General features: G+C 62.3%; 50 protein-coding genes, 1 tRNA gene and 2 rRNA genes (2 of these 53 cut by a window edge). 31 read left to right on the plus strand and 22 right to left on the minus strand.

Annotation, left to right across the window (positions count from 1 at the left end; translation table 11 throughout):
• From ACSSVQ_RS13195 to ACSSVQ_RS13210, 4 genes are all read left to right on the plus strand, one after another.
• A 23S ribosomal RNA gene (locus ACSSVQ_RS13195) occupies positions 1-1,341 on the plus strand (it extends 1,398 nt beyond the left edge of the window).
• Positions 1,342-1,428: 87 nt separating this feature from the next.
• Positions 1,429-1,543: ribosomal RNA gene (gene rrf, locus ACSSVQ_RS13200) — 5S ribosomal RNA — on the plus strand.
• Positions 1,544-1,682: 139 nt separating this feature from the next.
• A tRNA-Met gene (locus tag ACSSVQ_RS13205) sits at positions 1,683-1,759 on the plus strand.
• Between the two features lie 295 nt (positions 1,760-2,054).
• Positions 2,055-3,365 (plus strand): hypothetical protein, encoded by a 1,311-nt coding sequence (locus ACSSVQ_RS13210; RefSeq protein WP_454183739.1) that lies wholly within the window; start codon positions 2,055-2,057, stop codon positions 3,363-3,365.
• A 95-nt stretch (positions 3,366-3,460) separates the two neighbouring features.
• Here ACSSVQ_RS13210 and ACSSVQ_RS13215 read toward each other — a convergent pair whose 3' ends face one another.
• Entirely contained in the window at positions 3,461-4,135 is a 675-nt protein-coding gene (locus ACSSVQ_RS13215) for a cupin domain-containing protein (RefSeq protein WP_454183741.1), read from the minus strand.
• Positions 4,136-4,455: 320 nt separating this feature from the next.
• On the opposite strand from ACSSVQ_RS13215, the gene ACSSVQ_RS13220 reads away from it, so the two are divergent.
• From ACSSVQ_RS13220 to ACSSVQ_RS13250, 7 genes are all read left to right on the plus strand, one after another.
• On the plus strand, positions 4,456-5,991 hold the full coding sequence (locus tag ACSSVQ_RS13220; protein ID WP_454183743.1) for a flavin-containing monooxygenase: 1,536 nt from the start codon (positions 4,456-4,458) through the stop codon (positions 5,989-5,991).
• A gap of 217 nt (positions 5,992-6,208) precedes the next feature.
• The gene (locus ACSSVQ_RS13225) at positions 6,209-6,493 is read left to right on the plus strand and encodes a hypothetical protein (RefSeq protein ID WP_454183745.1); all 285 of its coding nucleotides are present in this window, start codon (positions 6,209-6,211) and stop codon (positions 6,491-6,493) included.
• A gap of 25 nt (positions 6,494-6,518) precedes the next feature.
• Positions 6,519-6,878, plus strand: a complete 360-nt coding sequence (locus ACSSVQ_RS13230; protein ID WP_454183747.1) for a phasin family protein — start codon at positions 6,519-6,521, stop codon at positions 6,876-6,878.
• Between the two features lie 152 nt (positions 6,879-7,030).
• Positions 7,031-8,158, plus strand: coding sequence for a PAS domain-containing sensor histidine kinase (locus tag ACSSVQ_RS13235; RefSeq protein ID WP_454183749.1), 1,128 nt, complete (start codon positions 7,031-7,033; stop codon positions 8,156-8,158).
• Between the two features lie 10 nt (positions 8,159-8,168).
• A complete protein-coding gene (gene fixJ / locus ACSSVQ_RS13240) occupies positions 8,169-8,789 on the plus strand; it encodes a response regulator FixJ (protein WP_454183751.1) in 621 nt (206 codons plus the stop codon).
• A 143-nt stretch (positions 8,790-8,932) separates the two neighbouring features.
• On the plus strand, positions 8,933-9,322 hold the full coding sequence (locus tag ACSSVQ_RS13245; protein WP_454183753.1) for a response regulator: 390 nt from the start codon (positions 8,933-8,935) through the stop codon (positions 9,320-9,322).
• 126 nt (positions 9,323-9,448) lie between these two features.
• On the plus strand, positions 9,449-10,201 hold the full coding sequence (locus ACSSVQ_RS13250; protein WP_454183755.1) for a helix-turn-helix domain-containing protein: 753 nt from the start codon (positions 9,449-9,451) through the stop codon (positions 10,199-10,201).
• On the opposite strand, the gene modC is transcribed toward ACSSVQ_RS13250, so the two are convergent.
• The 4 genes from modC to ACSSVQ_RS13270 all read right to left on the minus strand — a co-directional run bounded on the left by modC (position 10,187) and on the right by ACSSVQ_RS13270 (position 14,064).
• A complete protein-coding gene (gene modC / locus ACSSVQ_RS13255) occupies positions 10,187-11,305 on the minus strand; it encodes a molybdenum ABC transporter ATP-binding protein (protein WP_454183757.1) in 1,119 nt (372 codons plus the stop codon). The genes ACSSVQ_RS13250 and modC overlap by 15 nt on opposite strands.
• On the minus strand, positions 11,302-12,000 hold the full coding sequence (gene modB / locus ACSSVQ_RS13260; RefSeq protein WP_454183759.1) for a molybdate ABC transporter permease subunit: 699 nt from the start codon (positions 11,998-12,000) through the stop codon (positions 11,302-11,304). Before modB ends, modC begins: the two co-directional genes overlap by 4 nt.
• A 19-nt stretch (positions 12,001-12,019) precedes the next feature.
• On the minus strand, positions 12,020-12,835 hold the full coding sequence (gene modA, locus ACSSVQ_RS13265; RefSeq protein WP_454183760.1) for a molybdate ABC transporter substrate-binding protein: 816 nt from the start codon (positions 12,833-12,835) through the stop codon (positions 12,020-12,022).
• A 98-nt stretch (positions 12,836-12,933) separates the two neighbouring features.
• Complete coding sequence (locus ACSSVQ_RS13270; RefSeq protein ID WP_454183762.1) at positions 12,934-14,064, minus strand: hypothetical protein; 1,131 nt, start codon at positions 14,062-14,064, stop codon at positions 12,934-12,936.
• A 219-nt stretch (positions 14,065-14,283) separates the two neighbouring features.
• On the opposite strand from ACSSVQ_RS13270, the gene ACSSVQ_RS13275 reads away from it, so the two are divergent.
• Positions 14,284-17,001, plus strand: coding sequence for a cation-translocating P-type ATPase (locus tag ACSSVQ_RS13275; protein WP_454183764.1), 2,718 nt, complete (start codon positions 14,284-14,286; stop codon positions 16,999-17,001).
• Here ACSSVQ_RS13275 and ACSSVQ_RS13280 read toward each other — a convergent pair.
• Positions 16,979-18,517, minus strand: a complete 1,539-nt coding sequence (locus ACSSVQ_RS13280; RefSeq protein WP_454183766.1) for a flavin-containing monooxygenase — start codon at positions 18,515-18,517, stop codon at positions 16,979-16,981. The two genes, ACSSVQ_RS13275 and ACSSVQ_RS13280, sit on opposite strands and share 23 nt — an antisense overlap.
• A gap of 92 nt (positions 18,518-18,609) precedes the next feature.
• Here ACSSVQ_RS13280 and ACSSVQ_RS13285 point away from each other — a divergent pair, with 92 nt between their 5' ends.
• The 5 genes from ACSSVQ_RS13285 to mtnC all read left to right on the plus strand — a co-directional run bounded on the left by ACSSVQ_RS13285 (position 18,610) and on the right by mtnC (position 23,900).
• On the plus strand, positions 18,610-19,281 hold the full coding sequence (locus ACSSVQ_RS13285) for a TetR/AcrR family transcriptional regulator (RefSeq protein WP_454183768.1): 672 nt from the start codon (positions 18,610-18,612) through the stop codon (positions 19,279-19,281).
• 100 nt (positions 19,282-19,381) lie between these two features.
• Positions 19,382-21,910: a plasma-membrane proton-efflux P-type ATPase gene (locus tag ACSSVQ_RS13290; protein WP_454183770.1), complete on the plus strand. Its 2,529-nt coding sequence runs from the start codon at positions 19,382-19,384 to the stop codon at positions 21,908-21,910.
• 79 nt (positions 21,911-21,989) lie between these two features.
• Positions 21,990-22,628: a methylthioribulose 1-phosphate dehydratase gene (gene mtnB / locus ACSSVQ_RS13295; RefSeq protein WP_454183772.1), complete on the plus strand. Its 639-nt coding sequence runs from the start codon at positions 21,990-21,992 to the stop codon at positions 22,626-22,628.
• Positions 22,625-23,173 carry a 1,2-dihydroxy-3-keto-5-methylthiopentene dioxygenase gene (locus ACSSVQ_RS13300; RefSeq protein ID WP_454183774.1) on the plus strand — a complete coding sequence of 183 codons (549 nt, stop codon included), beginning with the start codon at positions 22,625-22,627 and terminating at the stop codon, positions 23,171-23,173. Before mtnB ends, ACSSVQ_RS13300 begins: the two co-directional genes overlap by 4 nt.
• 10 nt (positions 23,174-23,183) lie before the next feature.
• Positions 23,184-23,900, plus strand: a complete 717-nt coding sequence (mtnC, locus tag ACSSVQ_RS13305) for an acireductone synthase (protein ID WP_454183776.1) — start codon at positions 23,184-23,186, stop codon at positions 23,898-23,900.
• Here the strand turns inward: mtnC and ACSSVQ_RS13310 are convergent.
• Together ACSSVQ_RS13310 and ACSSVQ_RS13315 are read right to left on the minus strand one after the other, a co-directional pair.
• Entirely contained in the window at positions 23,897-24,664 is a 768-nt protein-coding gene (locus tag ACSSVQ_RS13310; protein WP_454183778.1) for a hypothetical protein, read from the minus strand. The two genes, mtnC and ACSSVQ_RS13310, sit on opposite strands and share 4 nt — an antisense overlap.
• A gap of 177 nt (positions 24,665-24,841) precedes the next feature.
• Positions 24,842-25,723 carry an MBL fold metallo-hydrolase gene (locus ACSSVQ_RS13315; protein WP_454183780.1) on the minus strand — a complete coding sequence of 294 codons (882 nt, stop codon included), beginning with the start codon at positions 25,721-25,723 and terminating at the stop codon, positions 24,842-24,844.
• A 220-nt stretch (positions 25,724-25,943) separates the two neighbouring features.
• On the opposite strand from ACSSVQ_RS13315, the gene ACSSVQ_RS13320 reads away from it, so the two are divergent.
• On the plus strand, positions 25,944-27,077 hold the full coding sequence (locus ACSSVQ_RS13320) for a carbohydrate porin (protein ID WP_454183781.1): 1,134 nt from the start codon (positions 25,944-25,946) through the stop codon (positions 27,075-27,077).
• A gap of 186 nt (positions 27,078-27,263) precedes the next feature.
• Positions 27,264-27,890, plus strand: coding sequence for a papain-like cysteine protease family protein (locus ACSSVQ_RS13325; protein ID WP_454183783.1), 627 nt, complete (start codon positions 27,264-27,266; stop codon positions 27,888-27,890).
• A 156-nt stretch (positions 27,891-28,046) separates the two neighbouring features.
• Here ACSSVQ_RS13325 and ACSSVQ_RS13330 read toward each other — a convergent pair whose 3' ends face one another.
• Both ACSSVQ_RS13330 and ACSSVQ_RS13335 read right to left on the minus strand, forming a co-directional pair.
• Positions 28,047-28,283 (minus strand): glycine zipper domain-containing protein, encoded by a 237-nt coding sequence (locus ACSSVQ_RS13330; protein WP_339614347.1) that lies wholly within the window; start codon positions 28,281-28,283, stop codon positions 28,047-28,049.
• 186 nt (positions 28,284-28,469) lie between these two features.
• On the minus strand, positions 28,470-28,706 hold the full coding sequence (locus ACSSVQ_RS13335) for a YMGG-like glycine zipper-containing protein (protein ID WP_293325679.1): 237 nt from the start codon (positions 28,704-28,706) through the stop codon (positions 28,470-28,472).
• A gap of 149 nt (positions 28,707-28,855) precedes the next feature.
• Between ACSSVQ_RS13335 and mtgA the strand changes: the two genes are divergently transcribed.
• Entirely contained in the window at positions 28,856-29,722 is an 867-nt protein-coding gene (mtgA, locus tag ACSSVQ_RS13340; RefSeq protein ID WP_454183785.1) for a monofunctional biosynthetic peptidoglycan transglycosylase, read from the plus strand.
• Here mtgA and ACSSVQ_RS13345 read toward each other — a convergent pair.
• A complete protein-coding gene (locus ACSSVQ_RS13345; RefSeq protein ID WP_454183787.1) occupies positions 29,679-30,134 on the minus strand; it encodes a hypothetical protein in 456 nt (151 codons plus the stop codon). The genes mtgA and ACSSVQ_RS13345 overlap by 44 nt on opposite strands.
• Positions 30,135-31,715: a GMC oxidoreductase gene (locus tag ACSSVQ_RS13350; protein ID WP_454183789.1), complete on the minus strand. Its 1,581-nt coding sequence runs from the start codon at positions 31,713-31,715 to the stop codon at positions 30,135-30,137.
• Positions 31,716-32,029: 314 nt separating this feature from the next.
• On the opposite strand from ACSSVQ_RS13350, the gene ACSSVQ_RS13355 reads away from it, so the two are divergent.
• On the plus strand, positions 32,030-33,457 hold the full coding sequence (locus tag ACSSVQ_RS13355; RefSeq protein ID WP_454183791.1) for an aldehyde dehydrogenase family protein: 1,428 nt from the start codon (positions 32,030-32,032) through the stop codon (positions 33,455-33,457).
• A gap of 640 nt (positions 33,458-34,097) precedes the next feature.
• Here ACSSVQ_RS13355 and ACSSVQ_RS13360 read toward each other — a convergent pair.
• On the minus strand, positions 34,098-34,856 hold the full coding sequence (locus tag ACSSVQ_RS13360; protein ID WP_454183793.1) for a DUF3800 domain-containing protein: 759 nt from the start codon (positions 34,854-34,856) through the stop codon (positions 34,098-34,100).
• Positions 34,857-35,296: 440 nt separating this feature from the next.
• Positions 35,297-36,151, minus strand: a complete 855-nt coding sequence (locus ACSSVQ_RS13365; RefSeq protein ID WP_454183794.1) for a helix-turn-helix transcriptional regulator — start codon at positions 36,149-36,151, stop codon at positions 35,297-35,299.
• A gap of 121 nt (positions 36,152-36,272) precedes the next feature.
• Here ACSSVQ_RS13365 and ACSSVQ_RS13370 point away from each other — a divergent pair, with 121 nt between their 5' ends.
• Entirely contained in the window at positions 36,273-36,587 is a 315-nt protein-coding gene (locus tag ACSSVQ_RS13370; protein ID WP_454183796.1) for a DUF2834 domain-containing protein, read from the plus strand.
• A gap of 4 nt (positions 36,588-36,591) precedes the next feature.
• Here the strand turns inward: ACSSVQ_RS13370 and ACSSVQ_RS13375 are convergent, their stop codons facing one another.
• The 5 genes from ACSSVQ_RS13375 to ppk2 form a co-directional block, all read right to left on the minus strand.
• Positions 36,592-37,914: an MFS transporter gene (locus ACSSVQ_RS13375; protein WP_454183798.1), complete on the minus strand. Its 1,323-nt coding sequence runs from the start codon at positions 37,912-37,914 to the stop codon at positions 36,592-36,594.
• A 183-nt stretch (positions 37,915-38,097) separates the two neighbouring features.
• Complete coding sequence (locus tag ACSSVQ_RS13380) at positions 38,098-38,931, minus strand: 23S rRNA (adenine(2030)-N(6))-methyltransferase RlmJ (RefSeq protein WP_454183800.1); 834 nt, start codon at positions 38,929-38,931, stop codon at positions 38,098-38,100.
• On the minus strand, positions 38,928-40,130 hold the full coding sequence (locus tag ACSSVQ_RS13385) for an MFS transporter (RefSeq protein WP_293328624.1): 1,203 nt from the start codon (positions 40,128-40,130) through the stop codon (positions 38,928-38,930). The genes ACSSVQ_RS13380 and ACSSVQ_RS13385 overlap by 4 nt, the downstream gene beginning before the upstream one ends.
• Positions 40,127-41,494, minus strand: coding sequence for an MgtC/SapB family protein (locus tag ACSSVQ_RS13390; protein WP_454183802.1), 1,368 nt, complete (start codon positions 41,492-41,494; stop codon positions 40,127-40,129). The genes ACSSVQ_RS13385 and ACSSVQ_RS13390 overlap by 4 nt, the downstream gene beginning before the upstream one ends.
• A complete protein-coding gene (gene ppk2, locus ACSSVQ_RS13395; protein WP_454183804.1) occupies positions 41,491-42,306 on the minus strand; it encodes a polyphosphate kinase 2 in 816 nt (271 codons plus the stop codon). The genes ACSSVQ_RS13390 and ppk2 overlap by 4 nt, the downstream gene beginning before the upstream one ends.
• Before the next feature lie 145 nt (positions 42,307-42,451).
• Between ppk2 and ACSSVQ_RS13400 the strand changes: the two genes are divergently transcribed.
• Positions 42,452-44,521, plus strand: coding sequence for a TonB-dependent receptor (locus ACSSVQ_RS13400; protein ID WP_454183806.1), 2,070 nt, complete (start codon positions 42,452-42,454; stop codon positions 44,519-44,521).
• A gap of 70 nt (positions 44,522-44,591) precedes the next feature.
• On the opposite strand, the gene ACSSVQ_RS13405 is transcribed toward ACSSVQ_RS13400, so the two are convergent.
• Both ACSSVQ_RS13405 and ACSSVQ_RS13410 read right to left on the minus strand, forming a co-directional pair.
• Positions 44,592-45,281: a ChrR family anti-sigma-E factor gene (locus ACSSVQ_RS13405; protein ID WP_293328621.1), complete on the minus strand. Its 690-nt coding sequence runs from the start codon at positions 45,279-45,281 to the stop codon at positions 44,592-44,594.
• Complete coding sequence (locus tag ACSSVQ_RS13410; protein ID WP_293328620.1) at positions 45,281-45,865, minus strand: sigma-70 family RNA polymerase sigma factor; 585 nt, start codon at positions 45,863-45,865, stop codon at positions 45,281-45,283. The genes ACSSVQ_RS13405 and ACSSVQ_RS13410 overlap by 1 nt, the downstream gene beginning before the upstream one ends.
• 310 nt (positions 45,866-46,175) lie before the next feature.
• Here ACSSVQ_RS13410 and ACSSVQ_RS13415 point away from each other — a divergent pair, with 310 nt between their 5' ends.
• The 8 genes from ACSSVQ_RS13415 (at position 46,176) to ACSSVQ_RS13450 (ending at position 55,931) form a co-directional block, all read left to right on the plus strand.
• Positions 46,176-47,546: an NAD(P)/FAD-dependent oxidoreductase gene (locus ACSSVQ_RS13415; RefSeq protein ID WP_454183808.1), complete on the plus strand. Its 1,371-nt coding sequence runs from the start codon at positions 46,176-46,178 to the stop codon at positions 47,544-47,546.
• A complete protein-coding gene (locus ACSSVQ_RS13420) occupies positions 47,543-48,343 on the plus strand; it encodes a DUF1365 domain-containing protein (protein WP_454183810.1) in 801 nt (266 codons plus the stop codon). The genes ACSSVQ_RS13415 and ACSSVQ_RS13420 overlap by 4 nt, the downstream gene beginning before the upstream one ends.
• Before the next feature lie 144 nt (positions 48,344-48,487).
• The gene (locus ACSSVQ_RS13425; RefSeq protein ID WP_454183812.1) at positions 48,488-50,740 is read left to right on the plus strand and encodes a putative bifunctional diguanylate cyclase/phosphodiesterase; all 2,253 of its coding nucleotides are present in this window, start codon (positions 48,488-48,490) and stop codon (positions 50,738-50,740) included.
• A gap of 169 nt (positions 50,741-50,909) precedes the next feature.
• Positions 50,910-52,103, plus strand: coding sequence for an acyl-CoA dehydrogenase family protein (locus ACSSVQ_RS13430; RefSeq protein WP_454183814.1), 1,194 nt, complete (start codon positions 50,910-50,912; stop codon positions 52,101-52,103).
• 15 nt (positions 52,104-52,118) lie between these two features.
• A complete protein-coding gene (locus ACSSVQ_RS13435; protein ID WP_454183816.1) occupies positions 52,119-53,210 on the plus strand; it encodes an acyl-CoA dehydrogenase family protein in 1,092 nt (363 codons plus the stop codon).
• 21 nt (positions 53,211-53,231) lie between these two features.
• A complete protein-coding gene (chrA, locus tag ACSSVQ_RS13440) occupies positions 53,232-54,422 on the plus strand; it encodes a chromate efflux transporter (RefSeq protein WP_454183818.1) in 1,191 nt (396 codons plus the stop codon).
• Positions 54,423-54,485: 63 nt separating this feature from the next.
• The gene (locus ACSSVQ_RS13445; RefSeq protein WP_454183820.1) at positions 54,486-54,758 is read left to right on the plus strand and encodes a SemiSWEET transporter; all 273 of its coding nucleotides are present in this window, start codon (positions 54,486-54,488) and stop codon (positions 54,756-54,758) included.
• Positions 54,759-54,836: 78 nt separating this feature from the next.
• The gene (locus tag ACSSVQ_RS13450; protein ID WP_454183822.1) at positions 54,837-55,931 is read left to right on the plus strand and encodes a zinc-binding dehydrogenase; all 1,095 of its coding nucleotides are present in this window, start codon (positions 54,837-54,839) and stop codon (positions 55,929-55,931) included.
• Between the two features lie 9 nt (positions 55,932-55,940).
• Here ACSSVQ_RS13450 and arfB read toward each other — a convergent pair whose 3' ends face one another.
• Positions 55,941-56,016, minus strand: the 3' portion of a protein-coding gene (gene arfB, locus ACSSVQ_RS13455; protein WP_454183824.1) for an alternative ribosome rescue aminoacyl-tRNA hydrolase ArfB. It continues 347 nt past the right edge of the window; only the last 76 of its 423 coding nucleotides appear in the window; its start codon lies beyond the right edge, outside the window; the stop codon is at positions 55,941-55,943.

Below are 56,016 nucleotides of genomic sequence, written 5' to 3' on the forward strand. Positions count from 1 at the left end.
ACGAATTCCGGAAGTTGTCAGGTCTTATTGGATTGATCTGGCCGCCTAGGAGTTCCAGGAAATAGCTCCCTCATTAGACCGTACCCCAAACCGACACAGGTGGACTGGTAGAGCATACCAAGGCGCTTGAGAGAACGATGCTGAAGGAACTCGGCAAATTGCCTCCGTAACTTCGGGAGAAGGAGGCCCTCGGCTTGGGCAACCAGGTCGGGGGGGCACAGACCAGGGGGTAGCGACTGTTTACTAAAAACACAGGGCTCTGCGAAGTTGCAAAACGACGTATAGGGTCTGACGCCTGCCCGGTGCCGGAAGGTTAAGAGGAGAGGTGCAAGCCTTGAATTGAAGCCCCGGTAAACGGCGGCCGTAACTATAACGGTCCTAAGGTAGCGAAATTCCTTGTCGGGTAAGTTCCGACCTGCACGAATGGCGTAACGACTTCCCCGCTGTCTCCAGCATCGACTCAGTGAAATTGAATTCCCCGTGAAGATGCGGGGTTCCTGCGGTCAGACGGAAAGACCCCGTGCACCTTTACTATAGCTTTGCAGTGGCATTAGTGACGACATGTGTAGGATAGGTGGTAGGCTTTGAAGTCCGGGCGCCAGCTCGGATGGAGCCACCCTTGAAATACCACCCTTGTTTTCATTGATGTCTAACCGCGGCCCGTTATCCGGGTCCGGGACACTGCATGGTGGGTAGTTTGACTGGGGCGGTCGCCTCCCAAAGAGTAACGGAGGCGCGCGATGGTAGGCTCAAGCTGGTCGGAAATCAGCTGATGAGTGCAATGGCATAAGCCTGCCTGACTGCGAGACGTACATGTCGAGCAGAGACGAAAGTCGGTCATAGTGATCCGGTGGTTCCACGTGGAAGGGCCATCGCTCAACGGATAAAAGGTACGCCGGGGATAACAGGCTGATGATTCCCAAGAGTCCATATCGACGGAATCGTTTGGCACCTCGATGTCGGCTCATCACATCCTGGGGCTGGAGCAGGTCCCAAGGGTTCGGCTGTTCGCCGATTAAAGTGGTACGTGAGCTGGGTTTAGAACGTCGTGAGACAGTTCGGTCCCTATCTGCCGTGGGTGTAGGAAAATTGAGAGGATCTGTCCCTAGTACGAGAGGACCGGGATGGACGTACCTCTGGTGGACCGGTTGTCGCGCCAGCGGCACAGCCGGGTAGCTATGTACGGAAGGGATAACCGCTGAAAGCATCTAAGCGGGAAACCCACCTCAAAACCAGTTTTCCCTTGAGAGCCGTGGGAGACGACCACGTTGATAGGCCAGGTGTGGAAGTGCAGCAATGCATGTAGCTTACTGGTACTAATCGCTCGATAGGCTTGATTACTCTCATTTATCACTGCCCATTCGCTCTACGGAGCGCATGGATGTGAAGGTCCAAACGACAATCATTCATTCCAATGTGTTTCGCCGGCCCGGTGGTTATAGCGAGGAGCCCGCACCCGATCCCATCTCGAACTCGGCCGTTAAACTCCTCAGCGCCGATGGTACTTTGTCTTAAGGCATGGAAGAGTAGGTCGCTGCCGGGCCTGCCAAGCACATTCAATTATTCCTTCTTCATGATGTTCTGTTTTTGCCTGTCTCGTATTCGCAAGCCATGACAGTCTCGCTTCGATGAACGGGACGCATCGCTTGCCGGTTCGAGGCAATCGGCATTCAAGGAATTGGCGCGGGGTGGAGCAGCCCGGTAGCTCGTCAGGCTCATAACCTGAAGGTCGCAGGTTCAAATCCTGCCCCCGCAACCAACATCAAAAAGCCCGTCAGGTTTTCGCCTGGCGGGCTTTTTTATAATTTTCGTTTGGGTAAATCGGGCTGAAAATTCTCCAAATGCCTCAGTAAAAAGTCCATACTTCTTCTGAGCATTAGGGGCTCAGCTCAGACGGAGGGGGTAATGCTTCCATTTGCTACAGAATTTCCTGTGGTTTCGGGTGCTGACCGCGCAGCCTTTCTTGCGCAAGTGGTGGCTTGGCTTCGAGGTACATCGTATAGCACTGTCCTTGGGTTGGCGCTGAGGCTGAACTTGCTGGAGAAAATGCGCTTTTGCGCACAAAGGAAGGGGAGGAACTTCGCGTAAGAGAGTTGGTTCGCGGAGGCACATTGGAAGCTATTGGGTTCCGATATGATTTCCCTGATGAAGAAGGGAGGCTTTGGCGCACGGAGGCAGTGCTCCGTAGTGGAGCCGGAGAAGCTGACCAACATCTCATACGATTGCGTACACAATGTATCGCGCGCGATGCTGGTGCCCGCCTTGAAAGTCCAAAGAAACCTTATCTGATTAAGTCTCTACTGACCGATGGTTGGGGAGGCCTCGACGGTGATTTGGGTGTCTCCGATAAGCCAATTTGGCTGGAGTGTGATGAAAGAGCATTGGCGATTGCCCGAGCAATCACCTGCGGCAGGGCGACAACAATCCTACCTGTGATTTATGTGTCTGCGACGGGGGAGCAGCGTTGGAATTTCACGAGACGCGAAATAGAAAAATTGGCTTATGATTTAGGTGGGGTTGCGCACGTTGTCGTAGAGCCAAACAGGCCATTTTCCTTTCAGCTTCGGGATGTAACCGGGGGTGAAAATGTATATGGGGGGACGGTTGGCCTCTCTGTACCGGGCCGAGGGGTCGTTCGACGCCTTTATCTAGGATGGCACCTGCAGGACAGTGCTGACTTGGGGAAGGCCTTGCGTGCGGCTGCGCTAAATCTTCGAAGTCAGATGCCATCTGAGGGTTGGGATTGGACCGAACTCCAAGAACAAGCCTTGCGTTTGCAGCGTGAACGCGATCGAAATCGACTAAGTGCTCAGGAAAATGAGCAGCTTTATCAAGAGGAAATTGAGAACCTACAGGATCGAGTTTCAGAATTAGAACAACAGCTAAAAAGCCGCGCTGAGACCGAGGTCGCAGTTGATGGTGGCGAAGATTCTGTCGGAGCTTTAGTTAGCCGCGTAGGACCTGAGATATATCCAGGAGAGTTCTTTGACCGACTGCGGTTTGCTGCGGAAATTGCTATATCAGTGTCCGAGCGGTTAAAAGTGGATCGTCGTTCACAGTCTTTCTTTAAAAACTTCCTCGAAAAAATTCCTTTCTCGCCGGCCCGCAAGGAGTTGCTTGAGGATTTGGAGAGAGCGACTAAGAATCCGAAAAGGGCAGCGGCTGAGATTAGTTCGCTCCTACTCCGTCATGGATATCAGGAAAAGGCCGACAAGAGACATATTCGGCTTGAAGGTAAATCTGAGTATGAGGGGCTCGATACTGTAACTGTTTCTAAGACGCCAAGCGATAAACGTGCTCTGATGAACACTCGTAAGCAGATTGAGCGTGCGCTTGGCATTAGTAAGCTTTCCGGGAAGAGTTAGTATCTATTCTCTATCTACGCCGGACTAAACCAACATTCAAAAAGCCCGTCAGGTTTTCGCCTGACGGGCTTTTTGTTTTTCCGGAGGTAGGGCTTTCAGGACGGTGCGCTGACAAAGCGCAGATGGCCTTCTTTCGTCCAGAGGCGGCAGCCTTTGTCGCCGGCGGTTAGCGAAAGCGCTGCGCCGATGGGCAGGCGCAGCCATGACCATCGTCCGAACTCCTCGCCGCCTTCGGTAAAGCTGCCTTCAAGACAAAGAATCTCCATGCCGCCTTCGGGGGCGAGGTCGAGATGCGCGTTTGGGGCCAGCTCGATCAGGCGCACCGTTTCGCGTTCGTCCTTGAAGAGCGTGGCGGTTTTCGAGCCGGGCTGGTTTGCAACGGATTCCAGCGCCTGCGCATTCGTGTCGAGCGTCACATAGGTCCGGTCGTCGGGCGCGAACTGCCAGAGCTTCACGAAGATGGTGCAGCCCTCCGCCGCGCCGGGCGTGTGGTGCGAGGTCGGCGGGTTCCTCACATAGGTGCCCGCGGGATAGTCGCCATGCTCATCCTGGAAGGTGCCGTCGAGCACGAGGAATTCCTCGCCGCCGCCATGGGCGTGTTCGCTGAAGGCGCTTTCGGGCGCATAGCGGACGATGGAGGTTGCGCGCGCCACTTCCTCGCCAATCCGGTCCAGCATCTTGCGCTCGACGCCGGGCATGGGCGAGGGAATCCAGTCCTGCGCCGCGGCATGCATGACCGCGCGCTTGTCGAATTCGGCATTGAGCTTCATAGCGCTTCCCTGTTGGCGCCCCGACGGCGCATGCCGCGCCCCTGTCGGCGCATGCCGGAAACATAGGATTTTCGCGCCGCCTGTCCAGATATCGGCTGAAACCCGCAAATTGCCGGTAGGTGATCCGACGCCGGGGAAGGGTGGCGTTTTTCGTCTCGCGATCCCTGCGTCAAATTGACATGACGCGTTTTCAGATTGCCATTGACTGGTTCTTCACGTGAGTCAAAATCAAGTACCCACAATCTCGAGATGGAAAACCCAGCCTCGCACGCAGCCCATGGACGGCGTGGACAAGAGGCAAAACAAAAGGGAAGAGAAAAATGACAGGGACGGAAACGCTGGAGAAGCCGGCCGCGGGCGCCGGACAGACTGAACATTTCGACGTGCTGGTCGTCGGGGCCGGCGTGTCCGGCATCGGTGCCGCCTATCATCTGCAGGACCAGACCCCCGACCGCTCCTATATCGTCCTGGAGACGCTGGAGAGCTTCGGCGGCACCTGGCTGACGCATAAATATCCGGGCATCCGCTCGGACAGCGACCTCTATACCTTCGGCTATCGGTTCAAGCCGTGGGTGGGCGCGCCGATCGCATCGGCGGAAGAGATCCTGAAATATATGGGCGAGGTGATCGAGGAGAACGACATCGGCCGCCATATCCGCTACCGGCACAAGATCAATTCGGCGAGCTGGTCGAGCGAGGACAATATCTGGACCATCGAAGGCACTCGTCTGGACACGAACGAACCGTTCCGCATCACGGCGAACTTCCTGTGGATGTGCCAGGGCTACTACAAGCATGACGAAGGCTATACGCCCGACTGGCCGGACATGGACAAGTACAAGGGCCAGATCGTCCATCCGCAGACCTGGCCGGAAGACATCGAGCTCAAGGGCAAGAAGGTCATCGTCATCGGGTCCGGCGCCACGGCGGCGACGCTTGTGCCCGCCATTGCCGGCGATTGCGAGCATGTGACGCTGCTGCAGCGCTCGCCGACCTATTTCATTCCGGGCCGGAACGAGAACGAGCTGGCAGATCGCCTGCGTGAGCTTGAGGTCAAGGAAGAGTGGATCCATGAGATCACTCGCCGCGAAATCCTGCACACTCAGGACGAGTTCACCCGCCGCTCCTTCGAAGAGCCGGAAGTGGTGCGCAAGGAGCTGCTGGACGCGGTGCGTCTCTTCCTGCCGGAAGAAACCGTGCAGAAGCATTTCACGCCGCGCTATCGCCCCTGGCGCCAGCGCATTGCCTTCGTGCCGGATGGCGACATCTTCCAGGGTATCGCGTCGGGCAAGGCCAACGTCGTGACCGACGAGATCGAGCGCTTCACGGAAAAGGGTATCCTCACCAAGTCCGGCGAGGAACTGGAAGCCGATATCATCATCTCGGCGACGGGCTTCCACCTGTCCGTGCTGGGCGACATCGATTTCGCGGTCGACGGCAAGAAGGTCGATTATGCCGATACCGTCACCTATCGCGGCATGATGTTCACCGGTGTGCCGAACCTCGTCTGGGTGTTCGGCTATTTCCGGGCGAGCTGGACGCTGCGCGTGGATCTGCTCGGCGATTTCGTCTGCCGTCTCCTCAACCACATGAAGGAGAAGGGCGTCAGCAAGGTCACCGTCGAGCTTCGGCCGGAAGACAAGGACATGAAGCTCGGTCCGTGGATCGATCCGGAAGACTTCAATCCGGGCTATCTGATGCGCTCCATGCATCTCCTGCCGAAATGCGGCGACAAGCCGGAATGGCGTCACACGCAGGACTATTGGAAGGAGAAGGACGAGCTGCCGCTGATCGATCTGGACAGCGCCGAGTTCGTCTATGCCAAGGCCAAGACGAAGGAAAAGGCCGTCGCCTGATCCCGACCGTCTCTGAAACGACCAACCCCGCGGCCCTCACCGGCTGCGGGGTTTTTTTTATTTGGTTTTTTGCGCCCCGCGTGAGGCGGGCGAGGGCAGCCGCGCGGGCGAACTGCGACATTTTGACGGGGATCAAGGAGGGTCCGGTCCGCGCGGCGCAATGTGCCGTCATCGGCGCCGTTGCGGCTGCCGGTGAAACCGGAGGAGGATCTGCGACATGACCGTTCATCGCCTCGGAGCGCTGCCCCGCAGCCGGGAAAACGCGATTATCGAGGAGGCCGGCGTCGCGCTGCCGCCGGAAGGCCTGTGGGCCGCCATCGGGCTCATCGCCGCCGTGGCCGCGCCGCTCGTCTTCGGCTGGGGCGCCACCACCCTGCCCGCCGTGCTTTTCCTCGTGCTCTGTCCCTTCGTCGTGGCGGTCATGCTGATCGCGGATGTTGCACCGGCGAAGAAAAGCGGCGACGCTGGGGAAGGGTCAGGTCACGCCCGCGATTATCGGTGATTTCTTCTTGTTCAGGAGAATATGCATGTCTCACGCAAAGCCCGCCCGAAGCTATTTTGCCCTCTCGCCCGAAGAAAAAGCGGCTCTGGTGCAGTTCCAGATCGCCGATCCGCTTTCGGCGACGTCGCGCTGCCTCGCCGCCTGCTCGAAGGGCGTGAAGGCATGGGAAGAGGAGGTCATCCGCTTTTCCAAGGAGCGGATGGACGAGAACGCCGAGACCTTCGATACGTTGAGTACGCTGAAATCGCCGCTCGATCTGGCGGCGATGCAGCGTGAGTGGTTTCACACCGCCAGCCGCGCCTATATCGACGAGGCGTCTCAGTTAATGAAAGTAACCACAGAAACCATACAAAGTTTATGGTCTCCTGTGGCGGCCGGAAAATAGTGAACAGGGCTTAAATTCGGCCGCCGGAAAGATATTTTCCGGTCGATCGAGAATGAATTTTTTATCGGTGGCATCTAATACTTGCTCCAATGGGGCTGTGCGCCTCATAATCCACAACTGAAAAACGAAAAAATATAGGTGTCGGGAGCGGTATGCGGAGCGGCTCGGCTTTCAAGGACACAGATAGCGCTACTCTCTTTCGTATGCTGCTGGCGACCGCCGTCGACGGGATTCTCGTCATCGACGAACGGGGCGATCTGCTCATCTACAATGATGCGTGCGAAAAACTGTTCGGCTACACCTCGCAAGAGGTGATCGGTCAGAACATCCGCATGCTCATGCCCGAGCCCTATCGGCACGAGCATGACGGCTATCTGAAGGCCTATCGGGATACGGGCGAAAAGAAGATCATCGGCATCGGGCGCGAGGTGAAGGCCCTGCGCAAGGACGGGTCCGAGTTTCCGGTCTATCTCTCGGTCGGCGAAGGCCACCTCGATGAAAGGCGCGTCTTTGTCGGCATCGTGCACGACATCACGGCGCGGCGCGAGGCCACGCGGCGCCTTCAGGAGACGCAGGCCGAACTCGTTCACATGTCGCGCTTCAACGAAATGGGGCAGATGACCTCATCTCTGGCGCATGAGCTGAACCAGCCGCTCGCCGCCATCATGAATTATCTCAGCGCCGCCGGACGAACGCTTGCGAAGCTGGATGCGCCCGAGGCGGCGCGGGCGCGTGATCTCATGCAAAAGGCGTCCGACCAGTCGGCCCGGGCCGGGCAGATCATCCGGCACCTTCGCGACTTCGTGGAGAAGCGCGATCACAATCGCAGGGAAGAAGATCTCAACCTCCTGGTCGAGGAGGCCGTCGAATTCGCCCTGTTGGGATCCGACGACCTGGATGTGCATGTCGATATCGAGCTTGAAGACGGCCTGCCTGCCGTTTTCGCGGACCGTATCCAGATCCAACAGGTGATCCTCAATCTGGCCAGGAACGCCGTCGAGGCCATGCAGGAATGCGCGCTGCGCAAGCTGAGCGTGACGACGTTGCGTCTCGATGACGGCTTTATCCGAACCAGCATCGCCGATACGGGGCCGGGCCTTGCATCGGAGGTCGCTGAAAACCTTTTCCAGCCCTTTATCACGACCAAGGAAAAGGGTATGGGGATCGGGCTTTCCATCTGCTGGTCGATCGTCGATGCGCATGGTGGAGAGCTGTGGGCGGAAAAGAACGAGTCCGGCGGGACCAGCTTCCATTTCCGCCTGCCGTCGATACCGGATTGAGGTTTTCTGAATGTCTGCCGAGAGCACGGTCTTCATCGTCGATGATGACGAAGCGGTCCGCGAGTCGCTGCAAGCCCTTGTGGAGACGGAAGGCTACGCCGTTCAGGCGTTCGATTCCGCGCGCGGATTTCTCGAAGGTTTTTCGCTACCCGACGTCGGATGCCTGATCGTCGATGTGCGGATGCCGGATATGGGCGGGCTTGAGCTTCAGGCCGAACTCGTCGCGCGGGAGGCGAGCCTTCCCGTGATCGTCGTGACCGGGCATGGCGACGTGCCGCTCGCCGTGCAGGCGATGAAGGCCGGGGCGATCGATTTCATCGAGAAACCCTATAACGACCAGCAATTGCTCGACACGATCGCCCGCGCGCTGGAAATGGCGCGGAACCGGCAGAACCAAAGTGCCTTCGCCCAGGAAGCCAAAGAGCGCGTCGCGGCTCTGACGCCCCGGGAGGCGCAGGTTCTGGAACATCTGGTCGCCGGCCGGGCGAACAAGGTGATTGCCTATGAGCTGGGCATTTCCCCCCGGACGATCGAAATTCATCGCGCCCATGTGATGGAAAAGATGCAGGCGCGCAGTCTGTCCGATCTCGTCCGCATGGCCCTTGAGGCCGGTATCCGCACCCCCGAATAACGCAGCGTTTTCTTTTTTGCCCCGGCTCCGCAAAGAGGTGCGGCTCAATGCCCTTATGTGATTAAGGGTAATTCCGTATTTTCCGGCACGGGGGGCTTCCCTATGTTTCAGTTCAATGAACCCCTGTGTCGCAGGAGACGTGGTTGGAAATTCTCGAAGGCGCAACGGCTTATGTCGTCGATGATGACGACGCGGTGCGCGATTCAATGCGGGCGTTGCTGGAATCCTACGGAATGTCCGTTGAGGATTTCTCGTCCGCCTGCGCGTTTCTGAAGACCGGTCTCCGCGGACTGACGCTTTCTTGCCTTCTGCTGGACCTGCACATGCCGGGCATGGGTGGCGTCGAGGTCCTGGAGCGGCTTCGCGCCCGGGGCGACAGCATCCCGGCCATCGTCATTACGGGAAAGGGCGACCTGGCGGCGCGGTCCCGCGTGGTCGGGGCGGGGGCGCTGGATATGCTCGAGAAGCCCGTGAACGAGGAAGCGCTGGCCCATGCCATTGCGGCGGCGCTCCGTTCTTCCGCCGCGGTCTGATCTCCGGCTACGTAGATATCCTTAAGTGGAATTCCTGAATTTTCCGGCGGGGCTTCGGCCTTCATAGTTTCAGCATGAAAGCAGACGGGCTTTCGGAAACAGAGACGGAAAGAGAGGGGTTTCCAAATGTCGCTCACCCATGAATTCCAGGAAGATTTCTCTTCTCGCGGCGCCATGGACAATGTCCTTTCCATCGGTGGTGCGAAGGCTGCCCGGCATACGGCGTCTGCCACGCTTCGCGACGCGCAGCCGGATGTGCTGGCGGCGGCAAATCTGGGCGTCACCCTCTCCCTGTCGCGCAACAAAACGCTCTTCGAAGAAGGCGAAAAGGCGGATTATTCCTACCGGGTCATCAGCGGGGCCGTGCGTCTGTGCAAATTGCTGCCGGACGGGCGCCGTCAGATTTCCGATTTCTGCCTGCCCGGCGACACGTTCGGCTTTATCGCGGAAGAAAACTACACGCTGACGGCGGAGGCCGTGGAAGACACGGTGCTGGTCCGCTATTCGCGCCAGACGGTGGGCGAGGCCTGCAAGTCCTTTCCCGCCACGAGCGAGCGTGTGCTGGCCGAAGTGCTGCGCGAACTCTCCTCGGCGAAGAACCATCTCGTCATGCTGGGCCGCCAGACCGCCCGTGAACGCATCGCGTCCTTCTTGCTGATGGTTCTCGATCGTCAGCCTGCCGACAAATATTGCGATACCCGCGTCTATCTGCCGATGGGCCGTCAGGACATTGCCGATTATCTCGGCCTCACCATCGAGACGGTGAGCCGGGCGATCAGCGAGCTTCGCCGGTCCGGTGTCGTCCGCGCGCTGTCCACGCGGGAAATTCTGATCCGCGATATGGACGCCCTTTCCGAGATTTCTTCAGGTTGCGCCTGAGGCGGTCTCTTCGGCCGGGCGCGTATGACGTTCGACGCTCACCGATTTGATGACGGTAAAGACCTTCATGCCGGGTCGCAGGCCAAGCCTTTCGCCTGACTTGCGGGTAATGCGCGAGATGAGATGCGCCCCGCCGCAGGCAAGCGCCACATCGAGATAGGGGCTGTCCCCCGTTTCCCCGACATGCCGGATGGTGGCGGGGATGACATTGTTGGCGCTGATCCCCCGCGGTTCTTCAAGGGCCAGCATGACATCTCCCGCCTTTACGCGTAGTCGCACCCGGCGGCCCGGGGCGGCTGTCAGGCGCGGCACCCAGAGCCGCCCGCCGTCGAAACCTATTTCCGTCATGCGGTGGCTGTCGTCCTGCGACAGGACCTCGCCGGCAATGACCGCGCCTGCTTCCAGGAAGGCGCCGCGCGGCGACAGGTCGGAGCGGGAGAGCACCTCTTCCGCCGAGCCGGAGGCCAGCACTTTTCCGTCGTCGATAAACACCACATTGTCGGCGAGCTGCGTGACTTCTTCTATCGCATGGCTGACCAGCAGGATCGGAATGCGGGCCTCGTCGCGCAGCCGTTCCAGCCAGGGCATGATCTCGGCCTTGCGCGTGGCGTCGAGCGCGGCCATGGGTTCGTCCAGCAGGAGAATGCGCGGATTGGCGAGCAGGGCCCGTCCCAGCGAGACGCGCTGGCGTTCGCCGCCGGACAGGGTGCGCGGTCGGCGCGCGGCGAGGTGGTCGATCCCGAGCATGTCGAGAATGCGTTGTCTTTCCGCAGGCGGCAGCGGCTCGGGCGAGCGTTTCGCGCCGAAATCGAGATTGGCGGCGACGCTCAGATGCGGAAACAGCCGGGCCTCCTGAAAGACATAGCCGATGCGCCGCGCGCGGGTCGGCAGGTCGATGCCGGTTGCCGTGTCGAACAGGGTTTCGCCGCCGATGGCGATGCGGCCGCTCTCGGGCGTGAAAAGTCCGGCGATGGCGTTGATCGTGCTCGTCTTGCCCGCGCCGGACGGGCCGAACAGGGCGGTGATGCCGGTTTCCTCCGCGGCGAAGGCGATATCGAGCGCGAAGTCGGGAAAGCGATGTCGGAAGCGGATATCGAGCGTCATGTGCCGAGCATCTTCCTGACGCGCCAGGCCGCATATTCGGCAAGGGCGAGACCGGCCAGCGCCAGCGCGATGGAGAGCGCAACGAGACGCGCCGCCGCCGCCTCGCCGCCCGGCGTCTGGATGGCCGAATAGATCGCGAGCGGCAGGGTGCGGGTTTCGCCGGGAATGTTGGAGACGAAAGTGATGATGGCGCCGAATTCGCCGAGGCTGGCGGCAAAGGCGGTGATGGCGCCTGCGATGATGCCCGGCGCTGCGAGCGGCAGCGTCAGATTCCAGAAACGGTCGAGGGGGCCTGCGCCCAGTGTCTGCGCGGCCTCGGCCAGATGCGGGTCGATGGCTTCCAGCGCCAGCCTTATGGCGCGTACCTGAAACGGGAAGGTCACGATCCCGGCGGCCAGCGCCGCGCCGGTCCAGCTGAAGACGAAGCGGATACCGAATGTGGCCTCCAGCCAATGGCCCATCGGCGCGCGCGTGCCCAGCGTGACGAGCAGCAGATAGCCCATCACGACAGGCGGCAGAATGAGCGGCAGATGTACCAGCGCGTCGAGAAGCGCGCGGCCGGGAAACCGACGTCGAGACAGCAGCAGCGCTGCGCCGATGGCAAGCGGCAACGCAAACGCCACGGCGACGAGCGAAACGCGCAGGCTCAGCACCAGCGCTTCGATTTCCGCATCGCTCAGCACGCCGTGCAGCATGGGGTCTTTCCTGTGTCCGTCAGTTTCGGCGAAAGCCGAAGCGTTCGAATATGGCAAGTCCTTCGTCGCTTGTCAGGAAGGCGAGGAATTTACCGGCCTGTTCGGCGTTCCCGTCTTTGAGAAGTGCGAAAGGATAGGTGATCGGAGTATGGGCGGTGTCGGGGAACGCTTCCACGACCCTGACCCGGGCGATCCGGGCGTCGGTCGCATAGACGATGCCGTAGGGTGCTTCGCCGCGTTCGACCAGCGCCAGCGCCGCGCGGACATTGTCGGCGGCGGCTAGACGCGGTTCGAGCGCCGTCCACAGGCCGAGGCTTTTCAGGGCCTCCTTGCCATAAATGCCCGCGGGCACATGGGCAGGATCGCCCATGGCGATGCGGCCCTGCCTGCCGAGCAGCGCGGGCAGGTTTTCGATCCGTTCGCCGCCTGGCGGTTTTTCGTTTTCCGGGGCGACCAATACCAGCCTGTTTGCGATGGGGCTCGTTCTGCTGCCGGCAAGGACGAGGCCGCGCGTCTCCAGCCAGTCCATCCATTTTTCGTTGGCGGAGGCATAGAGATCGGCGGGCGCGCCGGCTTCGATCTGGCGGGCGAGGGTGGAGGAGGAGGCAAAGGAAAACCGCACTTGCGCGCCGGTCTTGCGTTCATAGACCTTGCCAGCCTGCGTCATCGCGTCGGTGAGGCTCGCGGCGGCGAAGACCGTCAGCGGCTCGGCGGCGCCGGCGCGCGTTCCTGAGGGGAGTACGCCCGAAAGCAGGCCGAGGGCCAGCGCGGTGGCGATCCGGCGAAGGGTTTTCGAGATATGGCCGGGTGTCGGCACGGGGGCTTCTCCTGCCATGCGTTATATCCAGATGAATATTCCGCATGGCAGGCGGGGAATTGCAAGGCTGAAGCCGTTGGCGGCCGCGTGCCGGGAGAGCCGGTCCCTGGCGGCGATCAGGCGCGCGAGTGAAGCGGCGCGGCTGCGGCTTCGCCGGACCTTGCGGCCTGTGTCGTTGCGATATGCGTATTGTCGGCCTGGATCGGCTTGGGCATCCGGTTCGTCACGCTGGCCACATAGGCCATCATCTGGGCGAAGGCGTCGTCGGTCAGTTCCACGAAAACGCGCCGTCCGTCTTCGGGGTCGCGGATGCGGGTCGCCAGTTTTTCGGCGACGAGATCGCCGATCCGGCGCAGCGCCGTGGTGGCGGGCACATTGGCGGCGATGCACAGGCTCGAGACGGAGACCCGCTTGTTGGAAAGCCGCGCTTCGGCAAGGTCGAGCAGCATGTCCCAGGCGGGATCGGAAAACAGCTTGCCCGGCAGATAGTTGGATCGGGTGCCGGACAATTCGATCAGGGCGCGCACCCATCGGCGCATCTGGGCCTGATCGAGCGAGGGATCTCCTGCCGTGCCGCCCCGCCGGGCTGCACCGAAGGAGACGAGATTGCCGGACCCGGCGCCATTGACGCCGCCATCGCCCCCGTTGCCGTCGGATTTGCGGGACGCGTCGTCCAGCCGATCGAGAACGCCCAGCATGTTGGAGGTCCGGGCCATCATCAGCTCCGCCTCGCTGCGGATCGTGTCGGTGAAATAGGCAATGTGGCAAAGCTCGTTCAGCTTGCGGACGCCGTCCTGGAAGGTGGCGGCCAGATCTTCCTCGGCAAAGGGATGCGGCAGGCTCGACCATGAGGTGCTGCGGCCGAGCCGCGCAACGGTACGGGGGCAGAGCTGGGTCGCCATCAGCACGATATGAGTGCGGCTCCGCGCCTCGCTGCCGGCGCAGGCGTGGTGGATACGCTTTACCCATTCCTCGGCGGACAGGTCGCAAAGCGGGTCATTCGCGTCGTCGCCGGTGCCCGGCAGCAGCGAAATCAGCAGGAGGCGCGGATCGGCGCCGCGGCAGATAGCCTCCAGAAAGGCGGCGCGTGTGGGCGGGGCTTCCCATGAAAAATGCCCGACCTTCTCGGTCAGGCGAAGGGCGTTGGCCATCTGTCCGGCATCGGTCAGCGAGGCGGCGAAGGCCGGATCGACAATGACGGCGGATGATTGGGCCGCGGCAAGGCTTCCCTGAAACAGGCTATTCATATCAGACCCCCATTAACCATAGACTCAGTGTTGATAAAACCATGTTGCCACATCTTTAGTTCTATACAAGAGGGTATATCGTAAATTTTTGGTTATAGCCTCGAAATTGACAAGTTGGGGGTGGTCGCGGCGCGTCGCCTGTCGCATTTATCATGTATGCCCCACATGCATGCCCCAGGGGCATCGGGCGGACCGGGGCAGAGAGCGCAGGGTTTGTGAATGAGTAAGTTGTCGAGTGGGCCGCAGCCCTGGCACGCCATGGACGAGGCCGCCGTGCTGAACGCGCTGGCGACGCAAGCCAAGGGGCTTGGCGAGGAAGAGGCGGCGCGGCGGCTGGAAAGTCATGGGCCCAACAGCCTGCCCGAAACCCGGCAGCGCGGCGTATTTCAGCGATTTCTCGACCAATTCCGGAATGTCCTCATCTATGTGCTACTGGTGGCGGCGGTGGTCACGGGCGCCATCGGGCATGTCACGGATGCCCTGGTCATTCTGGGCGTCGTGCTCATCAATGCGGTGATCGGCTTCGTTCAGGAGGGGCGGGCGGAAGCCGCGCTCGATGCCATTCGCGAGATGCTGGCCCCGCTCGCCACGGTACGGCGCGACGGTATGCGCCGCGAAATCCCGGCCAGGGAGCTGGTGCCCGGCGATGTGGTGCTGCTCGATCCGGGCGATCGGGTGCCGGCGGATCTCAGGCTTACGGGGGCGCGCGGCCTTGAGATACAGGAGGCCGCGCTGACGGGGGAATCCCTGCCCGTCGTCAAGGAGACGGGCCCGCAGGCGGCGGAAACGCCGATGGCCGACCGGCACGACATGGCCTATTCGAGCACGCTGGTCACGCGCGGCGCGGGCGAAGGCGTGGTGGTGGCCACCGGCGCGGAAAGCGAAATGGGCCGCATCGGCAAGATGATCGCCGAGGCGGAGACCCTCGAGACGCCGCTGATGAGGCGGCTGCGGAAATTCGGCGGGCAGCTCACGATCATTATCGGCGCGCTCGCCGTGGCGGCCGTTCTGTTCGGGACGCTTGTTCGCGGATATGCGCTGCAGGACATGTTTCTCGCCGCGGTGGCGATTGCCGTGGCGGCGATCCCTGAAGGCCTGCCCGCCATCATGACGATTGCGCTTGCCATCGGCGTGCAGCGTATGGCGTCGCGAAACGCCATCATCCGCTATCTCCCCGCCGTGGAGGCGCTGGGCTCCGTCACCGTCATCTGCACCGACAAGACCGGCACGCTCACCTTCAACCAGATGATGGTGGAGCGCGTGGTGACGCCCAGCGGCCGCCACGATTTCAGCGGCGCCGGCTATGAACCGGAAGGCCGCCTTACGACGGACGGCCTTTTGAACGATGGCGAGGGCGACCTTGCCGAAGAGGAAGTCAGACGTTTGCTCGCCGCTGGCGCCCTTTGCTCGGATGCCGCGCTTGAAAAGCGGGACGGGGGATGGGCCGTGCAGGGCGATCCGCTGGAAGGGGCCATCCTCGCCGCCGCGCCCAAGGTCGGGCTCGATACAGGGGCGCTGGGTCTCGCCAGACCGCGGCGCGATGTGGTGCCGTTCGAGTCTCAGCGGCGTCTGATGGCGGTTCTGATCGCATCGGACGAGGCGCAGGGCGCGGAGCTGATCGTCAAGGGCGCGCCGGAAACCGTGCTTGCCGTGTGCGACCGTCAGGCCGGCGTCGACGGCGACCGGCCGCTGGACCGGTCCCGCTGGGAGGAGGCGATGCATCGCCTCATGAAGGAAGGCGACCGCGTCATCGCCGTCGCAAGGCGCGAGGTCGCGGACGGAAAGGCCGATATTCTCGATGACGATCTTAAAGGCGGCTTCGTGCTTCTGGGGTTGCTCGGCCTGTCGGACCCGCCCCGTCCGGAAGCTGTAGAGGCCGTGGCGGCCTGCCGACGCGCCGGGATCGACGTCAAGATGATAACCGGCGACCATCCGGCGACGGCCGAGGCCGTTGCGCGGCGCGTGGGGCTATCGGGCGACAGGGTTGTGACCGGGACGGAGATCGACGGTCTCGATGATGAGGACCTGCGGGCCTGCGTTCGCGAGGCGGATGTCTTTGCCCGCACGACGCCGGAACATAAATTGAGGCTGGTGAACGCCTTGCAGGCGCGTGGCGAGCTCGTCGCGATGACGGGGGACGGCGTCAATGACGCGCCGGCGCTGACGCGGGCCGATATCGGCATTGCGATGGGCGCGCGCGGAACGGAGGCGGCCAAGGATGCCTCCGCCATGGTGCTGGCCGACGACAATTTCGCCTCCATCGTCAGCGCGGTGGAAGAGGGCCGCACCGTCTATGAGAACCTGAAGAAGTCCATCGTTTTCATCCTGCCGACCAGCGGCGGTGAGGCGATGGTGCTGATCGGCGCCATTCTGGCGGGCACGATTTTGCCCGTCACCGCGGTTCAGATCCTGTGGGTGAATATGGTGACCACGGTCACGCTGGCGCTCGCACTCGCCTTCGAGCCGAGCGGCAAGGACATCATGACCCAGCGCCCGCGCCCCACCGGCGAGGCGCTGATCTCCGGCCAGCTCCTGTGGCGGACGGCTTTCGTGTCCCTGCTGATGATGGCGGGGATCTTCGCGGTGTTTTTCGGCCTCGGCGAGGCGTCGGCGTCGCTGGCGCATCGGCAGACCCTGGCGGTCAATATGCTGGTGGCGTTCGAAGCGTTCTATCTTCTGAACTGCCGGGAGCTGCGCCTGTCGCTTTTCCATGCGCATTGGGGGCGCGGGGCGCGTCCCGTTCTGCTGGCAATCGTTTCGGTTTTCGCGTTGCAGGCCGTCTTTACATACTGGCCGCCCGCGCAGGCGCTGTTCGGCACCGCGCCCCTTGCGCTTTCCGACTGGCTGTTGCTCGGCGCGGCGGGGCTCGCCCTGCTCGTCATCGTCGAAGCCGACAAGGCCGTCTGGCGCCTCTTCAGTCGGCGGCGGCCTGTATGACCGGCGCCGCCATCGGCGTCCCGATATAGTCGGCAGGGTCGAGGTCGCGCGTCTGCTGGCGGTAGCTCATGGTGAGGCCGGGCCAGATGGTCGTGTTCTTGCCGCTCTCGGAGATGTACCAGCTGTTGCAGCCCGTCGCCCAGACGGTGTGGCCGATTTCCTGCTGAAGATCGCTGTTGAACTTCGCCTGTACCTCCGGCTTCAGTTCGAGCGCGGCGAGGCGGTCCTTCTCCATCAGGCCGAGGGCCTGCATCGTGTAGTGCGCCTGCGCCTCGATCATCAGGATGATCGAGTTGGAGCCGAGGCCGGTATTGGGGCCCAGCAGCATGTAGAAATTCGGAAAGCCTGCCGTGGTGATGCCGTAATAGGCCTCCGCGCCGCCAAGCTCGGTCCACACCTCGTTGAGGTCGCGGCCGCCGCGCCCCCGGATCGAGATTTCCGCGAAGGGATCGGTCGCCTTGAAGCCCGTGCCGTAGATGATGGCATCGACCTCTATCTCTTCGCCCCCATTGGTGACGATGGAATGTTCGCGCACTTCGGCGACGCCGCTCGTTTCGACGCCGGCGTTGGGCGCGGCGAGCGCCTCGTAATAATTGTTCGACAGCAGCACGCGCTTGCAGCCGAGCTGATAGGTCGGCGTCAGCTTCTTGCGCAGCTCCGGGTCCTTCACCGCCTTACGCAGATATTTGCGTCCCAGCGCCTCGCCCTTCTTCACCTGGTCGGGACTGTTGACGAAGAACCAGGTGCCCAGTTCCATGCGCGCCCAGATGAAGCCGCGGAAGAGCCGCCGCGCGAAGGGCACGTATTTGTAGAGCCGTTTCTCCCAGTTGCGGATCGGGCGGTCGTCCTTCGGGAGCACCCAGGGCGCAGTCCGCTGGAAGAGGGTGAGGTGGGCCACCTTCGGCTGGATTTCCGGCACGAACTGAATGGCGCTCGCGCCCGTGCCGATCACGGCGACCTTCTTGCCCGTCAGGTCGACATCATGGTTCCACTCTGCGGAGTGGAAGGCCGCGCCCTTGAAATTCTCGATGCCCTTGAGGTCGGGATAGGCGGGCAGGCAGAGCGCGCCCACGCCGGAGACGAGGTTGCGGCAGGCAATCTCATTGCCCTTCAGCGTCTTCACCTTCCAGAGCAGGGTCTCCTCGTCGAAGGATGCGCTCTCAATCCCCTCATTGAAACGGCAATATTTCCGCAGGTCGTATTTGTCGGCCACGCGCTTCTGATAGGCCCAGATTTCCTGCTGGCCGGAATACATGCGCGACCATTCCGGATTGCCCTCGAAGGAGAAGGAATAGAGATGCGAGGGCACGTCGCAGGCGCAGCCCGGATAGGTGTTGTCCCGCCAGGTGCCGCCGATATCGCCGGCCTTTTCGAGGATGGTGAAGTCGGTCTTGCCGGCTTCCTGCAGCTTGATCGCCATGCACATGCCGGAAAAACCGGCGCCGATGATGACCGTTTCGACGTCGGGCGCGACCTTTTTGCAGGGGTCTTCCACTGTCTTCCGAGGGGTATTCATGGCATTACTCCGTGCTGTCGGCATTGGCCCTACGCATTCTGATGCTGCCTATTTGTATCTGACAACACCGTATGTCAATATGTTGCATGATCATGGATGAGAAAAACGACGTAGCGGAAAGGCCCGTTTCGGGCTCGGAAAGCGGCGCGGGCGCCCGGCGCTATCGCGGGGCCGCGCTCGCCGAGCGCAAGGCGATCCGGCGCGGCCAGCTCATCGAGGCGGGTCTGGAGGTCTTCGGTACGGTCGGCTATGCGCATGCGACCGTGAAGATGATCTGCGCGGAAGCGGGGCTGACCGAGCGCTATTTCTACGAATCCTTCGCCAATCGCGAGGCCTTCTTCGGAGCCGTTTACGACCGCGTGGTGGAGATCATCGGCGGCTTGATGGACGAGGCCATCGAGGCGGCGCCGCAGGAACCGGAAGCCAAGGCCAGGGCCCTGATCGATACCTATTTCGACAAGATCGAGGCGGATCCGAAATTCGCCCGCATCCTGCTCCTGGAAGTGATCGGCGTGAGCCATGAGCTTGAGAGCATCTATCGCGCGGCCATGCAGCTTTTCACCGATCTGGTGCGCGACCGTCTGCCGGAACTGCTGCAGGCGGCGGTTGCCCGCAAGGCCGATCCGGAAGTGGTCGCGGCCGGGCTTGTCGGCGCCATCGTGCATGTCGCCATGCGCTGGGTGATTTCCGATTATGAAAAATCCCGGGAAGACATGACCCAGGGCCTCATGGAAATTTTCCGCGCCGTCGCGCAGGAAAGCTGACACCGCGACGATCCGGCATCGCATGCTTGGCAACCGCGGTCTGCGGGCGCACACTCCCGGGCGAGCGGGAGAACGGGCATGAAGCAATGCGAGGTTAGTCATGCCGGACAGCATGTCCCCGGCCGGTGGCCCCAACACAACTATGTCGCGCAAGGCGCAACCGGATGAGAAAAAGCTCGATCCGGCGGCGATCGATGCGCTGTTGAAGGAATCCGGCACGGATCCCGCGCAGGGTCTTGCCGCCGACGAGGCGGCGCGGCGGCTTGAGAAATTCGGCCGCAACGAACTTGCGGAAAAACATCAAAGCCTGTTGTTGCGCCTTTTCAGGTTTTTCTGGGGCCCCATTCCCTGGATGATCGAGATTGCGGCCATCCTGTCGGCCGCGCTCGGCCATTGGCCGGACCTCGCCATCATCCTCGTCATGCTCGCGGTCAATGCGGTTGTCGGCTTCTGGCAGGACTACAAGGCGGACAATGCGATCCAGCTTCTGAAAAAGCGGCTGGCGGCGCGCGCCCGCGTGCTGCGCGACGGCAGCTGGCAGGATATCGACGCCGCCGGGCTTGTGCCCGGCGATATCGTGCGCGTGAAGATGGGCGGCATCGTGCCCGCCGACATGACGATCGTGAAGGACGATTATCTGAGCGTGGACCAGTCGGCGCTGACGGGCGAGTCGCTGCCTGTCGATCGGGGCATGGGCGAGACGCTTTTTTCCGGGTCCATCGCGCGGCTCGGCGAGGCCACGGGTGTCGTCACCGAAACGGGGCCGCGCAGCTTTTTCGGGCGCACGGCGAGCCTCGTCCAGAAGGCGAAGGGCGTCTCGCATTTCCAGCGCGCCGTGCTCCGGATCGGCAATTTTCTTATTCTCGTCACGGCGGCGCTCGTCGCCTTCACCGTCATCATTGCGCTCTACCGGCATGACCCGCTGTTCGAGACGCTGCAATTCGCGCTGATCCTGACGGTCGCCTCCATTCCGGTGGCGCTGCCGGCCATTCTCTCGGTCACCATGGCGGTGGGCGCGGAGAAGCTCGCCGCGCTGCGCGCCATCGTAGCGCGCCTCGTCTCCATCGAGGAGATGGCAGGCATGGATGTTCTGTGTTCCGACAAGACGGGCACGCTGACGAAGAACGAGCTGACGCTGGGCGACTTGCAGCCGCTCGACGGGGTGAGCGCCGACGAGCTGATCGAGGCGGCGGCACTGGCCTGCGATCCGGAGGCGCCCGATGCCATCGACACAGCGATCCTGGCGGGCGTTGCCGACAAGACCTCGCTTTCCGCTTTCAAACGCGTCGCCTTCCATCCCTTCGATCCGGTGTCCAAGCGCGCGGAGGCCGATCTTGAAAAGGACGGCGCGCGCCTCAGCGTCGCCAAGGGCGCGCCGCAGGTGATGCTCGATCTTTGCGAGGCTTCGGAAGAAGAACGCGCCCGCGTCGGCAAGATGGTCGACGAGGCGGCGGCGCATGGTCTGCGCATGATCGGCGTTGCGCGCGCGGCGAAGGAGGGCGACTGGACGCTTCTCGGCCTGTTGCCGCTTTTCGATCCGCCGCGCGAGGACAGCGCCGCGACCATCGCCGAACTGCGCAGTCTCGGCGTCGACGTCAAGATGATCACGGGCGACCATGAGGCGATCGCGCGCGAGATCGCCGCCAAGCTCGATCTCGGCTCGAACATTCTCGTGGCAAGCGATCTCTTCGGCGCAGACGGTAATGGCAAGGCCAGCCAGGCCGAGAAAGCCGTGCTGGAGGCGGACGGTTTTGCCCGGGTCTTTCCCCAGCACAAATTCGAGATCGTCGAGGCGTTACAGGACCGCGGCCATATCGTCGGCATGACGGGCGACGGGGTGAACGATGCGCCCGCGCTCAGACAGGCCGATATGGGCGTGGCGGTCAGCGGCGCGACGGATGCCGCCCGCGCCGCCGCCGATCTCGTCCTCACCGCGCCGGGACTTTCCGTCATCACCCGCGCGGTGGAAGAGGCGCGGCGCATCTTCGAGCGCATGACGAGCTACGCGACCTATCGCATCGCGGAGACCATTCGCGTCCTCATCTTCATGACGTTGAGTATCGCGCTCTTCAACTTTTATCCCGTCACCGCCGTGATGGTGGTTCTGCTGGCGCTTCTGAACGACCTCTCGATCATGATGATCGCCTATGACAATGCGCCCGTCGCGCCGCGTCCCGTGCGCTGGGACATGACGCGCATCCGCATCATCGCGGGCGTGCTGGGCGGGTATGGCGTGATTGCGAGTTTCGGTGTTTTCCTGATCGCGCGGGACTATCTGCAATTGCCGCCGGACGTGGTGCAGACCGTCGTCTTCCTGAAGCTCCTCGTGGCCGGTCACATGACCATCTATCTCACACGCAATGAGGGCTGGCTCTGGGACCGGCCCTGGCCGAGCTGGAAACTCGTCGTACCTGCCGAGCTGACGCAGCTCGTGGGCACGCTCGCGGCGGTCTATGGCGTTTTCATGACCCCCATCGGCTGGAAGCTCGCCCTCATGGTCTGGGGCTTCGCCTTCCTGGAGTTCATCACCTCGAGCGCCCTGAAAGTGGCCGTTTATCGACTCTTCGCCCATGGCTGGCGGCGCAATCGCCGCCATCTGGAGCGGGTGGAATCGCATCTCTACCGCTAGCGGCGGCATGGCTCTTTCATCGTCGGCCAAATGAATTATGTTCCGCTGTGAATAACGCCCCAGCGGAGCATTGCCGAGAATGGCCGAGACATCGCCCGACCTGAGTTTGCCCGAATTGAGTTTTGCCGACGCCGCCGATGGCGTCATCGCCATGGCGCATTATGCCGGCGCAAAGGGGCTGGTGCCCGCGACCAGCGGTAATTTTTCCGTCCGCATGACTGCAACGCATGCCGCCGTTACGGCGACGGGCGCGAACAAGGCGGCGCTTGTCCGCGACGAGGTCATCGAGGCGGAAATCGCAGGCGCCAAACATCCCCGGGCCTCCGCCGAGGCGCCGCTTCATCTGGTGCGCTACGTCCATGCGCCCGAAATCGGCGCCATCTCGCATATCCATTCGCTGGCCGCCACCCTGCTGTCGCGGCGCCATGAGGCGGAGGGCGTGTTGCGGCTGGAAGGCTGGGAACTGCTCAAGGCCTTTTCCGGCATCCACACCCATGAGACGGTGATGGAGGTGCCGATCGTACCGAACGATCAGGATACGGACCGGCTGGCGATGCTTGTCGAAAGACGGCTGAGGGAAAGCCCGCCCGGTTTCGGCTATCTGATCGCGGGGCACGGGCTTTATGTCTGGGGCGCCACCTATCAGGATGTGCTGCGGCATATGGAGGCGTTCGAGTTTCTGTTGACGGCGCAACTCTATGAGGAGGGACGGCCATGACCCGATTGACGGTTTATCCCGACACCGACCCGGCGATTGTTCTGCGCGATACGCGCGACGGCGGGGAAATCGCCGATGCGCTGGCGGAAATCGGCGTGGATTTCGAACGCTGGGACGCAGCGCATTCTCTCGCGGCGGACGCCGATCAGGCGGCGGTGCTGGCGGCCTATGATGCGGAAGTCTCCCGGCTGATGAAGGACGGCGGCTATCGGAGCGTCGATGTGGCGCGGGTGAAGCCGGACAATCCGCAGGCGGGCGAGCTGCGCAAGAAGTTCCTGGCCGAGCATACGCATGACGAGGATGAAGTGCGTTTTTTCGTGGAAGGGGCGGGCGCCTTCTATCTGCGAAAGGGCGGCAAGGTCTATCGCGTGATCTGCGAGCGCAACGATTTGATTTCCGTGCCGGCCGGCACGACGCATTGGTTCGATACCGGCCCCGCGCCGGATTTCTGCGCGATCCGCATCTTCACTACGCCGGATGGCTGGGTCGGGCATTTCACCGGCGACGACATTGCCGAGCGTTTTCCGAAATTCGAAAAGGTCTGACGGAGCCTCCATGACCGACAAGGCCGTGAAAGCCGTCGTGACCGATATCGAAGGCACGACGACACCCATCGAATTCGTGCATGAGGTTCTGTTCCCCTATGCGCGGGAACGGATGGCTGCGTTCTGCAATGCGAATGCGGCTGTGCCGGAGGTCGCGAAGGCGCTTGCCGATGCGCGCGAGCTGGCGGGCGATCCCGCGCTCGATCTCGATGGCACGGTCGCGCTTCTCCTGCAATGGATGGCGGAAGACCGGAAGGCCGGTCCCCTCAAAAGCCTGCAGGGCCTCATCTGGCGCGAGGGCTATGAAGGCGGCGTGCTCAAGGGCCAGGTCTATGAGGACGTGCCGGGCGAGCTTCGCCGCTGGCGGGAGCGGGGTCTGTCGCTCTTCGTCTATTCCTCCGGCTCCGTCGCCGCGCAGAAATTGATATTCGGCTATTCGGACAAGGGCGATCTGACGTCGCTCTTCGATGGCTATTTCGATACCGCCATCGGCGCGAAGGTGGAGGCCGCTTCCTATGGCGCCATCGCCGGGGAGACCGGTTTTGCGCCCGGCGACATTCTTTTCCTCTCCGATCATGGGGGCGAAATCGCGGCGGCGCAGGGGGCCGGGCTTCAGGCGGTGCGGCTCGACCGGGCATTGCCGCGCGATGCCTGGACGCAGGAAGACACCGCGCCGGTCGCCGGCTCTTTCACCGCCGTCGAAGCGCATCTTTCGCCGGGGCGTTAGCTCGGGCTGGCCGGGCTTTCCGGCGTGGAGTCCTGCTCGGATCCCTCGCCTTCCGATGGGCCGGTCGTCAGGTCCCCGGTGATGTCCTGTTCTCCTTCGGCAATGGCGTCCTGCAGCGCCGGATCGTCGACTTCCTGCGCGGCGGCCAGCATCTGGCCGGCCAGCTCGGGCTGGGTGATGCCCAGCGTTGCGATGGCCTGACCGATACCCGTGCCGAGCGCGGGCTTCACGCTTTCATATTGCGGCTTGGCCGCCATTCGGCTTGCGACGCCGGTCGTGCGGACGGGGTCGTCGGAGCCCGTGATGTAGTCGGCGACGGCATCTGCGATGGCGTCGGGGTTGCCCGCATTCCCTTCGACGATATCGGCGATCGCCGTTTCGTCCTGCTTGTCGCGAATCCCGGCGGCCAGCTTTCCCGCCGTTTCCAGAACGGAGCGGACTTCATCGGTCAGTGGAAGGCCGATCCTTGCCGCTTTCATCGCCGCTATGATCTCGCGCGTCTTTTTGGGGTCGGCGGCGGCGGCGGTCAGCAGGGCCTGGAGCTGCGTATCCAGCTCGCTGGCGAGCGCAATGCGCTCGGGCTCGGAAAGACCTGTATCCGAGGTTTTCCGGTTGTAGTCATCGATAAGGAGGCGCGCCGCGGGATCAGGGGTCACTTGCGCGGCCGTCTGCGTTTGCTGGGCAGGCGCAGGCGTCGGCCGGAGAAATGAGACGGATGTGGCGAGCAGGATCGTGAAGGCCAGAACAGGCGATAGGCGGCGCATCGGTAGTCTCCCGCGAAATAGGGTTAATCGCGTCGAGTATCCCGAAAAGAGACAGTCTTTACCGGTGCAACTGAGTTCGTTCTGAAACCTGAGTGCGGTGAAATGAGCCCGTATTGACGCAATAAAGGGAGGACGTTGATCGTCCTCCCTCTACAGGCGTCATTCGCGGCTGGCCGGTCAGGCCGGTTTTTTGATCGGCGTCCTGAAATAGACGGTGCCGTTGTCGTCAGCAGGCGGAAGGTCCCCGCCCCGCATGTTCACCTGCAGCGAAGCATAGAGAAGGCGCGGTGTGTCCAGTCCGGCATCCCTCTTCTGCCGTGTCGCGACGAACGCCTCTTCGCTCACGCCGTCGCGAAGGTGCACGTTGGATGTTTTTTCCTCCGCCACGGTGGTTTCCCAGCGATAGTCGGCGCGGCCGTCGGGCAGATAGTCGTGGCACATGAAAAGCCGCGTCTCGTCGGGTAGGGCGAAGATCTTGCGCGTGGAGCGGTAAAGCTCATGCGCGTCCCCGCCGGGGAAGTCGGTGCGCGCCGTGCCGTAATCCGGCATGAAGAGCGTGTCGCCGACAAAGGCGGCGTCGCCGATCACATAGGTCACGTCGGCCGCCGTGTGGCCGGGCGTGTGGATCACATGCGCCTCGATATCGCCGACGCTGAATGTGTCGCCATCCGGGAAAAGGCGGTCATAGGGTTTGCCGTCCGGGGCGAGGTCCAGCGCATTGAAGATCTGGCGCCAGTAGCTCTGGATGTCCTTCACATGCTCGCCGATGCCGGACTGTCCGCCCAGTTTCTCGCGGATATAGGGGGTCGCAGTCAGGTGGTCGGCATGGACATGCGTATCGAGCACCCATTCCACCGTGAGGTCGCGGCGGCGCACCTCCTCGATCACCTTGTCCGCCGAGGCGGTGGAGAGCCGTCCGGAGGCCGGGTCGTAGTCGAGTACGCTGTCGATGATGGCCGCCTTGCCGCTATCGGGGTCGGCGACGATATAGGTGACGGTCTTCGTCGCATCGTCGAAAAAGGCGGAAACTTCGGGTTTTTGGGGCGTTTTCTGAGTCATGGCACGGCTCCTTTTTCACCGCTTTCACTCGTATTTATATATTAGGTATTTCTTATCTATCAAGCCCTCGCTGCATTTTTCTGATTATGAAACTCAGAATGAGTTGCAATATCTTTTTTCCATCTCTAGAAATGCCGCGCTGTAGGCCGAAGGGGGCACTGCCCGCCGCGGCGATGGGGAATTTAGATAAATGGAGTTTCAGATGGGATATCGCCAGCGAATGAGCGCGCCGCTCCGGGCACAGCGCCGCACGCTTGCACTGGCCGGCATGGCCATGGCCGGAATTTTCATGGCGGGTACGAGCGCTGCGCAGGCCGAAGACGGTTTTTCCTATGAAGGAAACCTGACGGGCACCTTCCTTGCGGCGAGCGACGACCGCGCCCGGCCCGAGCCCGCGCTTTCGGGCGATCTTTTCGGCACCTATGCATTCGGCGATTTCGCCTTTGTCGGTCATCTGGAAGGTAGCACCACGCCGCGCGCCAACGGCGTGTCCTCGCTGGTGCCGAATGCGAATGCCGATAGCGGCAGCGCGCTGAACGGCGTCGGTCATGGCCGCGTGCAGCTTTCGGAGTTCTATCTTCAGTTCGGCAATGACGATGTGACGGCGGCGGTCGGCCTCATCGACGCCACAGCCTGGCTCGATGCGAGCGCAGTGGCCAATGACGAGCACGGCCAGTTCCTCAATGCGACGCTGGTCAACAATCCGACCATCGCCTTTCCGGACTACACGCTGGGCGGCGTGGTCGCGCTCGAAGGCCATGACGCCTTTCCCGGCATTACCGCCTTCGTCGGCAGCTCCAACGGCCTCGCCGACAATCCGGATGCCGATTACGACGAGCTTTTCGATGTGGGCGACACGGGCAAGGGCATCTTCGGCGCGCTGGAACTGCAATGGGCCGTCGCGGGTCTGGGCGAAACCGGTGCGGTCCGCATCGGCGCCTGGACGAATACCGCCGATTTCGCACGGCTGAACGGCACTGCCGGCACGAAGAACAATTATGGCGTTTACGGCGTCATCGACGGCAATGTGGATGAGCTCGGCTGGTCCATCCGCGCCGGCATGGCCGACAAGAGCGTTTCGCCCGCGGCCTGGTTCATCGGCGGTGCGGTGGAGCATCCGCTCGGCCCGGTCACGCTGGGCCTCGGCCTCACCCATACGGCGGCCTCCGGCGATCTCGGCGCGGGCTTCTCCGACGAGACGAATGCCGAACTCTATGCGCGCTACGACGCCATCGAGCATCTGCACATCACGCCGCTCGTTCAGTGGACGAACAATCCCGGCTTCGACGATACGGGAACGGCCATCGACGAGTCCGTCTTCATCTTCGGTGTGCGTGTCGGCGTCGACATCTGAACCGAACGAACGGCGTAAAAGAAAGAGGCCCGGCATTTGCCGGGCCTCTATTTGTTTCGGGGACAATAGCGCTAAGCGCTTTTCTTTTTGTAATCGCCTTAGTACACTATGGAATACTATCTTCGACCAGCTGAAGTTCAGAATTGCGTGTGAGTGTCGCCGGAACCATAACCCGGAGAAAAAGGCATGAACCGAAGAGCATTTCTCGCCGGAGCAGTTGGTGTGCTTGCTTCCTCAAGCGCCAAAGCAGCGTGTAGCGCAATGGGCCCCCCCAGTCTGATGGGACTCCCGGTGCGGTGCCAGCTTTCGCACCCGATAATAATAAAACAAAACTGCCAGCTTTGGTGTTGGGCGGCGTCTGCTTCAATGATTTTTGCAATGCATGGTCATCCGCTTGACCAAATGAAAATTGTAACCGCGTTATATGGGGCTCCTGCATGCCTCACCAGTGGGCCCACTTTGAATATCGTCAGTATCCTGAGTGCTAACTGGATAGACGATTACGGGGTGCCATTTAAATCCATAGTGACAGGCGCATATGATCCGACGAACAATGTCTACGCGATGAATAATAACTTTATCGCGAACGAACTGAACGCTAATAGGCCGCTTTTATATTGCAATACGCACCATGCGATGGTCGTAGCGGGTATGGACTTTCTTCAAACCTCGATGGGGCCAAATGTTCAGGGCATACATGTTCTTGACCCGTGGCCAGCTAGTCCCAATGTTCACCCGTTGTCGCCTCCTGAAATGATTGCACTCAATAAGGGCGGGCAGATGACTTTCCTGGCTTCCGTTCAAGTGATTTAGCTATCCATATGGTTGCGACAACTTGGGTCCGCTCTGGCAACTGCGATAGCGTCGCTCGTCGATGAAACCGCGGAGTGGTTTTCGGGGTTTTGCATACTGCAAAAGAAACGGGCCCGGCATTGCCGGGCCCGATTGCGTTTCAGCGGAAGGGAAGGATCAGTCGCATTTGCCTTCGTCCTGGCAGCCCTTGTAACCGCCGGCTGCGCCGCCCACCACGCCGCCGATAACCGCGCCGGCAACGGCGGATCCGCCCGTCACGGCGCCGATGGCGGCACCGCCCGCCGCGCCGATGGCTGCGCCGGAGGCAAGGCCTGCTTCGGTGGGGCTCATATTGGTGCAGGCGCCCAGACCCATCAGGGGCACCATGGCGAGAACGATTGCGGTCTTCTTCATCGTGATCTCCTGTCTGTGAACGGGAGTCGTCTTGTCCCTTGAAACGTCAGCGCTTCGATGATCCCAAGACTTACGGGACATCGGGGCGAGAACATGGCGGCAATCGGGTGAAAGCGGGGAGAAAAAAGCCCGGCCCCGTGCTGCGACGGGGCCGGGCCGTTTCGTCTGCTTTCGGCCAGGCGGCGGTTACTTGCAATCGCCTTCTTCCTTGCAGCCCTTATAGGCGCCGCCCGCGGCGCCGATGGCACCGCCCACGGCTGCGCCTGTGGCCGGGTCGCCGCCGGTGATCGCGCCGGCTGCCGCGCCCACGCCGGCGCCGATCGCGCCGCCCGAGACGGCGCCCTGGCTGGTCTTGTCCATGTTCGTGCAGGCGCCCAAACCCATCGCCGAGGCCAACATAAGGGCAATAGCTGTCTTCTTCATGCGTCACCTCCTTCAATGCGCGGGTTCCGACGCATCGCGGTTCGCGGTTTGCAGAAGTCGAACCCTGAGACAGAGTCCTGAAAGCCAAGCTGGGCGAGAAAGTGACGCCGATTGGGAATTTTTTTGCCATATTCCTTCGGCATGTAACCATGCTTTCGGAGTTTCCGGCGGAGCGGGCAAACGAGTTGGCGAAGCGCAAGCGCAGAAGAGTGAAACAGCACCGTGATTTCGTCCGGCGGCGAAAGACGGCGCAGCGTCAACGCGAGAAGATGGCGGCGCGCTCGCCGTTCACGCTATGGCTGATGCGGATCGCGATCGTGATCTTCTGCGTGCCCGCGCTCGTTCTCACCGTTTATGCCTTCGTGCCGCCGCCGGCGACGCCGCTCATGGTCATCCGTCTCATCGAGGGCTACGGGCTTCACAAGGACTGGGTGCCGCTTTCGAAGATTTCGCCCTCCCTGCAGCGCGCGGTCATCGCCTCGGAGGACGGCAAGTTCTGCGGGCATACCGGCTTCGACTGGCAGGCGGTCAGCAATGCCATCGATCGCTATCAGAGCGGCGAGGGGCATATCCTCGGGGCCTCGACCATCAGTATGCAGACCTCCAAGAACCTTTTCTTCTGGCCGGGGCGAACCTTCCTGCGCAAGGGCGGGGAGAGCTTTGCGACGGTCTGGCTCGAAACCATCCTCTCCAAGCGCCGCATCATGGAGCTCTATCTCAATATCGTGGAATGGGGCCCCGGCATTTACGGCGCGGAGGCGGCGGCGCAGCACTGGTTCGGGGAGCATGCCGCCAATCTCAGCCCGTATCAGGCGGCGCTGCTGGCGGCGAGCCTGCCGGACCCGCTGGGCCGCGACCCGGCGCACCCTTCCGCCTATATGCGCTCACGTGCGGGCACGATCCTTGCGCGGATGCGTGGCGTGCCCGCGGGCGAGCGTCTTTGTCAGGGGCAGCCGCCCATTCGTCCCGAGGTTACCCGTGGGGGCGTGCGGCTTCGCCTGCCGCCTCGCCTCTAGGCTCGTCTTCGCTCATCAGGGCCGCCAGCGCGCAGAGTTCCACGCAGCTGCGCGACAGGGCCCAATTGTCCACCAGCACCATGTCGTCGCTTGCGAAATCGGCGCGGACGGTCTTCGCCATGGCCTCACGCGTCCGCTCCGGCGCGGCGTCGGGCGTCCAGCCCTGATCGCGCAGCTTTTTCGCGATGCGGCGGCTCAGTGCGGCGACATTGCTTTGCTCGCCGCCCTCATCCATCCAGCGGTGGCCGATTAGCGCAATGGCTTTGGGATCCGCCATGATGCCGGTAAGGCTGTTTTCGAGGCCGAGCTGTTCGGGCTCCGACATCGATACGGCGAGCGGGATTGCGCTTACCGCCACCGCGGCGCCGGCAAGGATCAGGACGTTTCTGCGCGAAAGTGTTACGTCGGCCATTCAGAGCGTCTCCCCCGGCTGGTTGTTTGCGAAGCGCGTTTTCAGATGGTCGGCCATGCGCACCGCCAGCGCGACCAGCGTCAGCGTGGGGTTGACCGTGCCGGTCGTCGGATAGACCGAGGATCCGGCGATATAGAGGTTCGACATTCCGTGCACGCGGCAATCGGCATCGCAGACGCCCTGTCCGGCGTCGGCCGCCATGCGGGTGGAGCCCATATGGTGGTTGCCCCAGCCCTCCGCCTCGGTCCATTCCTCGCGGTCGGGAAAGATGATGCGGATGCGTCCCTCGCCCCAGCCGCCCCAGGCGCGGGCAAGCGCGCGGACATTCTGGTGCAGGCTCGTCGCATCCGTGCCCTTGAGCCGCCAGGTGAGTTTGGTGCGGTTGAGGCCGAGGGCGTCCTTCTCGTCCGACAGGGTGATGCGGCTGTCCGGATTGGGCTGCTGCTCGCTGGCGCAGCCGATGCCGAAGCGCCACCCCAGCGTGTCGTTTTTCGCGGGCAGGGCGGTCGAGCTGCGGACCGCCTGCAGGATGCCCGCATCGAGTTTGTGGGCGGTCTCCCTTTCCGCCTTCTTTTCCGGTGAGGCGTCGCCGTCTTTCGGCGGCGTGTAGGCCGCCTTCACTTCCTCGCGCGGATAGAAGGTCATCACCGTGCCGAGGCGGCCGGTGCGCGCCAGATATTCGGGCGTGAACATGAAGCAGCCGCGCATCACGGCTTTTTCCACCGGCGTATAGGTGCGGTAGAAGGCGGGCACCAGCTTTTCATCGGTAATCACGATATCCGCCGGATAGGGGATATGCGGATGCTCCATGAAATAGCGGCCGACCATGTCGTTCTGGTTGCCGAGGCCCGCTTTCGCCACGCTGTTCGACAGGAGCAGCATGCGCGCATTCTCGATCCCGCCCGTGGCGAGCACGACCGTTTTCGGCTTCACGGTAAAGCCGTTGCCCTGAAGCGTCGCCACGCGCAGATGGTCCACTTCGGCCGCGTTCTCCGTCGGCACGATCTCCAGCACATTGGAATTGAGATAGCAGGTGACGTTCTCCGCCTTTTTGATGTCGGGGCGGTAGACCTCGCCGAAGCGGGTGGGGGGCGAATAGATGAAGAAGCGCGTCATCACCTCGTCGCCCGCCAGCGGCAGCGGCTCGACCGGCTTGTCGGTTTTCCAGCCTTCGGGGTCGTCGAAATTGGTCGAATGGAGCTGGCAGATGTCGGCGGCGCGCGGATAATAGGGGTCGAGATCGGTCCGCGTGATGGGCCAGCCGGAATGGGGCACCCAGTCGCGCTTTTCGAAATCTTCCTTTTCGAGCGGACGGCACCAGCCGCCCCAATGGTTCGTGCTGCCGCCGAAATAGCGCAGGCGCGAGCCGTCCAGCGTGTAGTCCACGCCGCCGATCTCGCCCTCGTAAAGCGCCTGGGTGTCGGCGTCGAAGTCGAAGCCGCCGGATTCGATCAGCGCGACCCTGACGCCCGTCCCTGCGAATTCGCGCGCAATGGTAATGCCCGCTGCCCCGCCGCCAATGATGGCGAGGTCGGTCTCGATAATGGTTCCCTCGGGAACCTGGCGTCCATCGACAAACATATCTTTCAATCGTCCGGTTGGTGGCTCATTTCGTCAGGGCCTACATGATGTGGCAGTCTGCGGTTTTTTTGGGGCGGCAAACCGGAAATTTTGCGTTGGGCGGCGCTTTTCCGGCTCTCGCATGGCAGAAATCTCATGCTTTTTGCACTGGACCGCGCTCGATGCTCATGCCAGTTTTCCTGACAACAAAAATCCCCTCGCATGGGTGCCAAAAAACGGAGCGTCGCCGGGCGGTTTTCGCCCCCCTCGCGGTCCGATCCAGCATAAAAACAGGCGCCCAGCCCGTGAGGACCGGCTTCAAACGGAGGACTGTCATGAAAGAATGCCTGAAGTTTTACATCAACGGCGAGTGGGTCGACCCGGCCCAGCCGAAGACGCTCGACGTGATCAACCCCGCGACCGAAGAGCCCTGCGCCAAGATCAGCATCGGCTCCCAGGCCGATGTGGACAAGGCGGTGGCCGCGGCCAAGAAGGCCTTCGAGACCTTCTCGAAGACCAGCGTCGAGGACCGCGTCGCGCTTCTCGGCAAGATCCTCGAGGTCTATCAGAGCCGCTATGGCGACATCGCCGAGGCGATCACCATGGAAATGGGCGCACCGGCCAAGCTCTCGCAGCTGGCGCAGGCCGCCATGGGCGTGGCGCATCTCGGCACCATGATCGAGATCCTGAAGGGCTATGAGTTCGAAGAGAAGCGCGGCACGACCACGCTGCGCAAGGAGCCGATCGGCGTTTGCGGTTTCATCACGCCGTGGAACTGGCCGATGAACCAGATCATGTGCAAGGTTGCCCCGGCGATTGCCGCGGGCTGCACCGTCGTGCTGAAGCCGTCCGAAGAAGCGCCGCTCGATGCCTATATCTTCGCCGAAGTGATGGACGCGGCGGGCGTGCCCAAGGGCGTCTTCAACCTCGTCAATGGCGACGGCCCCGGCGTGGGCGCGGCCATCTCCAGCCACCCGGATGTGGACATGGTGTCCTTCACCGGCTCCACCCGCGCGGGCATCCTCGTCGCCAAGGCCGCTGCCGACACGGTGAAGCGCGTCGCGCAGGAGCTGGGCGGCAAGTCGCCGAACATCATCCTCGACGATGCGGACCTGGAAAAGGCGGTCGCCGGCGGCGTGATGGGCGTCATGCAGAATTCCGGTCAGTCCTGTAATGCGCCGACGCGCATGCTGGTCCCGGCGGGCAAGCATGACGAAGCGCTCAAGATCGCCAAGGCGACGGCGGAAAGCGTGAAGGTCGGCGACCCGAACGCCGAAGGCACGACGATGGGCCCGGTGGTGAACGAAGTTCAGTTCAACAAGATCCAGGGCCTCATCCAGAAGGGCATCGAGGAAGGCGCGACGCTCGTCACCGGCGGCACGGGCCGTCCGGAAGGCCTCAACAAGGGCTTCTATGTCCGCCCGACCATCTTCGGCAATGTCACCAATGACATGACCGTCGCGCGCGAAGAAATCTTCGGCCCCGTGCTGGCGATCATGCCGTATGAGTCCGAGGAAGAAGCCATCCGCATCGGCAACGACACGGTCTATGGCCTGTCGGGCTATGTGCAGGGCGAACTCGCGCATGCCAACAAGGTCGCCGCGCAGATCCGCGCCGGTCAGATCCATGTGAACGGCGCCGGTCCGGACCTCCACGCGCCCTTCGGCGGCTTCAAGCAGTCGGGCAATGGCCGCGAATGGGGCGAGCTGGGCTTCGAGGAATTCCTCGAGACCAAGGCCGTCCTCGGCGCCAACGCCGCCTAAACAGCCTCCCGGATCATCCGGGTGCGATAAAGCCGGTGCGGGAAACCGCACCGGCTTTTTTTCATGCGCTCTTTTACAAGGCTCTTCCCGCCCGCCCAAAACAAACAGTCATCCCGGCGAACGCCGGGATCCATGGGGCGTCTGCGCTTGCTGCTGCTTGTCGATGGATGCCGGATCAAGTCCGGCATGACGCGCTTCTTAGAGATGAAGGTGGTTCCAGATGTTTAGAGATGAAGGTGGTTCCAGATGTCAATATCACTTGAGTGGCGCCTCGAATAATTCTGTGTACGGATAAGGTTGAATGCTTTCCTGTGTCAGCTCCTTTTGTGGCGGGGATATGCCCAGAGAGCCTGTGTCTGCAATCTTAAAAGAGCTTTGCGAAAAATGTTCTGTTTATCGCTGTCATGTGAATATGTCGGCGAATCATGGAGTGTGAATGATGCGCAGAATGCAGGCCGTGTTCTGGGCAGTCTTATCGATAACCACCAAATGGCGGAGCGTTGAGCGTGCCCCAGAAAAAGGTGGTTGACGTGCTGCTCGATCCAGATTCCACTATAGGCAACTCCCATGCCCTGAAGCTCCTACCCAGGTAGGAGACCCGTCCCAGACGGTGGCCCATTGGGCCTAGGGGCGTGGGACGCTATCTCAACTTACGGTGCCATATCGTAAACTTCCCGTTGACGGCGGTGTCGACGGAAGGGTTTTCGATGCGGGCACGCTCCAGAATGTGTTGTGACAATGCACACTTCGCTGGCGATGCGCCTTCGACTAAGTGGTGTCCGTTTATCTGGTACGCGAGAGCGCCGCTAAAGATGTCAGCTAACTGAATAAGCGGCGTTTGGTGCGAGTGGCGGAATTGCATCCTGCGGTAAGGCCAATCTCTTTGATCTCCACTCTTCCGTATGCCGAGGTTCAGCATCGTCCTTACATTTTCCGGGAGTTGGTCAGTTGTTCGGTGGTCCGGATAAATGTGGAACAAAGCATCGCCATATAGGCGGCCAAACTTTCTGGCTAGCTGATAGATTTCTTTGCTGAAGCCAATCTCTCGACTGCCTTGGTTGTAGCGGCGATGGTTGACTTTATGAGTGTCTACAATCAGGGAGTGAAAGTGTGGGCCGGCCGCAAACTTCGGCAGAAAGAACAGGTCTACAGCGCGTAGGTAAGCAGATAGCTTGCGGTTGGAGACCTTTACCCACTTCATCTCGCCGCGTGCATCAAGTTCCGGTGCTCTAGTGGCGGTAAGCTGAGCGGTAAAGTCTGCGGTCATTGCTGTTGGAAGAATTACGCCGCCGAGCACTAGGTATCGATGACCAGTTTGACTGCTTTCATCGATATATGCGTCAAAGAAGGGCCGTTTTCGTGGCTCGTTCATTGTGCCAGTTGGCATGGTCGAGGCCATTGTTGGAGCCTAGAGATAGCTCTTTCGAATTGCGGCGGCGACGTTGGTACGAAGTCCGTTGGGGCGGTTCATGTTTGTGTCGGCCGTCTCCAACATGTCGCAGATGTCGGATACACGTTTTGCCCCTTCGACTCCGCTAGCGTAGTGCTCTCTGACTAGTCGGACAGCTTGCAAGGCATCAATGACTGTAGCGATTTCATTGTCAGAACCTGACATTGCAAATCTCCATAGTGAATCGGGGGATTCACCATAGCTCACATAGCCGACTATGACGATTCTGCTTGAGGGTGATCCAATAGCCTTTCATGTAGAGTTGTTGCCTCGGCTTTGGATACGGGGCGGTTCGCCTAGCTGGGGGGGGCAGCAGGGACCCTGCCGGACCATGGCTGGAGCTATGTGTTCCCTTGCGCCTACACCCGCAGCCACGAAATCCGGCCTCTCTACTCCGCCCCGGCCATGCTCTCGAAAAGCTGCGCCGTTGCCTCGTCCGCTGGGAAAAGCTGCTCGATGCGCAGTTCGTCCGCCGTCACGTCCTGCGCGGTGCCGAAGGTGGAGATCACGGTGAAGAGCGAGACCTTGAGCCCGTTCATTTCTACATCCAGCGGCAGGACGGGCAGGAGCCCGGCATTGTCCGGCGGGCGCAGCGTGTCGGGGTCCTGCAATGCCGCGAGAGCTTCGAGTTCCCGCTTCATGTCTTCGCCGCCGACCGTTTCCGCCTCGCGCTCGGCCCTGTGCCAGAGCAGCGGCGCGGCGATGCTCCAGTTCGTCACGAAGGGCCTGATGCCATCGGGGTGAAAGAAAAGGCGCATGAGATTGCGCGCCTGCCCGTCGCCGTTTCCCTCGCCCAGCCGCGTCCACAGATCGTCTCCGAAGAGCGAGGTCAGAAGGTCGAAGGGCGCATTCGCCATGCGAATGTTCCAGGCCCGGTCCAGCACCACGGCGGGATAGGGTTCGTGGTTTTCCAGGATCTTCTCGATGGCCGACATGACGAGGCTCATCTGCGGGTCGTCCAGCGGGCGCGTCTTGAACACCGGCGCAAAGCCCGCCGCCGTCAGCCACTGGTTCCGGTCGCGCAGCGGCACCTCCAGGCATTCGCTCAGTTGAAGGATCATGCGCCGGCTCGGTTTGGCGCGGCCCGATTCCAGAAAGCTCACATGGCGCTGCGAGACGCCCGCCGTCAGCGCAAGGTCGAGCTGCGAAATCCGGCGTTTCTGCCGCCATGATTTCAGCAGATGGGGAAAGACATCTCCAACGGCGTCTCTTGCGGCCTCACCGGCTGCCAATGTGTCCGACATCGCGGCCTCCTCTTCTCGTCTCACTATTCCCCGGGATGGAAATCGCTTCAATAACCTCCGAGGTAATTGCGGGGCCTTCGCGGCGGGATCAGTCTGCCTCCGTCAATCACAGGAGGTTTCCATGACCAGCCGTTTACTGATGATCCTTGTCACGATTGCCGCTTTCGGCGTGCTTACCGTCTTCGCGCTGATGGAAACGGGCTATTTCGGCCTGTTCGAAATGCAGATGCAGAATTTTGCGGGGCTTCAGGTGTTGACCGATCTCGTGATCGTCTGCCTGCTGGCCTGCATCTGGATGGTGCGGGATGCGCGCGAACGCGGGCTCACCGTCTGGCCCTTCATCCTGCTCACCTTCGCCGCCGGCTCCTTCGGCCCGCTTTTCTATCTCGCCATGCGCGAGCTGAAGCCTGGCGCGGCCCGCGCGGCGGCAGCGTGATCCGCTAAAGCTGGGTCCGCCGCTTCCGCGGCTCATCCACCAGAAAGAACATCGTCGCCGCCGAACCCGCCAGCACGGTGATCGCCAGCCAGAACAGCGCCTCGAACGAGACGCCATGCGCGATGAGGCCGCCGCAGAGCGGGCCCATCGCCATCATCACCGAGGTGCAGGTGTTCAGCACCGCGATGCGCATGGGCAGGTCTTCGCGTGCGCCGAACTCCACGATGATGTTCATGTTGGAATTCATGAAGCCGCCCTGTCCGGCGCCCAGCCCCGCGAAGACCGCCGCCACCGTCCAGATCGTGCCCACCTGCATCAGCGCGAAGATCGACACCGCCCAGATGCCGATCGCCATCATGAAGACGAGCCGGTTGCCGAAGCGGTCGGCCACCGTGCCCCAGGCGAGGTTGGTCGTCGTCTGCGCGATGAGAAACGCCGTGGACAGAATACCGAGCGTCGTGCCCGACAGGCCGATCCGCTGGCCCGCATAGATGATGTAGAAGGGCACCGCCATGGTGGCGAGCGCGGCGAGCGCGGCGGCGACGTAATAAAAGCCGAGGCTTCTGTCTTCGGCCAGCATGGCCGGGATCTGGCGCAGCCGCTGGCCGAGTTTCGCGCGCGGGCGGATGCTCGGCGGGATCGGCTCCTTCACGATGAGGAGCATCATCAGCCCCGTCGCGGTGAGGACGAAGCCCAGCAGGAAGGTCGTCGCATAGCCATTGCCGAGCATGTTCTCGCCGACGAAATATTTGCCGCCGAGATAGGAGACGCCCGCCGCCGTCAGCCCGGCGCTGAAATTGCGGAAGCCCGTCAGCCGTCCGCGCAGGCGAAGCGGGATCACCTTTGCCATCAGCGTGTTGAAGATCACCGCCTGCATGCCGTTGAAGAGGCCGAAAAGGCAGAGCATCGCAATGGCGGTGATGAGCGCCCAGTGCGGCGGCAGGAAGAAGCCCGACAGCGCGAGGCCCAGCACGCCGAGGCGCATGCCTGCGCCGATCACGAAGCCGACGGGCAGCACGCGCTTGCGGTGTTCGATGAGCGTCGCGCCGAAAGTGGCGGAGATCGCCGCGCCCATCCATTGCGCGGCGAGCGCGAGGCCCACCACGAATTCGGAGCCGGAGAGCAAAAAGATATAGGCGGGGATGAAGGTCGGCGCGTTGATGAGGCGGAAGCCCGTCTGGCCGAGCAGGCCATGCGCCAGATTGGCCGCATAGTTGCGCGGCAGGTTCGCTTCTATGACCGCTTCATAGGCGGTTTCGGCGTCCGCCTTGCGGGCGGCTTCGGCGGTCCCGGCCTCGTCGCGGCTTTCAACTGACTTGTTCTCCACGCGCCCCTCGTTTCCTCGCGTTCCCCGCTTGTGTTGCCAGCTTGTTTTTGCCGGTTTGTTTTTGGGGGTAACGCAGGGGCTTTATAGACCCGTTCGGGGGTGGAGCGCCAACCGAATGACCAGAACAGCGTTCGAAGTCAGTCCGCGTGGGGGGGCCGGGAGGTTTGCCGGGTCATGGGAGGTTTACTCGGTCAGCCATTCCACGCGCGCCCGCGCGCCGGGGCCTTGCGCGAGTTTTTCCGCCAGCCAGCCGAGCAGCGCCTCGCCCTCGTTCACCAGCGGGTAGGGCGGGTTCACCGCGAGGATGCCCGATCCCGTCATCCGCTTGCCGTCGGGCGCGGCCACATGGAGTTCGAGGGCGAGCTGTTTGGGGATGCCGCTCGCCGCCATCCGTTCCAGGAACTCGCCGCTCACGCTCGGGTCCTTCACCGGGTACCAGACGAGGATCGTGCCCGTCGCCCATCGGCGATGCGCGCCGGCGAGTGCTTTTTCCAGCGCGGCGAATTCGGCGCGGTCCTCGAAGGGCGGGTCGACGAGGATAAGTCCGCGCCGCTCCTTCGGCGGCAGCATCGCCCTCATCGCCTGGTAGCCGTCCATCTCATGCACCTTCACGCGCGGGTCGCGTTTGAAGAGCTCTGCGCAATCTCGCCCCGGCGCATGCTCAATCTCGACAAAAGCTAGCCGATCCTCGACACGAGCAAGGTAGGCGGCAAGCGCGGGCGAGCCCGGATAGCGTTGGAGCGGCTCGCCGCTCAGCGCGCGCACGGCGTCGAGATAGGGCGCAAGCGATGCGGGGATATCGTCCTGCGTGTCGAGAAGCCGCGCGATCCCTTGCCGGTATTCGCCGGTTTTCTGCGCTTCCTCGCCGGAGAGATCCGTCATGCCGCTGCCAGCATGCGTGTCGAGCAGGAAGAAGGGTTTTTCCTTCTTTTTCAACTGGTTGATCGACAGCGTCAGCAGCGCATGTTTCATCACATCGGCGAAATTGCCGGCATGAAAGGCGTGGCGGTAATTCATTTCTTCGCAGTGTTTCGTCGCGGCAACAGAACCAGCCCGGCAAGGCCGACCATGGTGATGATGGCGCCCGCATAGAATGTCGAGGCGGGACCGTAATCTTCCCACAGATACCCGGCAATGAGGCTCGCGGCCAGCAGCACGATGCCGCTGACAAAATTAAAAATGCCGAAAGCCGTGCCGCGCAGCGCTTTCGGCGCGCTGTCGGCTACCAGCGTGGAGAGGAGCCCCTGTGTCAGACCCATATGAAGGCCCCAGAGCCCGACGCCTGTAAAGAGCATGACCGGTTCGTTCGCATGCGCCAGCACAAGATCCGCCGCGATAAGTGCGACGAAGCCGAGCGCCAGCAGGCGCGTTTTGTCCAGCCGGTCGGCCAGCAGGCCTGCGGGGTAAGCCGAGAGCGTATAGACGGCGCTCATCATCACCAGCACCAGCGGCACGAAAGCGATGCCGAGCCCAGCGGTTTCGGCGCGCAATACAAGGAAGGCTTCGGAAAAGCGCGCCAGCGTCAGTACGCCGCCAATGGCGACGATGCCCCAATAGGCGGTGCCCATGGTTGCGACGTCGGCCCAGCGAATGCGCGGTGCGCCGCTCTTTGCGGGCGCGTCGTCGACCTTCGGCTCCGGTTCGTGCACGAAGAGCACGAGAATGGTCACGGCGGCGAGCGCGGGCAGCACGGCGAACCAGAAGGTGAGGCGTATATTGTCGTTCAGCAGCGTCATCAGCGCGATGCCGATGAGCGGCCCCAGCACCGCACCCGCCGTGTCGAGCGATTGCCGGAGGCCATAAGCTTCGCCGCGTTGTTCGGGAGCGGTGATGTCGGCAATCAGCGCGTCGCGCGGCGCGCCGCGTATCCCCTTGCCGATCCGGTCGGCAATGCGTGCCGTCAGCACGGTCGCAATCGAGTCCGCCAGTGGAAAGAAGGGCTTGGAAAGCGCGGCAAGGCCGTAGCCGATGACGGCGAGGCGTTTGCGGCGGCCGAGCCAGTCGCTGAGCGTGCCCGACACCACTTTCGTCATGGCCGCTGTCGCCTCGGCGATGCCCTCGATGAGGCCGACCGACAGCATGGAGGCTCCGAGCGTGGTGGTCAGGAAGATGGGCAGCAGCGCGTGGACAAGTTCCGACGACATATCCATGAACAGGCTGACTAAGCCGAGCGCCCAGACACCGGCCGGGAGTGCCGAGCGGGAAGGCTTGGTCACAGCCCGATCCCGGCGAGGATAAGGGCGGCGGCGACGGTGCCGAGCGACAGGAGGAAGAGCGCGGCGGCGGGCAGGAGGCCGTTCTTTTTTCCCGCAAAAACAATCGTGTAGCCCGCTTTCAGAAAATTGTTCGAGGCCGCCGCGACGAGGATGGCGGCCGCGGTGAGCGCCATCGGCGAGGCCGTTTTCGCGCTTTGGGCGAGGCTGAGGACGAAGGGATCGACATCGGTCACACCGGCAATGGCGGCGACGGCGAAGATGCCGCTCTCGCCGAATTGCTGCCGCCCCCAGGCCACCGCCACCGACAGCGCCACGAAGAGCACCGCAAAGGTCAGCGCGGCGGAGACTTCCAGCGGGTTCGAGGATTGGTAGGGCGCGGATTCCCCTCGTGTTTTCCGGGCTTTGCCGCGCAGATAGATGAGCCCCGTCAGGCCGAGCCCGGCCGCGCAGAGGGTAAGGAGCGCAGGCATCAGCGTTAGCGCCAGCGCGCCGTTGAAGACGGCGACCACCACCAGAATCCGGACGAACATGATCGACGTTGCGAGCACGATGCCCGCCTCGGCGCTCGCCTGGGGCGGGGTTTCCTGCGCCAGCTGGCGCGACAGCACGACGGTCGTTGCGGTGGAGGAATAGAGCCCGCCCAGCGCGGCGGAGTACATCGCGCCCGCTTTCGGGGCGAAATAGCGCTGCAGCAGATAGCTCGCATAGGAGAGCGTGCTCACCGCCACCACCGCGAGCCACACTTCGTAAGGCGTGATCGGCGTGAGCGCCGTCACCGGCTCGTTCGGCACCAGCGGCAGTATAATTCCTATGATAATCAGGAACTTGCCGAGCGTGGTGAGCTCTGTTCGTCCGACGCCGGCAGCGAAGGCATGCAGCCGCTCGCGCGCACCGGTCAGAAGGACGACCGTCACGGCGATGCTGACGGCGACCCAGAGCGGCTGCGAGAGTGCGATGGGCCCGAGCAGGAAAACGATGAGGTTGCAGAGCGGCGCCATGATGCCGCCATCGATGCGCGCGCCGGGCGCGGGTTCGATATCGGGTTCCGCGCGATGCGTCTCCAGCCTTTGCCAGTAGAAAACGGCAAGCCACAGGCCGAGCACGCCGAGGCCGACCAGAAAGGGGATGAGCGTTTCGGGCGCAAGGGCATAGAGCAGCGCGCCGGCAAGGGCGAGCAGGGGAAAGGTGCGAACGCCGCCCGGGGGTTTCAGGCGGCTTCGGCTGAAGAACTCCTCGAAAGCGAGACCGACGAAGAACCCCAGGCCGAGTACGACGATAAGCCGCTCCGGCGCCAGCAACAGGTCGCCGCCGATATTCGTGAACGTGCCGGACAGCAGGGAACCGCTTTCCACGGGGTCGTTCATTTGGAGAGTTTGCCCTCTTCGATCAGCGTTTCGTCGAAAGGCATCACGATGTCCCGATCCGGCTCGACGAGTTTGCCGTTCTTGCCCTCATAGTCGAGGCGGTTCAACAGGTCGCGGATCACATTGATGCGCAGAAGACGCTTCTTGTTTGCATCGATCACCGTCCAGGGCGCCCATTCGGAGTGCGTGCCTGTGAGCATGGCGTCGCGCGCCTTGGAATAGTCGTCCCAGTGTTTTACCGCGACCTCGTCGATGGGGGATATCTTCCATTGTTTGAGCGGATTTTCCCGGCGCTCCTTCATGCGAGCCTTCTGCTCTTTCTTGGAGATATCCAGATAATATTTGATGAAATGGATGCCGGAGCCGATCAGCATGTTTTCGTAAAAGGGGACCTGCTCCATGAAACGCTCGTAGTCGGTATCGCTGCAAAAGCCCATGACGCGCTCGACGCCTGCCCGGTTGTACCAAGAGCGGTTGAAGAGGACCATTTCGCCGGCGGCGGGCAGGTGTTCGGTGTAGCGCTGGAAATACCATTCCGTCGTTTCGCGGTCCGACGGTTTGCCGAGCGCCACGACGCGGGTTTCACGCGGGGACAAGTGCTGGGTGACCCGCTTGATCGTCCCGTCCTTGCCGGCCGCGTCGCGTCCCTCGAAGAGAACCAGCACGCGGCGGTTATTGGCGATGATGTCTTTCTGGAGCTTCACGAGCTCGACCTGCAACTCGTACAGCTCGTGCTTGTAAACGCCGTGGCGCATGCCGTGGCGGCGCTCCTCTTCGGCTTCCTTGTCGGTTTTATCCTTGGTCTTGCTCACCGGTCCCGTGCCTCTCGTACCTGGTTGCCCGGGGCAAAAGATAGCGCCTGTACGGGGACGGGTATAGCGAGCCTGTTGCCGCGGGGTTGCGCCGCGCCGCTCTCTCAATTAAACGTTATATTATAACATTGCATAAGGGGTGATCATGCAAATCGGAACATTGAGGCTGTCGGCGCTTCCTCGGGGCGCCGCGGCGATGCTGGCGGTTGCGCTTCCGCTGGCGGTAGGGGTACAGGCAAAGGCGGCGGAGGCTCAGAAAAACGATAAGGAATCAGTATCGGGGCCCATTATCGTGACGGCCTCTCCCTTGCCGGTGCGTCTGGACGAACTGGCGGCGCCGGTGTTGCGTCTCGATCAGATCGATATCGACGAATCCGGGACATCCACGCTGGGCGCGCTTCTCGGCGAGAAACCGGGCGTAACACAGAGTTCCTTCGCGGCAGGAGCAAGCCGTCCCATCATTCGCGGCATGGACAATAACCGCGTGCGTGTGCAGGAAAACGGCATCTCGGCGGGCGGGGTCTCCGCATTGTCGGAAGACCATGGCGTGCCGATCGATCCGCTATCGGCGACAAGTATCGAAGTGGTGCGTGGGCCCGCAACATTGCGATATGGCTCGGAAGCGATTGGCGGCGTCGTCAATGTGCTGAACGACCGTATTCCTTCGGCGCGTCCGGACGGCGGATATACCGTCCATGGCGGTGCGAGCTATGACAGTGTCGATCAGGGCAAGCAGGCATATGGCGCCCTGAATGCCGCGACGGGAAACCTCGTCTGGCATGCCGACGGTTTCCGCCGCAAGACGAGTGATTACGACACGCCGCAGGGTGAGCAGTTCAACACATGGACGGACACATCCGGCGTGGCAGGCGGTGCATCGGTTCTGCTCGACAATGGCTATGCCGGGGCGAGCGTTACGCATTACGACAGCGAATACGGCATCCCGGCACCGGAAGACCCCACCGATCCCGTTCATATCGATATGCGCCAGACCAAGCTTCAGGTCCGGAGCGGATTGTCTTTCGGCGGCTGGGTGAAGGGCCTCAATCTCTCGGGCGGCTATGGCGACTACCGGCATGACGAAATCACGCTGAGCGGTGTGACCGGGTCGACCTTCAAGAACAAGGAATGGGAGGGCCGCGCGGAGTTCCTGCACGCCTCCGTCGGTCCTTTCGCGGGCGCATTCGGCGTTCAGTATCACCACCGGGACCTGTCCGCCTCGGGCGAGGGAGGTGAGTTGCTGGCACCCACCAATTCGCACTCGGTCGCGGGTTTCCTGTTCGAGGAGATGCCGCTTGGCGACACGCTGTCCTTGCAGATGGCGGGGCGCGTGGAGCATGTGAAAGTCGAGGGGACGGCTCTCGATACGGCGACTATCACGGAATACAGCGTGTCGCGCGACTTCACGCCGTTGAGCGGGTCGGCCGGCCTTGTCTGGGACCTTGATGGCGGCTGGGTGACCTCTGCTACGTTCCAGGCTGCCCAGCGAGCGCCGAAGGCGCCGGAGCTTTTCTCCAAGGGGCCGCATGAGGCGACGGAAACCTTCGAGATCGGCGATGCCGCTCTCAACAAGGAAACAGCCTATTCGGCGGAACTTTCCGCACGGCGCGAGGGGCGCGGCTATTCTTTCGCGGCGTCGCTCTTTCACGTCAGTTTCGACGATTTCATTTACAAGGCGCTGACGGGGGCAACTTGCGATGACGACTATGCGAGCTGTACCGATACGGGTGGTACCGGCACCGAACTGAATCAGGTGCGATATGCGCAGCGGGACGCGACCTTTTACGGCTTCGAGCTTGAGGGCAAGGTCGCGCTTCTTCGCACCGATATAGCTACGTATGGCTTAACGGGGCAGGCCGATTATGTGCGGGCGAAGTTCGACGGCGGCACCAATGTACCGCGCATCCCGCCGATGCGTATCGGCGCCGGGGTATATCTGGAAGCGGACAGGTTCATGGCGAAGGCCGGTTTCCTGCATGCCTTCAAGCAGGACAAGCTGGGGCCGAATGAGACGGAAACCGCCGGATATACCAACGTCTCCGCCGTGTTCCGTTACACATTGCCGGAACAGATGACCGGAGGCGCGAGCGTGAAAATCAGCGTTATCGGTCAGAACCTGCTCGATGCGGATATCCGCAATCACGTTTCCTTCAAGAAGAACGACGTGCTTTTGCCGGGACGCAATTTCCGCCTGGTGGCGAGCGTGGATTTCTGAGCGGCACGACACCTAAAAGAAGGGGCGGCCCTTTGGGCCGCCCCTCAATATCGCGCAGGCGATACCTCTATCAGAGCCCGATAAAGGGCTGGATCAGGCGTGCTGCGACGCTTTTCAAACGGATCGGACCTTCTGTCAGAGCAAGGCAGATGCATTCCTCGCCTTCCTCGATGGTCAGGCCGTGCATGTCGGCTTCGTTTTTTTCCTCGATATCGCCCCGCGCAAAGCGGCCATGCGGATCCTTGAAGGCGCCTTTGAGGACAAGGGTCAGCTCGGTGCCGCGGTGACCGTGAACGGGGATTTCCGTCCCCGGCCTTGCCCTGAGCATCCAGACGCGCTGGTCGCCGGGGCCGCGCCAGAGCATGACTTTCTTCATCCCCGGTCCCATGAACGACCAGTTGAGGTCTTCGACGTCATCCACGCCCAGCCATTCGCGCAAGGGGGCGGGCAGCACGCGGTCGGTGGTTGCGGGCGGCGGGGCCGGCCTGACCGGCTGTTTGCCGGGTGCCGGTTCGTCGATCCGCGACAGAACCGACGCCAGTGCGTCCGGTGCCATGGCCGTGCCCGTCTCGCCTTCCAGCAGCGAGCCGCCAATAGCCTCGGCCGCCTCCATGGTGCGGGCCGCGTCCGGGCGATAGCTCATATGAGACGCCACGAGCACTGCTTCGCCTTCGCTCAGCGTGCCGGCTGCGTATTCCATGATCCACTCGTCGCCCAGACGATGTGTGATCCCGTTATGCTCGACCGTTGCCGCGCACATCACTGCAAGTCCTCCAAAGCCGTACGTAAACGACCGAATGCCAGTCTCATTCTCGATTTCACCGTGCCGAGCGGAATACCCAACTGCTCGGCGATTTCCGAATGCGCCTTGCCTTCCATGAAGGAGAGCATGACGACTTCCGCCTGATCGGGCGGCAGGTCCTTGAGGGCCGCCTGGACCCTGTCGCCGGTCTGCCGGCTTATCACCTCGTTATCGGCCTGAGGCGGGTCTTCCGGAATCAGCATGGGGTCGGCCGGATCGAGGTCGGCCCGTTTTTCGCGGCGAACGCGGTCGATGAAGCGGTTCCGCGCGATGGTGAATATCCAGGTTCCCACCGCCGCTTTGGCCGGGTCGTATTGCGCGGCCTTGCGCCAGACCGTCAGCATCACCTCTTGCGCGATATCTTCGGCAAGCTTCTCGTCGACCCTGAGGCGCATCAGGTAGGACTTCACGCGCGGTGCGTAATAACCGAAGAGTTCCGCAAAAGCCGTCCGGTCGGCGCGATCCACGATCGCGGCGATATATCCCGCCATTTCCTCGGCGCTCGCGCCCGAGGAGGGCGATGCCGGGTTTTCGCGATCCATTCGCTCCAACTTCCTCAATCTCGTCCGCCTTGCGGGGCGGGCGATCCGGGTCCGGCCGGTATCTATCGCGGCGATCATCTGCATGGTCCAGATACGGGCCTGCTTTCAGGCTGGATCACCGGCGTGCCGTCTTTTTCGACCTGATTTCAAGACGATCCTAGGCGTTCGCATAAGGATGACAACAGGCGGGATGCGCGGAGGGGCTTTAAGCGGCGGGTGGATTGATCCGACACAGGCCCGGTTGCGTAGGACAAGACAGTGCCGAGGCGGACGGCTTTCCCTCCGCCGGACATTCATTTCAGGGGCTTTCATGGCGCCATTCGACGATCAAGCATTCAGCGGCCCGAATTCGGGTAAACCCTTGCGGATCGCCGTGGTTGGCAGCGGGATATCCGGCCTTTCGGCGGCCTGGCTCCTCTCGAAATCGCATGACGTGACCGTCTTCGAAAAGGGCGAGCGGCCCGGGGGGCATTCGAACACGCTGGTGGCGCCCTGCCCCGAGGGGGATGTCCCGGTCGATACGGGCTTCATCGTCTACAACGAGGCCAACTACCCCAATCTCACCGCCCTGTTTCAGCATCTCGGCGTGGCCACCTGTCCGAGCAACATGTCGTTTTCCGCCTCACTGCCGGCGGCAGGCAGGGGCAGGTTCGAATATTCCGGGTCGGGGCTTGGCGGCCTTTTCGGCGACCGGCGCAACCTCGTACGGCCCCGCATGTGGCGGATGATCCGGGACATCGTCCGGCTCTATCGCGGCGCGCCGGAGCTGATGGGAGAAGAGGGGCTGGAGCACAAGCCGCTGGGTGTTTTCCTGACGGAAAAAGGATTTTCACGCGCGCTCAGGGACGACCATCTCCTGCCCATGTGTGCGGCGATCTGGTCGCTGCCGCTGGAGCGGGTTGAGCAGTTTCCCGCGCTTTCCTTTCTGCGGTTCTTTGACAATCACGGGCTGATGCGTCTGACGGACCGCCCGGTCTGGCGAACCGTGGAGGGCGGGTCGCGCGAGTATGTGAAAGCGCTTTGCACGCCCCTCGGCGACCGGGTTCAGACCGGGCGCGGCGTTCGACGGATCGTCCGTGAGGGCCCCGGTGCCGTCATCACGGATGTGCACGGGCGTACCGAGCGCTTCGACCGGGTGGTCGTGGCCGCCCATAGCGACGAGGCGCTGGGCATGCTGGGCGATGCCGATGAGACGGAAAGGCGGCTGTTGGGCGCGATGCCTTACCAGCGCAATATCGCCTGGCTTCACAGCGACCCGTCTTTCATGCCCCGCCAGAAGCGCGTCTGGGCAAGCTGGAACTATATGGGCGGCGGCGACGCGCCGGTCTGTGTGACATACTGGATGAACAGGCTTCAGCCGCTTCCCACGGAGAGGCAGCTTTTTGTGACCCTCAATCCGACAAGGGATCCCGCGCCGGCGCATGCAATTGCCCGTATCGAATACGACCACCCGGTCTACGATGCGGGGGCGATTGCCGCGCAACAGGCTTTGTGGTCGCTTCAGGGGCGGCGAAATACTTGGTTTTGCGGTGCCTATTTCGGATCGGGATTTCATGAGGACGGCTTGCAGGCCGGGCTCGCCGTGGCAGAGGAACTTGGCGGCGTGCAGCGGCCGTGGCAGGTGGAAAGCGCGTCGTCCCGCATCTATCGGGCGGCGCCCCTGGAAGGGGTGGCGGCGTGACGGGTGAGACGGCAGGCGGGTGGTGGTCGCGCCTTTATGCGGGATCCGTTTTTCACAGGCGGCTCCGGCCGCGCCGTCATGAACTGCGCTACGGCGTCTTCTATATGCTTCTCGACCTCGACGAGCTGGACGGTCTCGACCGGGGTCTTGCCGGATTTGCGCATAACCGCTTTGCGCCGGTGTCGTTTTACGATCGTGACCATGGCGGGGGGGACGGCCGTCCCTTGCGGCAGTGGCTCGAGGGTCAGTTGCAACGCGCAGGGCTATCCGTGAGCGGGGGGCGGGTCGAACTTCTCACCATGCCGCGCATTTTCGGCTATGCGTTCAATCCGCTGACGATCTGGTTTTGCCGGGACGGCAACGACCGTCTGATTGCGGTTCTTTATGAGGTCCGCAACACGTTCGGCGACCGTCATTGCTATCTGTTTCCCGTTGAGCCCGGTGAAAGCCCTATCGAGCAGCGCTGCGACAAGGCGTTCTACGTCTCGCCCTTCATGGCGGTTGACGGGGAATATCATTTTCGTCTGGTGGAGCCGGGTGCGCGGATTTCCCTGACGATCCGTGAAAGCGATGAAGAAGGCGTGCTTCTGACGGCAAGTTTCGCCGGCGAGGTTAGGCCGCTATCCGCCGCCGGTCTTGCCGTAATGCTGCTGCGCTATCCTCTGCTGACGCTCAAGGTGGTGGCGGGGATTCACTGGGAAGCATTGAAACTACTCGCCAAGGGCCTGCGTTTCCGGCCGCGTCCAGCCGCGCCAGCGAGCCCTGTGACGGTGATTTCCCCCGGATTTCGGCGCTGAAACCCTGTGTCCCGTTCTGGGGCGCTCCCGATATGAACAATTTTATCTACGTAACCTATTCTTAGGAGCGACTTCCTATAACTGGCCCATGTCGTGCGCAAAGCCCGCAGAAGGCGGACTGTTTTGCGCCAGGGAATAGGTGCGATGCATAGAGAAGACGGGCCGGACCGCACAGAAAGTGGGGCGTCGGGTCTCAGCGGTACCGGCCGAGGCCATGCAGACGCGAAGAATGCCCAGACCAGCTCCGGGCAGCCCGTTGGTGCGCGCTCGCTGTTCTCCCGGTTCAGTATTTGGAGTCGTGCAAGCTATCTGACGCTTCGGACGAAAGTCGTTCTCATCGTCACGCTTATCGGTGCGGCCCTGATCCTGTTCGCGGCTGTCTTCACGGGCTTGAATTTCAGACACAATGTGAACATGGAAGCCCGCGCGCATGTGGATATCGCGCTGGGCGTGCTCGATCAGGCAATTGTCCGGACACAGTCCTTCCGCGCGCTGGCGCCTGTCCTGGATGCCGTGTCGGGCTCGCCCGCCGTTGCCGCCGTTGCCATCGGGACGCAGCAGGGCGAGGTGCTTGCCTATGAAGGGCACCAGCCGATCAATCGTCAGATTCTTGCCAAACGATTTGTGGAAGCGGGCCGCAATTTCGACCGCGATCAGTCAAGTGGTGTCGAGGCGGTGGGACCGGTCCAGAACGGCATTCAGGATTACGCGGTTCCCGTCGTGTTGCCGGGCGGAGCGGCGAGTGGCGTTGCGGTTTTCAGTATCGATATAAGTCTGATCGAGCAGTCGCAGATTGCCAATGCCATGTCGACGATGAGCTGGCTGTTCGTTCTCATCATTGTTTCTATCCTGACGATCTCGCTCATTCTGCATCGTGTGGTGGTTGCACCTATCGAGGCGCTGAGCGGGTTCGTTGGGAATAAAAAACGTCCGCCCCGGCCCGCGACCGGCATGCAGGATGAAATCAGCGTCGTTACGCGCGCCCTGTCGGATGCATTTGACGATTCCGATGCGAAAGAAGAGATGCTGCAGCGGCTTGCGTCCACCGATGGCCTGACGTCGCTCGGCAATCGGGGATGGTTCAAACAGTCTATGGCGGAGGCGATCGCGGATCATCGCGAGGATCGTTCGCTGGTCGGCGTTCTGGTGTTCAATATCGACAAGTTCAAGGACGTCAACGACACGCTCGGACATGATGCGGGCGACAGGCTTTTGCAGCGGACTGCGGATATCCTGAAAGGCTGCACACGCGACGGCGACAAGATCGCGCGGATCGGCGGCGATGAATTCGGCCTGATCCTGCCGGGGCTTCGCAGTGCCGACGAGGCGCTCGACCTTTCCTATCGTTTCATCCGGGCGGTTGGGGCACCCATTCGCTTCGGGCCGCATGAGCTGCAACCGAGCTGCAGCGCCGGCATTACTCTCTTTCCGCAGGACGGCCGCGATCCGGATACGCTGCTGAAGAATGCCGACCTTGCGCTTTCCCGGGCCAAGATGGAAGGCAGCGGGATGAGCCTTCTCTATCGTCACGAGCTCCACCTGCGTGCCATCGAGCGTAATTCGATCGAGCGCGATTTGCGCGCGGCTATCCGGCAAGGCGATCTCGAACTCTTCTATCAGCCCAAGGTGGATGTCGCTTCGCAGCGGATTGCAGGCGCTGAGGCTCTGGTTCGCTGGCGCCATCCCGAGCGCGGCTATATCCCGCCGGATGTCTTCATACCGGTCGCCGAGAAGAGCGGCTTTATCGGCGAACTCACCAAATGGGTGATGAACGAGGCCTGCCGCCAGATCCGCCACTGGCAGGATATGGGGCTGGCGCGCGTCACCGTGGCCGTCAATGTGTCGGCAGGCGATCTGCGTCGTCCGGACCTCACCGACATGATCGCCAACATGCTGGTGAAACATGCCGTCTCGCCGCAATATCTCGAGCTGGAAGTCACCGAGAGCATGGTGATGCAGGACGTCGATATGGTGATCGGCACGCTACGTCGCCTGCGTAGTCTCGGGATAGGGATCGGAATCGATGATTTCGGCACGGGCTATTCCTCGCTCGCTTATCTCAAGCGGTTCCCGGTGCAGCGTTTGAAGATCGACCGCAGCTTCGTGCGTGACCTCAGTGCCTTCGGCGAGGGGCGCGTCATTCCCAAGGTGATCATCGATCTTGCCCATGCGCTAAGTGTGAAGGTCGTTGCCGAAGGCGTGGAGACGGCCGAACAGCTTCATGCCCTTGCAGAGCTTGGCTGCGACGAGGCCCAGGGCTATTTCCTCGGCCGCCCGATGCCGTGCGACGAATTCGAGGCTTTCCTGCAAAACTCGCCCGTGGCGCGGGATACGCAGTCAACGCAGGAAGAGCAGGCGGCGGCGCGGCTGCCTTCGGTCGGCGGCAGCGCGGCCTGAGTCTTTCACGACGAAATCGTCCTTCCCCACAGGTTGACGCAAGGTCCGGCGCGGTATTGTCGGGGTGTGTGGATTCCGCGACCTTCCGCGCTAAACTCCCCGCCGACAACAAACGCGCCGGGCCGCAATTCGCTTTGTGAAGTCCGGTCGACAAGCAGGGAGTAGAGGTATGGACCTCGCATACGGGCCCGAATATGAGGCCTTCCGCGAAGAGGTGCGCCAGTTTATTGCCAAACATCGTAAGGATGCGCCGGAACGCATGCGCGTAGCGCGCCCGGACGCGGAGTGGAAGGCGTGGCAGCAGCTTCTGATCGAGAACGGTTATGCCGCCCGGACCATCCCGATGGAATATGGCGGCTATGGCGGGGAACCGGACATTCTCAAGTCGCGCATCATCGCAGAGGAGTTTACCGCCGCCGGTCTGCCGCTCGGGCTTGCGAACCAGGGCATTTCCATGTTCGTGCCGACGCTTCTGGAGCTCGGCACGCCGGAGCAGAAGCAGAAGTGGATCGAGCCGACGCTGAAGGGCGAGGTGGTGTGGTGTCAGGGATATTCGGAACCCGGGTCGGGTTCCGACCTTGCCTCGCTGCAGACGAAGGCGATCGAAGACGGCGATGATTTCGTCATCAACGGCCAGAAGATCTGGACCTCGACGGCCAAGGATGCCGACATGATCTTCTGCCTCGTGCGTACCGAGCCCGATGCGCCGAAGCATCAGGGAATTTCCTATCTCCTCTTCTCCATGGACACACCGGGTATCGAGGTGCGTCCGCTGAAGACCATGACCGGCGCAGCGGAATTCAATGAAGTCTTCTTCACCGATGTGCGCGTGCCGAAGAACCAGATTGTCGGCGAACGCGGACAGGGCTGGTTCGTTGCCAATGCAACGCTCAAGCATGAGCGTGGCATGCTGGGCGATCCGAACCAGGCAGGCACGCGGCTGAAAGAGATCGTCGATCTCATGCAGACCGAGACGATGGACGGGCAGAAGCTTATCGAAAATCCGCTCTATTGCGACCGGCTGGTGGATCTGCAATCTCGCGTCTATGCGATGCAGTTCCACGGACTGCGCCTGCTGACGGCGGCCTCCAAGGGCGAGGATCCGGGGATTGCACGGCTGATCGTCAAGCTGCAGGGCTGCGAGATCAACCATCAGCTCGCCGCGCTTGCCATCGATGCGTTGGGCGAGCTGGGGGTGCTTTACGGCAAGAGCCCGCATCTGCGCGCCTGGGGTTCGTGGCAAAGCCGCTACATGTTTGATCTCGGCCTCATCATCGGCGGCGGGACGGCGCAGATTCAGAAAAACATCATTTCGGAACGCGGTCTCGACATGCCGCGCGAACCGAAACCCGCCAAAGCATAAAGGGAGGCTCGATCCATGGAATTCGGATTATCTGAAGATCAGCGCATGCTGCAGGACAGCCTCAACGGCACGCTGGAACGCGTCTGCCCGCTGGAGCGGGTGCGCAAGGCGGCCGAAGGCGGCGAGGCGATGGCGGACGATGTCTGGACGGCACTTACCGAACTCGGTGTGCCCGGCATGATCGTACCGGAAGCGCAGGGCGGGCTGGGACTCGCTCTGCTCGACGCGGCGTTGGTGTCGGAAATGCTGGGCCGTCATGTGGCGCCGGTGCCTTTCATTGCCACAGCCGTCATGGCGCCGCTGGCGCTGATGCGGGCAGGGTCGATGGCGCAGCAGGAGGAATGGCTGCCGAAGCTCGCCTCGGGTGAAGTCGTCGCGTCGGTTGCGATTGCAGAAAAGGTCTCCGGCGCGCGCGAGGATGCGGGCGTCACGGCCTCGGACGGCAAGCTCAACGGCAAGGCCTGGTTTGCGATGGATTTCGGTGAAGCCGGTCTCTTCATCGTCGCCGACAGGGATGGCGGGCTGCATCTCGTGAAGGGTGATGCCAAGGGACTTGCCAGGGTCGGGCTTACCAGCATCGATCTCACCCGCTCTCTGGGCGAATTGCAGTTCGACGATGTGGAAGCCGAACCGCTCTCCGGCGATACGGCGGGCGCGCTCAACGCCATGCGGGATGCGGGCCGCATCATGCTCGCCGCCGACACGCTGGGCACGGGCTGGATGATGATCGACAAGGCCGTCGCCTATGCCAAGGAGCGCAAGCAGTTCGGTCGCGTCATTGGTTCCTTCCAGGCAGTGAAGCATATGTGCGCGGAAATGGCGGCAGAACTCGAACCCTGCCGTTCGCTCGTCTGGTATGCCGCGCATGCCTTCGACGAAATGCCGGAGGAAGCGCCGTTGATGGCGGCGCATGCCAAGTCGCTGACTTCCGATGTGGGCCGCTTCGTGGCGCGCACCGCCACGGAAGTTCATGGCGGCATGGGTTTTACCGACCTTCTCGGGCTTCATTATTGGTTCAAGAGAATCGGGCTTAATCGCCAGCTTCTGGGCGCGCCGGAGCGCGTCCGCCGGGAAGCGGCGGTCATGCAGGGCTGGGCGGCGGATTAAGCCGCCCCGACAGGGGGGACGATGACGGAGAAGGCAGCGCAGGGCACGATCGGCGAAGTCTTCTCCGCCTTCCTCAAACTGGGCCTCACTTCATTCGGCGGCCCTGTTGCGCATCTGGGATATTTCCGGGCCGAGATCGTTGAAAAGCGGGGATGGCTCGACGACAGGGCCTATGCCGATCTCGTTGCGCTTTGCCAGTTTTTGCCCGGTCCGGCGAGCAGCCAGGTCGGCATGGGGCTCGGTCTCATGCGGGCAGGCGCCGGCGGTATGCTGGCGGCATGGCTTGCCTTCACCCTGCCATCCGCTGTCGCGCTTATGTTCGCCTCCTTCGGCGCGGCGGCGCTTGAGGGTGACATCGGCCAGGGCGTGCTGGGCGGACTCAAGATCGTCGCCGTCGCCGTGGTCGCGCAGGCTGTGCTGCAGATGGCCCGCAATCTGGCGCCCGATGCGCCGCGCGCCACGCTCGCGGTGGCCGCTGCGGTGGCAATGCTCATTATGCCATCCACGCTGATGCAACTAGCGGTGCTGGCGGGGGCGGCGCTGATCGGGCTTGTCGTGCTGAAACCGAAAAAGACCGAGGACTGGCCGCCGCTTGCCGCGCCGGTGTCGCCGGTGGTTTCAATCCTGTGTCTCGCGTTGTTTTTCGGTCTGCTCGCAGGCCTGCCGCTTCTGGCGCAGGGGGACGAACCGTTGCTTCGCCTCGCCGATATTTTTTACCGGGCAGGTGCGCTCGTGTTCGGTGGCGGACATGTCGTACTGCCGCTGCTGGAAGCCGACCTCGTGCCGCGCGGGCTCATCTCGCAGGACAGTTTCCTTGCCGGCTACGGCATGGCGCAGGCGGTACCCGGGCCGCTCTTCACCTTTTCGGCCTATGTCGGCGCGGCCGTGAACGATGTGGCCCGGCCGGTTCTCGCCGCCGGGGTCTGCCTCGTCGCCATGTTCCTGCCGAGCTTCCTGCTGGTACCGGGCGTTCTGCCCTTCTGGTCGAAACTGTCGCGCTTTACCGCAGCGCGGGCGGCGCTGATGGGTGTCAATGCAGGTGTGGTCGGGCTTCTCGCCGCCGCGCTTTACACGCCTGTCTTCACCAGCGCGATTTCCGGTGGCGCGGAAGCCGCGTTGGCGCTGGCAGCCTGGATGGCGCTCGCCATATGGAAGTTACCCCCCTGGGCGGTGGTGGTAGCCAGTGCCGCCATCGGTGGGGTTGTCCTGTGATACCGCTTGCGTGAAGCCCGCTTCCGGCAGAAAGTCGCGCCGGTTTTTCTGAGGGTTTGGGCCATGGTCGACATCGGTTACATCGCAGCATTTCTCACGACGGCCGCTTTCGTGCCGCAGGCGCTGAAGACAATCCGCACGCGCGATACGTCAGGCATCTCACTTGCCATGTATGTGTGCCTCACCATCGGTGTCTTCCTCTGGCTGCTGCACGGGTTGAACCTTGGCGACGGGCCGCTGATCGGTGCGAATGCGCTGACTCTGTTCCTAGCGGTGCCGATCCTCGTCATCACGGCGATCAACAGCCGCCGCGAGAAGAAACGGACGTTGAAGTAGACCGAAGTCTATTTTCTCTTGCGCGAGGGGTCTCCCGCTGCTTCCATAGCGGCAACAAGAAAACAAGGGAGGATACCTATGCGCGCTGCCGTGTTCCGGAAGGGCGATCTATATGTCGATGAAATCCCGGCTCCCGAACCGGAAACGGGTCAGGTGCTGGTGAAGACGCTGGCCTGCGGTATCTGCGGGTCGGATCTGCATGCGTTTCATCACGCGCATCATATGGTCGATGCGGCCAAGCGCTCCGGCTCCAGCTTCGTGATGGACCTCAACAAGGACATCGTTTTCGGTCATGAGTTCTGCGCCGAAGTGCTGGACCACGGACCGGGCACGGAGAAGAAATTCAAGCCCGGCACGCGCGTCTGCTCCATGCCGCTCGCCGTCTATATGAATGGCGACAAGGCCAATGTGCAGCCGGTCGGCTATTCGAATGTCGCGCCGGGCGGTTTCGCCGAGCAGATGGTGCTGAACGAGCTGCTGCTGCTCGAAGTGCCCAATGGCCTGCCGACCGATCATGCCGCGCTGACCGAGCCCATGGCGGTCGGCTGGCATGCGGTGGAGAAGGCGAACCTGACCGGTGAGGAAGTGCCGCTGGTGGTGGGTTGCGGGCCGGTGGGCCTTGCCGTTATCGCCGGTCTCAAGATCAAGGGCGTGGGGCCCATTGTGGCCGCCGATTTCAGCCCGGCACGCCGGGCGCTGGCGGAAAAGATGGGCGCCGATGTCGTCATCGATCCGGCCGATCACTCCGCCTATACCGACTGGTCGGAACGGACGCTGCCCGAGGGCTACGATCCGCAGAGCCTGCTCTCGGTGATGGGGATGGGGCCGCAGCCCAAGCCCGGCGTGATCTTCGAATGCGTCGGTGTGCCCGGCGTCATCCAGCAGATCTTCGAAGGGGCGATGCGGCATACGCGCGTTGTCGTGGTCGGCGTCTGCATGGAGCATGACCGCTTCGAGCCCTTCTTCGGCATCAACAAGGAACTCAATGTGCAGTTCGTGCTGGGGTATACGCCGGAGGAATTCGCGCTGACGCTCCAGCATATCGCCGAGGGCCAGATCGATGTCTCGCCGATGATTACGGGCAAGGTGGCGGTGGAAGAAGTCCGCCACGCCTTCGAGGAACTCGGCAATCCGGAAAAGCATGCCAAAGTGCTGGTTGAGCCTTGGCGCTGAGCCGCGGGCCTAGTCGCCATTCGTCGGGCGGCGTCGCATTTTCTTGATGTCGCCGTGACGTTTCTTGTGTTCGAGATGGCGCCTT

It is taken from the genome of Parvibaculum sp. MBR-TMA-1.3b-4.2 (genome assembly GCF_053628815.1).

Bases quoted from the DNA above. Each gene is read 5' to 3' on its own strand.
- ACSSVQ_RS13430 (WP_454183814.1), top strand. From the start codon at position 50,910: ATGGACCTCGCATACGGGCCCGAATATGAGGCCTTCCGCGAAGAGGTG.
- ACSSVQ_RS13250 (WP_454183755.1), top strand. From the start codon at position 9,449: ATGTCGCTCACCCATGAATTCCAGGAAGATTTCTCTTCTCGCGGCGCC.
- ACSSVQ_RS13435 (WP_454183816.1), top strand. From the start codon at position 52,119: ATGGAATTCGGATTATCTGAAGATCAGCGCATGCTGCAGGACAGCCTC.
- modC (WP_454183757.1), bottom strand. From the start codon at position 11,305: ATGACGCTCGATATCCGCTTCCGACATCGCTTTCCCGACTTCGCGCTC.
- modA (WP_454183760.1), bottom strand. From the start codon at position 12,835: ATGGCAGGAGAAGCCCCCGTGCCGACACCCGGCCATATCTCGAAAACC.
- mtnC (WP_454183776.1), top strand. From the start codon at position 23,184: ATGACCGACAAGGCCGTGAAAGCCGTCGTGACCGATATCGAAGGCACG.
- ACSSVQ_RS13215 (WP_454183741.1), bottom strand. From the start codon at position 4,135: ATGAAGCTCAATGCCGAATTCGACAAGCGCGCGGTCATGCATGCCGCG.
- ACSSVQ_RS13220 (WP_454183743.1), top strand. From the start codon at position 4,456: ATGACAGGGACGGAAACGCTGGAGAAGCCGGCCGCGGGCGCCGGACAG.
- ACSSVQ_RS13450 (WP_454183822.1), top strand. From the start codon at position 54,837: ATGCGCGCTGCCGTGTTCCGGAAGGGCGATCTATATGTCGATGAAATC.
- ACSSVQ_RS13320 (WP_454183781.1), top strand. From the start codon at position 25,944: ATGAGCGCGCCGCTCCGGGCACAGCGCCGCACGCTTGCACTGGCCGGC.
- ACSSVQ_RS13330 (WP_339614347.1), bottom strand. From the start codon at position 28,283: ATGAAGAAGACCGCAATCGTTCTCGCCATGGTGCCCCTGATGGGTCTG.
- ACSSVQ_RS13325 (WP_454183783.1), top strand. From the start codon at position 27,264: ATGAACCGAAGAGCATTTCTCGCCGGAGCAGTTGGTGTGCTTGCTTCC.
- ACSSVQ_RS13335 (WP_293325679.1), bottom strand. From the start codon at position 28,706: ATGAAGAAGACAGCTATTGCCCTTATGTTGGCCTCGGCGATGGGTTTG.
- fixJ (WP_454183751.1), top strand. From the start codon at position 8,169: ATGTCTGCCGAGAGCACGGTCTTCATCGTCGATGATGACGAAGCGGTC.
- ACSSVQ_RS13350 (WP_454183789.1), bottom strand. From the start codon at position 31,715: ATGTTTGTCGATGGACGCCAGGTTCCCGAGGGAACCATTATCGAGACC.
- ACSSVQ_RS13315 (WP_454183780.1), bottom strand. From the start codon at position 25,723: ATGACTCAGAAAACGCCCCAAAAACCCGAAGTTTCCGCCTTTTTCGAC.
- ACSSVQ_RS13275 (WP_454183764.1), top strand. From the start codon at position 14,284: ATGAGTAAGTTGTCGAGTGGGCCGCAGCCCTGGCACGCCATGGACGAG.
- mtnB (WP_454183772.1), top strand. From the start codon at position 21,990: ATGGCCGAGACATCGCCCGACCTGAGTTTGCCCGAATTGAGTTTTGCC.
- ACSSVQ_RS13410 (WP_293328620.1), bottom strand. From the start codon at position 45,865: ATGGATCGCGAAAACCCGGCATCGCCCTCCTCGGGCGCGAGCGCCGAG.
- ACSSVQ_RS13345 (WP_454183787.1), bottom strand. From the start codon at position 30,134: ATGGCCGACGTAACACTTTCGCGCAGAAACGTCCTGATCCTTGCCGGC.
- ACSSVQ_RS13290 (WP_454183770.1), top strand. From the start codon at position 19,382: ATGCCGGACAGCATGTCCCCGGCCGGTGGCCCCAACACAACTATGTCG.
- ACSSVQ_RS13360 (WP_454183793.1), bottom strand. From the start codon at position 34,856: ATGGCCTCGACCATGCCAACTGGCACAATGAACGAGCCACGAAAACGG.
- ACSSVQ_RS13280 (WP_454183766.1), bottom strand. From the start codon at position 18,517: ATGAATACCCCTCGGAAGACAGTGGAAGACCCCTGCAAAAAGGTCGCG.
- ACSSVQ_RS13310 (WP_454183778.1), bottom strand. From the start codon at position 24,664: ATGCGCCGCCTATCGCCTGTTCTGGCCTTCACGATCCTGCTCGCCACA.
- ACSSVQ_RS13355 (WP_454183791.1), top strand. From the start codon at position 32,030: ATGAAAGAATGCCTGAAGTTTTACATCAACGGCGAGTGGGTCGACCCG.
- ACSSVQ_RS13405 (WP_293328621.1), bottom strand. From the start codon at position 45,281: ATGTGCGCGGCAACGGTCGAGCATAACGGGATCACACATCGTCTGGGC.
- ACSSVQ_RS13370 (WP_454183796.1), top strand. From the start codon at position 36,273: ATGACCAGCCGTTTACTGATGATCCTTGTCACGATTGCCGCTTTCGGC.
- ACSSVQ_RS13225 (WP_454183745.1), top strand. From the start codon at position 6,209: ATGACCGTTCATCGCCTCGGAGCGCTGCCCCGCAGCCGGGAAAACGCG.
- ACSSVQ_RS13415 (WP_454183808.1), top strand. From the start codon at position 46,176: ATGGCGCCATTCGACGATCAAGCATTCAGCGGCCCGAATTCGGGTAAA.
- modB (WP_454183759.1), bottom strand. From the start codon at position 12,000: ATGCTGCACGGCGTGCTGAGCGATGCGGAAATCGAAGCGCTGGTGCTG.
- ACSSVQ_RS13380 (WP_454183800.1), bottom strand. From the start codon at position 38,931: ATGAATTACCGCCACGCCTTTCATGCCGGCAATTTCGCCGATGTGATG.
- ACSSVQ_RS13270 (WP_454183762.1), bottom strand. From the start codon at position 14,064: ATGAATAGCCTGTTTCAGGGAAGCCTTGCCGCGGCCCAATCATCCGCC.
- ACSSVQ_RS13300 (WP_454183774.1), top strand. From the start codon at position 22,625: ATGACCCGATTGACGGTTTATCCCGACACCGACCCGGCGATTGTTCTG.
- ACSSVQ_RS13230 (WP_454183747.1), top strand. From the start codon at position 6,519: ATGTCTCACGCAAAGCCCGCCCGAAGCTATTTTGCCCTCTCGCCCGAA.
- ACSSVQ_RS13365 (WP_454183794.1), bottom strand. From the start codon at position 36,151: ATGTCGGACACATTGGCAGCCGGTGAGGCCGCAAGAGACGCCGTTGGA.
- ACSSVQ_RS13390 (WP_454183802.1), bottom strand. From the start codon at position 41,494: ATGAACGACCCCGTGGAAAGCGGTTCCCTGCTGTCCGGCACGTTCACG.
- ACSSVQ_RS13285 (WP_454183768.1), top strand. From the start codon at position 18,610: ATGGATGAGAAAAACGACGTAGCGGAAAGGCCCGTTTCGGGCTCGGAA.
- ACSSVQ_RS13400 (WP_454183806.1), top strand. From the start codon at position 42,452: ATGCAAATCGGAACATTGAGGCTGTCGGCGCTTCCTCGGGGCGCCGCG.
- ACSSVQ_RS13445 (WP_454183820.1), top strand. From the start codon at position 54,486: ATGGTCGACATCGGTTACATCGCAGCATTTCTCACGACGGCCGCTTTC.
- ACSSVQ_RS13425 (WP_454183812.1), top strand. From the start codon at position 48,488: ATGCATAGAGAAGACGGGCCGGACCGCACAGAAAGTGGGGCGTCGGGT.
- ACSSVQ_RS13235 (WP_454183749.1), top strand. From the start codon at position 7,031: ATGCGGAGCGGCTCGGCTTTCAAGGACACAGATAGCGCTACTCTCTTT.
- mtgA (WP_454183785.1), top strand. From the start codon at position 28,856: ATGCTTTCGGAGTTTCCGGCGGAGCGGGCAAACGAGTTGGCGAAGCGC.
- chrA (WP_454183818.1), top strand. From the start codon at position 53,232: ATGACGGAGAAGGCAGCGCAGGGCACGATCGGCGAAGTCTTCTCCGCC.